Source organism: Pseudomonadota bacterium (assembly GCA_039815145.1).
GTDB lineage: Bacteria > Pseudomonadota > Gammaproteobacteria > Steroidobacterales > JBCBZW01 > JBCBZW01.
The window spans coordinates 1-57,671 of the sequence record JBCBZW010000020.1 but is presented as its reverse complement, the minus strand read 5'-3'; the positions used below and the strand labels follow the sequence as shown (position 1 = coordinate 57,671).

Annotated in this window: 40 protein-coding genes, 3 tRNA genes and 1 pseudogene (1 of these 44 running past the window's edge); 30 read left to right on the top strand and 14 right to left on the bottom strand. The window is 66.0% G+C overall.

The features are described from left to right. The 4 genes from AAF184_07975 to AAF184_07960 all read right to left on the bottom strand — a co-directional run. Positions 1-1,480, bottom strand: the 5' portion of a protein-coding gene (locus AAF184_07975; protein ID MEO0422255.1) for a caspase family protein. 275 nt of this gene lie to the left of the window's left edge; 1,480 of the gene's 1,755 nt are visible here — the first part of the coding sequence; its start codon is at positions 1,478-1,480; its stop codon lies off the left edge, out of view. A 3-nt stretch (positions 1,481-1,483) separates the two neighbouring features. Continuing rightward, positions 1,484-2,425 (bottom strand): zf-HC2 domain-containing protein, encoded by a 942-nt coding sequence (locus AAF184_07970; GenBank protein ID MEO0422254.1) that lies wholly within the window; start codon positions 2,423-2,425, stop codon positions 1,484-1,486. A gap of 6 nt (positions 2,426-2,431) precedes the next feature. Then, complete coding sequence (locus AAF184_07965) at positions 2,432-3,301, bottom strand: sigma factor-like helix-turn-helix DNA-binding protein (protein MEO0422253.1); 870 nt, start codon at positions 3,299-3,301, stop codon at positions 2,432-2,434. Between the two features lie 240 nt (positions 3,302-3,541). After that, entirely contained in the window at positions 3,542-4,018 is a 477-nt protein-coding gene (locus tag AAF184_07960) for a MarR family transcriptional regulator (protein MEO0422252.1), read from the bottom strand. Between the two features lie 420 nt (positions 4,019-4,438). Here AAF184_07960 and AAF184_07955 point away from each other — a divergent pair, with 420 nt between their 5' ends. The 3 genes from AAF184_07955 (at position 4,439) to AAF184_07945 (ending at position 9,510) form a co-directional block, all read left to right on the top strand. Then, positions 4,439-5,734, top strand: a complete 1,296-nt coding sequence (locus AAF184_07955) for a ribonuclease J (GenBank protein MEO0422251.1) — start codon at positions 4,439-4,441, stop codon at positions 5,732-5,734. A 192-nt stretch (positions 5,735-5,926) separates the two neighbouring features. After that, positions 5,927-8,473 carry a hypothetical protein gene (locus AAF184_07950; protein ID MEO0422250.1) on the top strand — a complete coding sequence of 849 codons (2,547 nt, stop codon included), beginning with the start codon at positions 5,927-5,929 and terminating at the stop codon, positions 8,471-8,473. Positions 8,474-8,481: 8 nt separating this feature from the next. Continuing rightward, the gene (locus AAF184_07945) at positions 8,482-9,510 is read left to right on the top strand and encodes a hypothetical protein (GenBank protein MEO0422249.1); all 1,029 of its coding nucleotides are present in this window, start codon (positions 8,482-8,484) and stop codon (positions 9,508-9,510) included. On the opposite strand, the gene AAF184_07940 is transcribed toward AAF184_07945, so the two are convergent. The 3 genes from AAF184_07940 to fusA form a co-directional block, all read right to left on the bottom strand. After that, positions 9,504-11,078 carry a hypothetical protein gene (locus tag AAF184_07940; GenBank protein ID MEO0422248.1) on the bottom strand — a complete coding sequence of 525 codons (1,575 nt, stop codon included), beginning with the start codon at positions 11,076-11,078 and terminating at the stop codon, positions 9,504-9,506. The genes AAF184_07945 and AAF184_07940 overlap by 7 nt on opposite strands. Positions 11,079-11,255: 177 nt before the next feature. Continuing rightward, entirely contained in the window at positions 11,256-11,831 is a 576-nt protein-coding gene (locus tag AAF184_07935) for a biotin transporter BioY (GenBank protein MEO0422247.1), read from the bottom strand. A gap of 30 nt (positions 11,832-11,861) precedes the next feature. Next, positions 11,862-13,946: an elongation factor G gene (gene fusA, locus AAF184_07930; protein ID MEO0422246.1), complete on the bottom strand. Its 2,085-nt coding sequence runs from the start codon at positions 13,944-13,946 to the stop codon at positions 11,862-11,864. Between the two features lie 497 nt (positions 13,947-14,443). On the opposite strand from fusA, the gene AAF184_07925 reads away from it, so the two are divergent. The 11 genes from AAF184_07925 (at position 14,444) to AAF184_07875 (ending at position 25,690) form a co-directional block, all read left to right on the top strand. Further along, positions 14,444-15,637, top strand: coding sequence for a sulfotransferase (locus AAF184_07925; protein ID MEO0422245.1), 1,194 nt, complete (start codon positions 14,444-14,446; stop codon positions 15,635-15,637). Between the two features lie 15 nt (positions 15,638-15,652). Further along, complete coding sequence (gene rraA / locus AAF184_07920; GenBank protein MEO0422244.1) at positions 15,653-16,147, top strand: ribonuclease E activity regulator RraA; 495 nt, start codon at positions 15,653-15,655, stop codon at positions 16,145-16,147. Between the two features lie 110 nt (positions 16,148-16,257). Beyond that, positions 16,258-16,342 (top strand) — tRNA-Leu (locus AAF184_07915). A gap of 40 nt (positions 16,343-16,382) precedes the next feature. Beyond that, on the top strand, positions 16,383-17,663 hold the full coding sequence (gene tig, locus AAF184_07910; protein ID MEO0422243.1) for a trigger factor: 1,281 nt from the start codon (positions 16,383-16,385) through the stop codon (positions 17,661-17,663). A gap of 32 nt (positions 17,664-17,695) precedes the next feature. Then, positions 17,696-18,331, top strand: coding sequence for an ATP-dependent Clp endopeptidase proteolytic subunit ClpP (gene clpP, locus AAF184_07905; protein MEO0422242.1), 636 nt, complete (start codon positions 17,696-17,698; stop codon positions 18,329-18,331). A 202-nt stretch (positions 18,332-18,533) separates the two neighbouring features. Beyond that, on the top strand, positions 18,534-19,844 hold the full coding sequence (clpX, locus tag AAF184_07900; GenBank protein MEO0422241.1) for an ATP-dependent Clp protease ATP-binding subunit ClpX: 1,311 nt from the start codon (positions 18,534-18,536) through the stop codon (positions 19,842-19,844). A 144-nt stretch (positions 19,845-19,988) separates the two neighbouring features. Further along, positions 19,989-22,427 (top strand): endopeptidase La, encoded by a 2,439-nt coding sequence (gene lon / locus AAF184_07895; GenBank protein ID MEO0422240.1) that lies wholly within the window; start codon positions 19,989-19,991, stop codon positions 22,425-22,427. A 124-nt stretch (positions 22,428-22,551) separates the two neighbouring features. After that, positions 22,552-22,627, top strand: a tRNA-Val gene (locus AAF184_07890). 13 nt (positions 22,628-22,640) lie between these two features. Continuing rightward, positions 22,641-22,717: transfer RNA gene (locus tag AAF184_07885), tRNA-Asp, on the top strand. A gap of 231 nt (positions 22,718-22,948) precedes the next feature. Next, positions 22,949-23,548: a PEP-CTERM sorting domain-containing protein gene (locus tag AAF184_07880; GenBank protein ID MEO0422239.1), complete on the top strand. Its 600-nt coding sequence runs from the start codon at positions 22,949-22,951 to the stop codon at positions 23,546-23,548. 243 nt (positions 23,549-23,791) lie between these two features. Continuing rightward, positions 23,792-25,690, top strand: coding sequence for a SurA N-terminal domain-containing protein (locus tag AAF184_07875; protein MEO0422238.1), 1,899 nt, complete (start codon positions 23,792-23,794; stop codon positions 25,688-25,690). Between the two features lie 55 nt (positions 25,691-25,745). On the opposite strand, the gene AAF184_07870 is transcribed toward AAF184_07875, so the two are convergent. Further along, entirely contained in the window at positions 25,746-26,531 is a 786-nt protein-coding gene (locus AAF184_07870; GenBank protein ID MEO0422237.1) for an enoyl-ACP reductase, read from the bottom strand. Between the two features lie 146 nt (positions 26,532-26,677). Between AAF184_07870 and AAF184_07865 the strand changes: the two genes are divergently transcribed. The 7 genes and pseudogenes from AAF184_07865 to AAF184_07835 all read left to right on the top strand — a co-directional run bounded on the left by AAF184_07865 (position 26,678) and on the right by AAF184_07835 (position 35,741). Then, entirely contained in the window at positions 26,678-27,433 is a 756-nt protein-coding gene (locus AAF184_07865) for a methyltransferase domain-containing protein (GenBank protein MEO0422236.1), read from the top strand. Beyond that, positions 27,430-27,889: pseudogene (gene rnhA, locus AAF184_07860) on the top strand (ribonuclease HI). Before AAF184_07865 ends, rnhA begins: the two are co-directional and overlap by 4 nt. Before the next feature lie 111 nt (positions 27,890-28,000). Beyond that, complete coding sequence (dnaQ, locus tag AAF184_07855) at positions 28,001-28,753, top strand: DNA polymerase III subunit epsilon (protein ID MEO0422235.1); 753 nt, start codon at positions 28,001-28,003, stop codon at positions 28,751-28,753. Next, positions 28,719-30,218, top strand: a complete 1,500-nt coding sequence (gene nhaB / locus AAF184_07850) for a sodium/proton antiporter NhaB (protein ID MEO0422234.1) — start codon at positions 28,719-28,721, stop codon at positions 30,216-30,218. The genes dnaQ and nhaB overlap by 35 nt, the downstream gene beginning before the upstream one ends. A 189-nt stretch (positions 30,219-30,407) precedes the next feature. Continuing rightward, positions 30,408-31,676 (top strand): Vi polysaccharide biosynthesis UDP-N-acetylglucosamine C-6 dehydrogenase TviB, encoded by a 1,269-nt coding sequence (gene tviB / locus AAF184_07845; GenBank protein ID MEO0422233.1) that lies wholly within the window; start codon positions 30,408-30,410, stop codon positions 31,674-31,676. Between the two features lie 43 nt (positions 31,677-31,719). After that, positions 31,720-32,727: an NAD-dependent epimerase gene (locus AAF184_07840; GenBank protein MEO0422232.1), complete on the top strand. Its 1,008-nt coding sequence runs from the start codon at positions 31,720-31,722 to the stop codon at positions 32,725-32,727. Between the two features lie 197 nt (positions 32,728-32,924). Then, positions 32,925-35,741 (top strand): SLBB domain-containing protein, encoded by a 2,817-nt coding sequence (locus AAF184_07835; GenBank protein ID MEO0422231.1) that lies wholly within the window; start codon positions 32,925-32,927, stop codon positions 35,739-35,741. Positions 35,742-35,787: 46 nt separating this feature from the next. Here AAF184_07835 and AAF184_07830 read toward each other — a convergent pair whose 3' ends face one another. Genes AAF184_07830 through AAF184_07820 form a run of 3 tightly spaced genes read right to left on the bottom strand, consistent with a single transcriptional unit; the run spans position 35,788 to position 39,980 of the window. Then, positions 35,788-37,149, bottom strand: a complete 1,362-nt coding sequence (locus tag AAF184_07830; protein ID MEO0422230.1) for a phosphomannomutase — start codon at positions 37,147-37,149, stop codon at positions 35,788-35,790. 2 nt (positions 37,150-37,151) lie between these two features. After that, positions 37,152-38,588 (bottom strand): mannose-1-phosphate guanylyltransferase/mannose-6-phosphate isomerase, encoded by a 1,437-nt coding sequence (locus tag AAF184_07825; GenBank protein ID MEO0422229.1) that lies wholly within the window; start codon positions 38,586-38,588, stop codon positions 37,152-37,154. 57 nt (positions 38,589-38,645) lie between these two features. Further along, positions 38,646-39,980: a UDP-glucose/GDP-mannose dehydrogenase family protein gene (locus tag AAF184_07820; protein MEO0422228.1), complete on the bottom strand. Its 1,335-nt coding sequence runs from the start codon at positions 39,978-39,980 to the stop codon at positions 38,646-38,648. Between the two features lie 170 nt (positions 39,981-40,150). Between AAF184_07820 and AAF184_07815 the strand changes: the two genes are divergently transcribed. Then, a complete protein-coding gene (locus AAF184_07815) occupies positions 40,151-42,199 on the top strand; it encodes a hypothetical protein (protein ID MEO0422227.1) in 2,049 nt (682 codons plus the stop codon). A gap of 28 nt (positions 42,200-42,227) precedes the next feature. On the opposite strand, the gene AAF184_07810 is transcribed toward AAF184_07815, so the two are convergent. Then, positions 42,228-44,639: a prolyl oligopeptidase family serine peptidase gene (locus tag AAF184_07810; GenBank protein ID MEO0422226.1), complete on the bottom strand. Its 2,412-nt coding sequence runs from the start codon at positions 44,637-44,639 to the stop codon at positions 42,228-42,230. A gap of 183 nt (positions 44,640-44,822) precedes the next feature. On the opposite strand from AAF184_07810, the gene AAF184_07805 reads away from it, so the two are divergent. The 4 genes from AAF184_07805 (at position 44,823) to AAF184_07790 (ending at position 49,950) form a co-directional block, all read left to right on the top strand. Then, positions 44,823-45,641 (top strand): VOC family protein, encoded by an 819-nt coding sequence (locus AAF184_07805; protein ID MEO0422225.1) that lies wholly within the window; start codon positions 44,823-44,825, stop codon positions 45,639-45,641. 78 nt (positions 45,642-45,719) lie between these two features. Next, positions 45,720-47,096, top strand: a complete 1,377-nt coding sequence (locus AAF184_07800) for an amidohydrolase family protein (GenBank protein MEO0422224.1) — start codon at positions 45,720-45,722, stop codon at positions 47,094-47,096. Continuing rightward, on the top strand, positions 47,093-47,890 hold the full coding sequence (locus tag AAF184_07795) for a polysaccharide deacetylase family protein (protein ID MEO0422223.1): 798 nt from the start codon (positions 47,093-47,095) through the stop codon (positions 47,888-47,890). Before AAF184_07800 ends, AAF184_07795 begins: the two co-directional genes overlap by 4 nt. After that, positions 47,887-49,950, top strand: a complete 2,064-nt coding sequence (locus AAF184_07790; GenBank protein MEO0422222.1) for a M20/M25/M40 family metallo-hydrolase — start codon at positions 47,887-47,889, stop codon at positions 49,948-49,950. Before AAF184_07795 ends, AAF184_07790 begins: the two co-directional genes overlap by 4 nt. Here AAF184_07790 and AAF184_07785 read toward each other — a convergent pair. Both AAF184_07785 and AAF184_07780 read right to left on the bottom strand, forming a co-directional pair. Further along, positions 49,947-51,239: a sigma-70 family RNA polymerase sigma factor gene (locus AAF184_07785; protein MEO0422221.1), complete on the bottom strand. Its 1,293-nt coding sequence runs from the start codon at positions 51,237-51,239 to the stop codon at positions 49,947-49,949. The genes AAF184_07790 and AAF184_07785 overlap by 4 nt on opposite strands. A gap of 13 nt (positions 51,240-51,252) precedes the next feature. Then, positions 51,253-51,621 (bottom strand): YciI family protein, encoded by a 369-nt coding sequence (locus tag AAF184_07780; protein MEO0422220.1) that lies wholly within the window; start codon positions 51,619-51,621, stop codon positions 51,253-51,255. Between the two features lie 286 nt (positions 51,622-51,907). On the opposite strand from AAF184_07780, the gene AAF184_07775 reads away from it, so the two are divergent. The 4 genes from AAF184_07775 to AAF184_07760 all read left to right on the top strand — a co-directional run. Then, positions 51,908-53,314, top strand: a complete 1,407-nt coding sequence (locus AAF184_07775; GenBank protein MEO0422219.1) for a DEAD/DEAH box helicase — start codon at positions 51,908-51,910, stop codon at positions 53,312-53,314. Positions 53,315-53,400: 86 nt separating this feature from the next. Continuing rightward, positions 53,401-54,090: a TMEM175 family protein gene (locus AAF184_07770; GenBank protein ID MEO0422218.1), complete on the top strand. Its 690-nt coding sequence runs from the start codon at positions 53,401-53,403 to the stop codon at positions 54,088-54,090. Further along, complete coding sequence (gene pip / locus AAF184_07765) at positions 54,087-55,073, top strand: prolyl aminopeptidase (GenBank protein MEO0422217.1); 987 nt, start codon at positions 54,087-54,089, stop codon at positions 55,071-55,073. The genes AAF184_07770 and pip overlap by 4 nt, the downstream gene beginning before the upstream one ends. An 82-nt stretch (positions 55,074-55,155) precedes the next feature. Next, positions 55,156-57,671: hypothetical protein (locus AAF184_07760; protein MEO0422216.1), on the top strand; the 2,516-nt coding region annotated here is incomplete at its 3' end.

Genomic DNA, 57,671 nt, shown 5'->3' with positions numbered 1-57,671 from the left:
AGGTGGGGTAGAGGAGGTTGATGTCGCCGAGCGGATCGATGTTGAACACCGCCAGGTGCGCCGGCCGGGTGGGAAAGACATCGAGCTGCAGATGATCGCGAAGCATTGCGTAGCTGCGGTCTGGACGGAGCTCCAGGCGCACGCCCGGCGCGCCGGCACTCACGCTCGCACGCGTGATGCGATTCGCCCAGGCGTAGCGCGTCAGGCGATCGACCAGCGCCTCGGGTCGGGCGACCGAGACCTCGGCCAGGAGCAGGTTGTCCCCCGTGCGCAGTTGCGCCTGCTCGCCGCGCACCAACACGAGGACGTCGGCAGACTGGTTGGTGCGCAGGACGATGTGATCTTCCGCACGCAGCGCGGGCAGCAACCTGGCCACATCCTTTTCGGGCCCGGCCACCCACACGCTCAGGGTGTCGACGGGCACTTCCCCGGCCCGATCGGCGATCAATCGGGTGGACTCGAACACCACGCGATCCTCGATGCTGCCGATCGACTGGCTGGGCAGGGGACGTCGCTGGGGCATGTGACGGTAGCGACGTGCGCTCATGAAACTGCGCACGGCGCTGTAGAGCTCGCTGTAGGAGATCGCGCCGTTGCGGTCTTCGTCGGCGATCTGTTCGAGCGTCAGGTAGCGCAGGAGCGCGTCGGTGAAGGCGCCGTGGGGGCGTGCGTCGAAGGTGGGAAAGCGAGACAGCATCGCCCGGCCGATATCCGTCGCCTCTTCGAAGGCGCTCGCGGCACCGATGAAAATTGCTCGCTCGTAGGTGAAGGGCCGCGCCGGGGCGCTGGCCGCGGCGATCGCTCGGGCTCGGCGTTCGGCCCGTAGCACGGGCGTCGCGCCGGCGAGGCGGAGATAGCGGCTGGGCAGGCCCGGGTCCAGCCCCTGGTCGTCGCTCCGGAGCACGCTTTCGGCGAAGCAACTGTCGATCATGACGGCGAGGAAGCGATCGCCGCGATCCAGGGCCTGGAAGCGCGGCCGTAGGTCGCGCTCACCTAGCACCAGTTGGGAGAGTTGCTCGTCGATGCTTCCCTGCGGCACGAAGTCCACGGGCACGAGTGCGCCCGAATCATCCGGCAGGGGGATGCCCGAGGTGAGATCGTAGTCGCTGGTGCCGTGTCCGCTGTAGTAGACCAACACGTGATCGCCCGGTGCCGAGCGGGTGAGGAGGGCATCCAACTCGCCGATGATCCGCGTCCGTGTCGCCTGACCGTCGGCAAGGGTGACGACGTCCGCTGGGTGGAAGTCCCACACGTTTATCAGCACTTCGCGCATCGCCCGGATGTCTTCCCGCGGCCCCTCCAGGTCACGGGTCGCCGGGTAGTCCGAGATGCCGATGAGCAGGGCGATACGGCGCACGGAGGCGTCGTCGATGGCGGGTGTCGCGGCGTCGGGAGTGAACGCGCGAGCACCCGTCAGCGCTGGGCAGAAGCCTAGCGCGATCGTCAGCCATAGGAGAGCGAAGCCGCGCACGGGGAACACGGCTCAGAGCGTCAGGGTGCTTAGCAAGGGGGGTACGCCGCGACACAGGGTGGCGGGTTCGTTCGCATCGGCACGCGTGCTCCAGTTGGCGAACAAGCGAGCGTAGGCATCGTCGGGCGTCAGGCGCGCGCTTTGCTTGGCGATGGCCGATAGCGTGTCGGTCGCGTCCTGCCAGAACGGCCGATCGACCCACGTGTCGGCACCTGCAGCGTCGAGCCCATCACCGCGCAGGGGCTCGCAGGCGAAGTGCATGAGCACGGCCCAGCGACCGACGTCCTGATGAAACTCCGTGATGCTCGCGCACTCACGCTCTGGAAGATCCTCGCACGAGAGGGCGGCGGCGGCGGAGAGCTCGCCGCGGACGGGCATCCACGGCTCCAGCGACGAGGTCACCGCGTCGAGGCCCTGCGCGACACCACTCGTCAGGGCCGCTCGCGCCACGCGCGTGCGCGCCGTGTCGGGCAGGCCGAGGCCACGGGCGCTGTACCCGGGGCGCCAGATCCACCCAGTCGCGGAGGGGCGGTGGCGCCCTTCCACCACGGCCCCGCGCAGGGTGGCGTAGGGGGCCTCCATGGTGCGGGTCCAGTCGGCCGGGCGGAGCAGCGGCTGCAGCAGGGTGGCGGTGGTCAGCAGCAGGGCGGCCGCGATGCCGAGGCCGCCCAGGCGTGTGAACAGGCGATGGCGTCTTGCCAAGGGCGCCGGGGCGGCGTCATCGATCAGATCTGCGACCTCGCTCAAGTGCAGCAGACTGCGGTAGCAGTGTGGGCAGGTTGCGAGATGCGCGCGTACCTCAGCGGCTTGGTCTGCATCGAGCTTGCCGTCGAACAAGGCGGCGATGTGCGTCTGCGGTGGGCACGGCGCGAGTGGCCTGGTCTCGGCGTTGGACCATAGGACGCCGAACAAGGCGAGTAGGCGTTGGCGAGGGCTGGGTGATGTGGGGCGCATGAGTTCCTACCCCTCGGTGTCGAAGGCTTGGACGACGTCGCCCAAGCGTTCGTGGAGCTTGGTGAGGGCGCGGCGATAGGTCCGTCGCACCTTGTGTTCGGGCAGATCGATCGCGCGGCCGATGGCGGCGAACTTCAGCCGCTCCAAGAAGTGCAAGCGCAGGACCAGCAGCTCGACATCGTCCAGCCCGAAGCGGTCACGACCCTGTTCCCGCAGGGTGCTGTCGAGGCGGGAGGTGCCGTCGCCGGTCAGCCCCTGGCCGGCCGGGTCTGACTCAGCACCTAGCAATGCTGCGAGTGCGCGCAGGACCGAGTCGTCCTCCTCACCGGTCACGCCGAGCAGCACGTCGTCCTCTCGTGCCAGGCTGTGCAGCGTCTCGGGGTCCACGGAGTCCGTCGCCAGATCTCCGCGCACTTCGCCGCAGGTGGGGATGCGCGCCTTTATCTCGCGCATGATCGCCTGCAGCTCCTGCACGTCGGATGGCTGGCCGCGGCTGAAGCGCTGGATGATCGCGGCGGGGTCCGCGCGCTCGAAGCAAAGCATGCGGTGCACGCCCAGCCACAGCTCGCCTGCGCGTGCCAGCCATGCTGGCGGCCGGGCTCGGCCTTCCGTCGTGCGCGAGTAGTCCTCGAGCAGGCGCTTGAATATGACTGTCAGGTAGGTGCCAGGGCGGCTGACCCCATCGTAGGCCTGAAGCAGCTGCCAGCCGTCGGCGGAAATCTTGTCGAGCGCGTAGTTGAAAGCGGCCTCCCCCTTACTCGAGCCTGCGAAGCGTCGCTCAGCGATACGTGTCAGTTGATCCACCCACTGCTCATCGGGGTCGAACACGAACGCTTGCCAGTCAAACGCTGGCCTGGACGGATCGGACTGGCTCACGGCCGCTTCCTGCACTGAGCGTTGGCGGCCTCACCTGGCCACCAGCCTGGACTGCTCGGGTCCCGGAACGCCGTGCCCTCTCCGTTCGCGGGTGGGGTACGGACCGGACGAACGGAACCGACATCCCCACCCTGGCGGTGGGGATGGTCGGCTCCGATGGGCTACATGGTGCCCGAAGCTGCCGCTAAGTGCGGCCTCGGGGAGGCGGGGCGGGGAAGGGAAGAGGGCACGGCGCGGGCGTTAGGAGGCGCCGACCGCTCGGGGGACGGCTTCTTCGTCGTCGTTCTCACCCATCGTGCGGGTCAACTGCTCCAGCGCTCCGCGCAGCTCCAGGAACGCGTCCTCGCTGAGACCGGTTTGGCATTCGACGGCACTCTGGATCGCCGCCACCTCATCCTGGAGGGATTGGCCCTGGGCGGTGAGGACGATGCTGATTCGCCGCTCGTCAGCGCTGCTGCGATCCCGCCGCAACAGGCCCATCTTCTCCAGTCGCTTGATCACCGGCGTCAGGCTCGCGGAATCGAGGCTGAGTCTCTCCGCCAGGGATTTCAGGGCGATGCCGTCCTGTTCCCAGAGGGCGAGCAGCACCAGGTACTGGGTGTAGGTGAGCCCGACGTCTGCAAGGCGTCGCCGGTAAGCGCGCACGACGGAATTGGTGGCCGTATAGAGCGCGAAGCAGAGCTGATGGCTGAGCAGTAAGTTGTTATGTCGTGGCATGGGGAGACGTTAGGCCTTCGTTTTATGAGGTCGCAAGGTGCGTTGCAGCAATCGGGGATGACCACTCGCGACGAGGCGACAGACACCCCCCAAAGAGGTGTGACCGCAATCGTCTCATCGGGTTCGCCCGAATCCTCAGATGTTCATCGCGGCTGAAGCGTCGCGTCATGCCCGGAATCGCCCCGGGGCACGGACGCTTGCGGGCGTCTGGTGTTCGCTCCGGCGGCGAGGCTACTATCCCCGGGTCAGGACGCCCCGATCACCATCACGGACGATAGCCATGAAGCGAATATCGTGTCTGCTCAGCGCCTTGCCGTGCTCCGGCGAGGGCGCTGATTGAGTACGTCCAGCACCAAGAAGCTCATCCCCACCGAGCGAGATCTCTGGTTCTTGCCGCTCGGCGGCACCGGTGAAATCGGCATGAACTTCAATCTCTACGGCCACGATGGACGCTGGCTCGCGGTGGATTGCGGTGTCATGTTCGGCAATGAGCACGTGCCGGGGCCCGCCGTGCAACTGGCGGACCCCGAGTTCATCGCCACCCGCCGTGACCAGCTCTCAGCCATGGTCATCACACACGCCCACGAAGATCATGTAGGGGGTGTCGCCTGGCTGTGGAAGCAGCTGCGCTGTCCCATCTACACCACCGCCTTCACCGCGCAGGTGCTGCGTCGAAAGCTGGCGGAGGTCGGTCTACTGGATCAGGTGCCGATCACCGAAGTCGCGCGCGGCGCCCGCGTGGCGATCGATGTCTTCGACGTGCAGTGGGTTGGACTCACCCACTCGATACCGGAGCCCAACGCGCTCTTCATCCGCACCCCTGCTGGCAACATCTTCCACACGGCAGACTGGAAGCTGGACCCGGACCCTGTGGTGGGGCAGGCCTTCAGTGAACAGGCCTATCGCGAGCTCGCCGCCCAAGGCGTAAGCGCGATGGTATGCGATTCCACCAACGCTACCTTGCAAGGGCATTCGCTATCGGAGGGTGAGCTCTACGAGGGCCTGTACCGCGCGGTGAATGGCGCGTCGGGACGCGTGGTGGTGGGCTGTTTCGGCAGTAACCTGGCGCGCCTGCACACGTTAGCCCGAGTGGCCAAGAACACCGGCAGGGCGATGGGGATGCTGGGTCGCTCCTTGTACAACATCACCTCTTCGGCACGAGCCGCAGGGTTGTGGGGCGTCGAGCAGAAGCTCATCGACTCCTCGGCGATGGGGTATTTCCCGCGCAACGAATTGCTGGTGGTCGCGACGGGCAGTCAGGGCGAGCCCAGGGCAGCCCTCTCGCGCCTGGCGACCGATCGCCACCCGGACCTCTCCTTGGACGAAGGCGACACCGTGGTATTCAGCTCCAAGGTGATACCTGGTAACGAGCGCTCGGTGGAGCGGTTGGTCGGGCGCCTCGAGGACATGGGGGTGCGCGTGGTGATGAGCGAGGATGCGGAGCTGCCGATCCACGCGTCGGGACACCCGGGGGCCGAGGAACTGCGGCGAATGTACGGTTGGGTGCGCCCGCAGATTGCGATTCCGACGCACGGCGAAGAGAAACACCTCAAGGCCAACGCGGCGATCGCCGACGATTGCGGTGTGCCGCGCCAGCTTCTGGGCGCCAACGGCGATCTTTACGTCATCGCGCCCAAGCCCGGCGTGCGCCGCGCCGCGGCCAGAACGGGACGTTTGGGTGTCACCCCGAAGGGCTTGTCCGCCGTTGCTACGTAGAAGGCGTCGCGGCCGGTCTCCAGCCTTTGCAGGGCGGGCCCTGACGCTGGTGGACTCGATCGCGAGCCGGGGGATTGGACCCAAGGTGCACCGCGTCGCTATGCTCTAGGGGTTGAGCCCTATTCGAAAGGGGTTTGGCCCCTTCTTCGAGCGTCGGGGATGCGGTTTGGCACACGCCCAGCGGAGTGTTCCGTGGACCAGCTGGACCTACTGAAAAAAGTACTTCGCCTGCCGCAGCACTGGCAGGTGGTAGACGTCGAGGCGGACGAAGAGACGCGCCAGCTCACGGTGAGTCTGCACTTCGTGCGTACGCGGCGACGCTTGCTCGGCGGCGAAACCAACGCCTGCGCCCGCTGCGGCCAATCCCTCGCCCCTACGCCCGCCAGCCGCTACATCCAGCTGCGTCACCTGCCGCTGGCCGATTGGCAGGTGAGCCTGCGCCTGCCGGACGCGACGACAGGGTGTGCGGACCGGGCCTGTCCCGCCGCGGCCGAACTGGCTGAGCCGGGAACTCGAATCACCCATGCGTTGGCGAGCCGCATCGTCGCCCTGTACACGGGCGGTGCATCCTTCGTCACCACAGCTGCGTTGCTCGACGTCGAGGTTGCGGACGTCGCCGTCGTGCTCGCCGCTCGCGGCATGCCCGTGGATGCCCTGACCGGCGAGATCGCCTTGGTGGAGGGTGAGGGCGCTGAGTCGCCCGCCGTCGATGCTCTCGCGCAGGCTGTGCCCCTCCCATCGCCACCATCGGAGGTCCCAACGGCCGCCGATTCGAGCGAGCCGGCACCCCTGAACGTGGATGAGCAGGAACCCGACGCCGCACTCCCACCGATAGCGGCCTCTGTGTCCGAGGTGGAGTTGCTCACGGCGGAGCCACCGCAGGATGAGGAAGAGCTCGGCGCGCTGGAAGCACCGGCACCGTTCTCTGCGCCACCCTCGATACCCGTGCCCCAACCGGTGCCGACCAATACGCTGCTGGCGGCCGATGAGGCCGAGGCGCAGGCCGTGTTCGATCGCGCTATCGAGGGCGAGACCGACGCCCTCGCGCACGCGTCGATCGACGAGCACACGCAGACCGGCGCCACGCTGATCGAGGATGAAGGCGCGCCCGCGTTGCCGGCCGACGGCATGGACGCGGATGCTGCGGCGGCTGAGGTCGAGGGGCAGGCCGACGCTCCGGTGGCGAACGAGCACAGCGACGAGATCGTCGAGGCGAGCGAAGCCCCAAGCGACGATCAGGATCAGGACGACGCGGATGTTCCCGTCGCGCCGATCGCCGTCGGGCAGGCGTTCGAGCCGCGGCGGGAGGTTGATACCGCGGGCGAGTCTGAGCCCGAACGCTCCGCAGCGTCGGCCGAAGACACGGCCGACAGCGACGCGCCGTCGGGCGACGAAGCCAGCGACGATGCGGAGCCGACGCCGCTGGCCGAGACCGCATCCGGGTCGTCAGGTGTCGACGGGGCCGATACCGCCGCGATTCCCGTGTTGCCCGTACGCGCTCAGGTCCCCGAACTCCCGCCGGTCGAACATGCCGTGTGGGTCGCCCTGCTACGCGGCGATTTCACCCTGGAGACCAGCGCGCTGGCGCTGCAGATGCTCCTCGCTCGCCTGCGCCAGTTCGTGCGCACCAGTGCGGATCAGTCTGCCGTGGCCGCCGCCGCACGAGTGCTACACAAGCATCTGGGGCAGAGTGCTCAGCGCTACGCCGGCGAACGCGCACAACTGCTCAAGGCCGCGGCGGCTCCCGTCGAGGAGGCGGCGCCAGCGGAGGCGGCCACCGCGCACGACGCCACCGTGGTCATCGATGATCCGAGCCTGATTCCCACCTTGCAGCCGCGCGCTGCTGCGCCCGCACCTGCGCCGCCCACGGTGCCGCCGGTCGCGGACCCCGTGTGGGCACAGCTGGTCACCGGCGAGCGACCGCTGACGACCTCGAGCGTGGCGCTGAAGATGATGCTCGAGCAGATCAAGCGCTCGGTGCAGAGCGACACCTCCGACGCCACTCGCCTCGCGGGCGTGCGCTTGCTGCACACCTTCTTCAGCAAGACCGCGCGCCAGCTGACCAACGAATTGCGACAGTTGCATGAGGGCGCAACGACCCAGCAGGTTGCGGACGACGTGCCGCCCGCGAACGGCGCGGACGAGGGTGCAGCGCCGGTGGAAGCGGTGCCGGTGGTGCAGCCTCGCATTCCGCCCGAGACCTCGGCGAGTTGGCAGGCGCTGCTCGACGGCAGCGTGGTGCCATCCCAGGAAGACCCGGGCTTGAGCATGCTGCTGGAGAAGGTGAGACGTGTGACCAGCCAGGGCGAGACGTCCGGCGAGGTCATGGCAGCTGCGGCGCGCGTCCTGCGCCGCTACCTGGCGCGCTACGCGCGGCGCCATGTGGATCTGTTAGCCGAGTTGAATTCCCTCGATCTATCCACCACCACACAGCAGCGCACGAGTCGACTCGCCCGCACGTGGCGTGGCGGTGGTCGGCGCGGCGCGCCGATAACGAGCCCGGGCAACGCCGATGTGCCGCCGGTTGACGACCCGGTTTGGCAGCGCCTGATGGATGGCGACTTGCTGCTGGAGACCGATGCCTTCGCCCTGCGCATGATGCTCGAGCGCATTCGACGCTCGGTGCGGCGAGATCCCAGCGAAGGAAACCGTCAGGCAGCTGCCCTGCAGCTGCGCGACTATTTTGTGAAACACGAGCGCGTCCATCGCGCCGAGCTGCAACGGATCAGGGCGGCCTGAGGAGTAGCATGGACCCAGCACAGCGCACCGCGTCGCCCGTGAGCGAAATCGATTCCCGTCTCGCCACCGTGGAGGAAGTCTCCGCCGCGATCAACGAGGGGCGGATCCTCTGGCTCGCCGGCGATGAGAACCTGCTCGCCGCCCTGCCGAAGGGGCGATGGATCGGAGGCTCGATCCCCTATTTCATGACGCGCGAGGGGGGCAACATCTCCCGCGACCGTCTGTATGTTCGCGAGCTTGACCCGGCGATCGCCGAGTCGATTCAGATCCGCTTCTACGACGGTGCGAATATCGATCGGGTGGCGGCCGACTCGCCGGAGTCTGGCCTGACGGTCCTGCTCATTCCCGCCAGCTCCGAGACCCACCTGCGCTATGCCCGCGAAGCGCCGGACTTCGAGGACATGTTCTTGAAGCCCGTCGTGGGCTGGATCACCGGCGTGCACCTGGACGATCTGGGCAGCGTGCGCCCGAGCGTCTTTAACGGCGTACTCGGCAGCCAGTCCTACGACCAGGCGGTGGTGATGCATATCACCCTGCCGGCGGGGCGCTACGCGGAGGTGGGTATCGTCAATACCTTGCGCCAGGGCGATGGCGATGAGTTCGAATTCAAGGAGACCGGCTTTGCCGTCAAGGACTGCCTGGTCAACGGCGTGCAGTGCAACTTCTACGACTACATGAAGGAGCACGAGATCGACACCCGCTACCCGCTGGTCGCGGACTACTCGGGCGCGATGATCAACGTGTCCTTCCAGGAGCTGAACGACACTGACCGCACGGTGCAGCTGTACGCCCCCGTGTTTGCCGGGGTGAAGTACCGCATCGCCTCACCGCTGCACAACTACGTGGAGGACTTCACCGCGGCCGTTCCCGAACTCGAGGGCGATGCGGTGTTCTCGTGCAATTGCATCCTCAACTTCCTCTACTCGGAACTCGAGGGCAAGCGCACCGGCGAGATCACCGGCCCCATGACTTTCGGCGAGATCGCCTACCAGTTGCTGAACCAGACGATGGTATACGTCACCGTTCGCAACTACTGAGACTCCCTGCTCTGCGAGGACTGCTGCGCATCTTCCTGCGGCGTGACTGACACGAGGTAGGTAGTCTTCGAGGCGACTGTACGCCCCCCAATTTGAGCGGGCAAAAATACCATGCTGTCGGACACGGCTTCGCTCAGGGGAAACGTCGCGGTTCCGGTAGCGATGCTCAGCGTACTCACCTTACCCTTTGCATCGACCGTCGCCTTGAGTGATCGGAGCTCATCGAACTCGGTGCAATTCGAGCGCTTGCCGGTCCTTGCTACGCACATCACCTCGCTCATGGCCCTTTTTATCCAACTCTCGCCGGTAGCACTGAAGACCCCTTGCGGCGCCAGATACTCGTCCGCGAACTCGGTCTCGGTTGGCCCATGATGGAGCCACATCTTGAGTTTGCAGGGCTCAAAATCGCCATCGCACTCGGCGGCAAGCTGTACTTGAACAACTACGGACTTGTGCTTTCGACCGACCTGAGCTGGTGAGAACTGCATAGCATCAAGCTTACGGCTCAGTCGCCAAAAGAGACTTCGGTTCGGGCCGAGCTCGCCGTTCGTCGTCGAAAGCGTACCCTCCCAGCACTCTCTACCGTTCACTCGGCCGGTGTCTCCAACCGACAGCACGCAATAGAGCTTCATGTAGCTCGGCGCCTTGATGCCGAGAGGTGCCTGCATCGTGTAGAGATATGTCTCGGCGCCATGGGACGGCAGGGCGGGTATCCCGCAGTTCGCCTCCATGGCGACCGAGTGTCGAAGCGCGGAACAGACGCTCCAGGACGTTTCGTTTTCTTCAGGTGGCGGCCGCGGATCGTCAGCCTCAGAATTCTGTTCGGGTAGGCGTATCCAACTAACGCGCTGTTGTGTGATCGCGCGTCCATCTTCGCCCGACTGCGGTATCTGACAATCCAGATCAGGTAAGCGAGACCCCGTGAGGGGAGGTGTCATGCAGAGGGGGCCAGACGGTGCTTCCGTGCTGCCGATCATTGACAGTAGGGGCAACACGCTAGCGATGCGCTCCCCAACGGCATCATGAGCTGGCAGGAACCTCGTCGACATTACGGCCTGTGCTACGGCCTCGTGCATCGCCGAGGGCAGGCGCTGATGCGACCCTCTGGAGAGCCCGACTTCCTGCACCGTGCCACGATGATCGATGTGCGCGATGGGTGTCAGAGCGAAGAGGGTGTTCTCCGTGCAGTAGGAATGGGTCGAGGTGCCTTTGGCGCATGCGGGACCGTCGAGGAGACGATCCACCCAGGTTTGCCCGTCCTGTGTGATCTCCTGAGCCGTGGTGTGCGCTGTGAACAAATGGTCTTGGTTGCGATACAGCCCGTCTATCACGGTGACGGTGCAGTCGGACGACGTGGCGCAGCTGTGCTCAATGTGTAGGCTGACAACGCTCCAGGTTCGCACATTGCCGATCGAAGTCGGTTCGAAGCGAGTGCTCTTGATCGCTCGCTGGGTGGCACTTACGAGCTGCCCGACGCCGAGGTTGCTGCCAGGGTAGACCCCGCACTTTTGGAATTTGCTTCGCCCTCTGGGATTGATCAGCGCCTGGCAGCTGGTCGATGCGCTCACCGAATAGCCCTTTGGCAATTCGCGTGCGATGTACGCTCTCAGAGTATCTAGTCGCGAGGGGTGTGCGTATGTGGCTGAGGGTTGGCCCCGAACGGTGAAGGGTAGCGTGAGGCAGATCAACAACATCATCGATCCAAGGGTGGCGGGGCGATGATGTACGTCAGCCATAGTGAATCGCTATGTGGGTAGTAGGAAGCTCGGCACCCGAAGTCGCGTACGGATCTGACGCCAGCCCCAGAGCAGCAGGGCAGCAGCCGCGGATTTCGCCAGGGCGCCGATCAAGAAGGGTTCGACGCCTCTCTCGAAGGCGTTGACATAGCCTATCGTATTCGAGAGCTGCCACCACCCTCCGGCCAAAATTATTGCGTGTGCCAGGAGGGCGCCTACCACGAGGGTGGGGAGGCCTTTGAGGGATCGTCGGGCGGGCCAGAAGCCCATCAGGCCAGCACCGGCAATGAATCCCCACAGGTAACCGGCGGTGGGGCCAGTGAGTCGTGCCCAGCCGACGCCGTCGTCAGCGAACACGGGTACTCCTGCTACGCCGAGGCCCAGGTACGCCAGCACTGCGAATACGCCGGCGAAGGGCCCGAAAAGGCCCCCGACGACCAACACTGCCAAGGTCTGCAGCGTTTGCGGGATGGAGGTGCCGGGGAGGGAGAGTTGCACCTCGGCGCCGCCCGCGATGAGGGCGGCGCCGAGGGCTATCGACAGTACCAGGCCCAGAAGAGGGCCCAGCACGAGCTTACCGAGCATGCCGGCGGGCGCCGGTCAGACCCGTGAGGCTCAGGATGCCTTCTTGCGCTCGGCGGCTTCGGCGATGATCGTCTCGGCGACGTTGTTCGGGCACGGTGCGTAGTGCGCGAACTCCATCGAGAACTGGCCGCGACCGGAGGTCATGGTGCGCAGGTCACCGATGTAGCCGAACATCTCCGACAGGGGCACGTCAGCCTTCACGCGCACACCGGTCGGGCCGGGCTCCTGGGACTTGATCATGCCGCGGCGACGGTTGAGGTCACCGATGACGTCACCCACGTGATCGTCCGGCGAGAACACGTCCACCTTCATGATCGGCTCCAGCAGTTGCGGGCCAGCCTTCGGCATGCTCGTGCGGTAAGCCGCCTTAGCTGCGATTTCGAAGGCGATGGCCGAGGAGTCCACCGGGTGGTAGTTACCGTCCAGTAAGGTCACCTTCACGTCGAGCATGGGGTACCCGGCGAGCGGGCCCTTATCCAGGCTGTTTGCGAAGCCCTTCTCGATCGCCGGCCAGAACTCCTTCGGCACGTTACCGCCGGTGACCTTGGAGGCGAACTCGAAGCCCGTGCCTTGCTCAGCCGGCTCGATCGTGTAGTCGATCTTGCCGTACTGGCCAGAACCACCGGTCTGTTTCTTGTGGGTGTAGCTGTCTTCGATCGCCTTGGTAATGGTCTCGCGGTAGGCCACCTGCGGCTTGCCCACGACCACTTCCACGCTGTGCGTACGCTTGAGGATGTCCACCTTGATATCGAGGTGCAGCTCGCCCATGCCCTTCATGATCGTCTCACCGGACTCCTCGTCCGTCTCGACGCGGAAGGAAGGGTCCTCGGCGATCATCTTGCCAAGCGCGATACCCATCTTCTCGGCACCGGCCTTGTCCTTAGGCGCCACGGCGATAGAGATCACGGGATCCGGGAACACCATCGGCTCGAGCGTCGCGGGGTTCTTCTGGTCCGCCAGCGTATGCCCGGTCTGCACGTTCTTCATGCCGATGATGGCCACGATGTCGCCGGCCGTGGCCACGTCGATGTCCTCACGCGAGTCCGCGTGCATCTCCACCATGCGGCCGATGCGCTCGGTCTTGCCGGTGAAGGTGTTGAGGATCGTGTCGCCCTTGGAGATCTTGCCCGAGTAGATTCGGGTGAAGGTCAGGGCGCCGTAGCGGTCGTCCATGATCTTGAAGGCCAGGGCGCGCAAGGGGCGCTCCGGGTCGACGATGGCAAACTCGCCCGTCTCGTTACCCTCGAGGTCCACTTCCGGCTGAGGCTTCACCTCGGTCGGGCTCGGCAGGTAGTCCACCACGGCATCCAGCACCAGCTGTACGCCCTTGTTTTTGAACGAAGAGCCACAGTAGGTGGGGAAGAAGTCGAGGTTGATCGTGCCCTGGCGGATGCAGCGCTTGAGCGTGTCCAGGTCGGGCTCTTCGCCTTCCAGGTAGGCACCCATCACGTCTTCATCCACTTCGACGGCGGTTTCCACCAGCTTCTCGCGCCACTCCTCGACGAGCTCCTTCATGTCCTCCGGCACATCCTGGATTTCGTACTTGAGCGGATCGCCCGAGTCGTCCCAGATCCACGCCTTGCGGGTGAGCAGATCGATGACGCCCGTGAAGTTGTCCTCGATGCCGATGGGCAGGGTCATGACCAGCGGGTTGGCGGCCAGCACGTCTTCCACCTGCTTCACCACGCGGAAGAAGTCGGCGCCGACGCGGTCGAGCTTGTTCACGTAGATGATGCGGGAGACTTCCGAGTCGTTGGCGTAGCGCCAGTTGGTCTCGGACTGGGGCTCCACGCCGCCGGAGCCGCAGAACACGCCGACGCCACCGTCGAGCACCTTCAGGGAGCGGTACACCTCGATGGTGAAGTCCACGTGCCCCGGGGTGTCGATGATGTTCAGGCGAAGGTCGTTCCAGAAGCAGGTGGTGGCAGCGGACTGAATCGTGATGCCGCGCTCCTGCTCCTGCTCCATGAAGTCCGTCGTGGCCGCACCGTCATGCACCTCACCGATCTTGTGGATCTTCCCGGTGAGCTTGAGGATTCGCTCGGTGGTGGTGGTCTTGCCGGCGTCAACGTGAGCGAAGATGCCGATGTTCCGGTAACGGGTGAGGTCTGTCATGGTTTTTCTCTGAATACGGTTAACCGCCACGCCCTGAGCTTCCTTTTCTAAGCTCGCGTGTCGGTGTCGGGAGGCGGCCTTTGGTCCTGTCGGCCGGACGACGGCCCCGGGTGCTGGATGGGCCCAAGCCCCGGCGTGGGCGGTGGGTCATCTCTAGCGCGGGGCGAAGTTTAACGTCCCCGCGGTGGCTTGCAAGCAAAGCGGTACCGCACTGCTTGGCAAGGCCACCAGGATTGGGTGACGATTATGACGCAGCGCACGATCTGGCGTCGAGCGGGCGCTCCTTCAAGGGTCGGGCTGCGGGGGAGTCAAGAACGGTGCGCAGGTCGCTGCGAAGTGCGCGCCCATCCGGTAAAACCAGACCCTACGGGAGGGAGTGTGCGACCGTGTGTCGCAGGTGCGGCGCATTCCCCGAGATGGCCAAGTAGTCACTGGTGTTCGGCTGATCTTTACCGCAGACTGCCGCGGTTCGTCGACGCCTAGGAACCAGAAGAACAATGGCAAAACGCGAACTTGCGCGCGATGCGGGGCCCTTCGATCCCGCCGAATTGATCGAGTCCGCCCGCCGTGAGGCAGGCGTGGAGGACGCGTCCTACCTAGACACGCCCGCCTTCCAGGCCCTCTGCGACGGCCTCGCGGCATCCGCCGACCAGCTCCACTTCATCGGCCGCCGCCGGGCCCAGCGCATGGTGCTGGAGACCCTGGTCAAGCGGGTTCGTCTGCAGGAGTTCCAGCGGCGCTTCCCCGAGATCGGCGAGGAGCGGGTGGAGAAGCCGATCTTCCTGGTCGCCCCCTTCCGTACCGGCACCACCTTCCTGCACCGCCTCCTGGCGCGAGACGCCACCGCGCGCACGCCTCGCCTGTGGGAGGCCCTGCAGGCGCCGCCGGCCGAGCCTGAGTATCGCGGGGAGCTGGCCTATTTCGAGCAGGACTATCGCGTCGAGCAGGCCCGCAAGTACATCGAGGCGCGGGAGAAGTTCACGCCCGAGCTGGCCACCATTCACCCCTCGGGGGTCGACGTGCCGGAGGAGTGCTTCGGCCTGCTCGAGACGGCCTGCATGTCTCACTCCTTCATTTTCTACGGCCCCTGCGACGGCTACCTCGATTGGCTGGATACCCGCCCCGCGGACGAGTGGGTGACGGCCTACCGCACCTACGCGGATCAGCTTCGCCTGCTCCAGTGGTGGTACCCCGGTGAGCGGTGGGTGTTGAAGACCCCGTTCCATATGTGGGCGGTCGACGCGATTCTGGCCGTATTCCCCGATGCGCTGATCGTGCAGCAGCACCGTGACCCGGTGAAGTGCGTGGCCTCCTACTGCAGCCTGACCGCTGCCGCCCACGGCCCGATCATGACCAAGGTCGACCCCATGAAGGTGGGGGAGCTGGCGCTGCGCTACCTGCGCGATGCGCTGGCGCGGAACGTCGAGGCGCGCCGTCGCTCGCCCGCCGACCGCTTCATCGATATCGACTACCCCGATCTGATGGACGATCCCATGGCCTGCGTCGAACGCGTCTACGCCGCGGCAGATTTGGAGCTCTCCGATGAGGCCCGCCAGGCCATGCAGGGCTACCTCGACCAGGAGCGGGTGAGCCACCCGTCACGCCGTCACGCCTACTCGCTCGCCGACTACGGCCTGGACGAGCGGGCCGTGGCCGACGCCTTCGCCGACTACTCGGCTTTTGCCCGCTGATCGGCCCCGTCGATCATGACCGAACAGGACTTCGCCACTGCCGATCTGTTCGACGATCACGGGGATCGTCTGCAGATCGCCCTCCCGCTCTTCCGCGACTACGGGGGCCGCGTGCGCTTTCATGGTGCGATCAGCACGGTGAAGGCGCTGGAGGACAACTCCCGCGTTCGCGAGGCGGTGAAATCGCCCGGCGAGGGTCGGGTGCTCGTGGTGGACGGCGGCGGGTCCCTGCAACGCGCCATGCTGGGCGACATGCTGGCCGCCGACGCGGTGGCCAACGGTTGGGCGGGCGTGCTCATTCACGGGTGCATCCGCGATAGCGCCGCCATCTCAGGCATGGCGCTCGGGGTCAAGGCGCTCGGCACCTGTCCGGCGAAGACCGACAAGCGTGGTGAGGGCCTCGCTGACGTTCCGGTCCGCTTCGCTGGCGTGACCTTCGCGCCTGGCGCCTACCTGTACGCAGACGAGGATGGTGTCGTCGTCGCGGAGGGTGCCCTGCACGAGGCCTAGCGGCACCAGTTCCGTCGCCCGCCCCAGGTAGGCAGCGTGTTACACTGGTGGATCGCTACCGGGTCCCCGGAGCGGTGGGTGTCGGTGCAAACCAGCGCGCCCCCCGAAATGCGAAAGTGGCGGAATTGGTAGACGCGCTGGATTTAGGTTCCAGTGGGGTAACCCGTGAGAGTTCGAGTCTCTCCTTTCGCACCATCCTCCAACCATCACCTCACTGAAGGAAGCACAACTACCCATGCAGGTCTCTGTGGAAAGCACGGGCGATCTCGAACGCCGTATGCGCGTCGAAGTGCCCGCGGAAGACATCGAGAAGGAGATCGAGACGCGACTCCGATCCTACGGTAAGAACGCCAAGATCAAGGGCTTTCGTCCGGGCAAGGTCCCGATGAAGGTCATCCGTCAGCAGTACGGATCGCAGGTGCGTGCCGAGGTGGTGAACGACCTGATGCGCTCGAGCTTCGCCGAGGCGGTCACCAAGGAGCAGCTGCGCCCGGCGGGCGGCCCGACGATCGAACCGGACGGCGAAGGCGAGGGCCTCGCCTACGTGGCCACCTTCGAGGTGTACCCGGAAATCGAGCTGCATGGCCTCGAGACCCTGGCGGTGGAGGGCGTCACGGCCACGGTGGAGGACGCAGACATCGATCGCGTGCTGCAGAACCTTCGCGAGCAGCGCGCCGAATGGAACACGGTGGAGCGCGCTGGTGGGGAGGGCGACCGCCTGACCGTGAACTTCAAGGGCACGCTCGACGGCGAGCCGGTGGAGGGCGCCGAGGGTGAGGGCCACAGCTTCGTGCTCGGCGGTGGCCAGATGCTCGACGGCTTCGAAGCGGGCCTGACGGGTGCCGCTGCGGGCGAGCAGCGCACCTTCCCGGTGGATTTCCCCGAGGACTACCGCGCCGAGGAACTGGCCGGCAAGACGCTCCAGTTCGAGGCGGAGGTCACGGAGGTGGCCGAGCAGGCCCTGCCGGAGATAGATGACGATTTCTGCCTCGCCTACGGCATCACCGAAGGTGGCGTCGAGACCCTGCGCCAGGACGTGCGCGAGAACATGACCCGCGAGATGGAGAAGAAGAGCCGCGGCGATCTCAAGATGCGCCTCCTCGACGCCCTCGCGTTGGCCAATCCCGTGCAGGTGCCGCAGAGCCTGGTGTCGGAAGAAATTCAACGCATGCTTGAAGACATGAAGCAGCGTCACCATCTCTCTGACGATCAGCTACCGGAGGCAGAGAAGCTGGAGCCTCAGGCTCAGAAGCGGGTGCAACTCGGGCTGTTGGTGAATGAGGTGATCCGCTCGAAGGAGCTGCGCGCCGACCCCGCGCGGGTGGAAGCCCGCCTGCAGGAGTTGGCGTCGGAGTACCCAGATGCGGACCAGGTCGTCCGCGCCTCACGGGGTAACCCCGATATAATGCGGAGCATCGAGTCTTACGTGCTCGAAGAGCAGGTAGTCGACACGCTGTTGGAGACGGCTACGGTGAACGAGCGCACCGTACCGTTCAACGAGTTGATGCAGGGCTAGCCCCCTGCACGCAAGAGCAGAGGAAAAAACGAATGACTCAAGGTGCTGGTGACGCGACGGCGCAGCTCGTACCCATCGTGGTCGAACAGACCGCCCGCGGTGAACGTTCCTACGACATTTTCTCCCGCCTGCTCAAGGATCGAGTGGTGTTTTGCATCGGTGGCGTCGAGGACCACATGGCCAACCTGATCGTGGCCCAGCTGTTGTTCCTCGAGAGCGAAAACCCGGATAAGGACATCCATCTCTACATCAACTCCCCGGGCGGCTCGGTCACCGCCGGGTTGTCGATCTACGACACGATGCAGTTCATCAAGCCTGACGTGAGCACCATCTGCCTCGGTCAGGCCGCCAGCATGGGGGCCCTGCTGCTCTGCGCTGGTGCAGCCGGCAAGCGCTACACCCTGCCGCACTCTCGCGTGATGATTCACCAGCCGAGCGCCGGCTTCAGCGGCCAGGCCTCGGACATCGATATCCATGCCCGCGAGGTGCTCACGCTCAAGGAGCGCCTAAACGCCATCATGGCGAAGCACACGGGGCAGCCGAAGGATCGAATCGAGCAAGACACGGACCGTGACAACTTCATGAGCAGCGCCGAGGCGCTGGATTACGGCATTGTGGATCGCGTACTTACAGACCGCTTTGAGCTGCCCTCTGAGGAGAAGTCCTGAGGCAGCGCACGGCCTGCGCCGGGGCACCGGTGGCAGGGGGCGAATTTGCCGGCTGGAGCGCGGTCATATTCCCCCAAGTGTGATCCAGTTCGGATGCTTGATACCGGACCGGGCCGGCAGCTTTGCCCGCCTGACCCGACGTGCTATATACACGGTGGCGGCCCCGCGTGTGCGGCCGCGACATCGGCAAGAGAGGTAGAAGATGGCGGACGACCGTGGCAAGAACGACGACGGCAAACTGCTGTACTGCTCGTTCTGCGGCAAGAGCCAGCACGAGGTGCGCAAGCTCATTGCCGGGCCTTCTGTCTTCGTGTGCGACGAATGCGTCGAACTATGCAACGACATCATCCGCGAGGAGATGGAGGAGCGCGGCGAAGCCAGCACGGACAAATTGCCCACCCCGCACGAGATCAAGGCAGTTCTCGACGAGTATGTGATCGGCCAGCAGCGGGCCAAAAAGGTGCTTTCGGTAGCGGTGTACAACCACTACAAGCGCCTCGAAACCCGCATGAACGACCGCAGCAAGGACGAGATCGAGCTCTCCAAGAGCAACATCCTGCTGATCGGCCCGACGGGCTGCGGCAAGACGTTGCTAGCGGAAACGCTCGCTCGCCTGCTGAACGTGCCTTTCACAATCGCGGACGCAACCACCCTCACGGAGGCGGGTTACGTCGGCGAGGACGTGGAAAACATCATCCAAAAGCTGTTGCAGAAGTGCGACTACGATGTGGACAAGGCCCAGACGGGCATCGTCTACATCGACGAGATCGACAAGATCTCGCGCAAGTCGGACAACCCCTCCATCACCCGTGACGTCTCGGGTGAAGGTGTGCAGCAGGCCCTGCTGAAGCTCATCGAGGGCACCGTGGCCTCGGTGCCACCGCAGGGCGGACGGAAGCATCCCCAGCAGGAGTTCCTGCAGGTGGATACCTCCAACATCCTCTTCATCTGTGGCGGCGCCTTCGCCGGCCTGGAGAAGGTCATCCTCAACCGCTCGGAGAAGAGCGGTATCGGCTTCGTGGCCAACGTGCGCAGCTCCGATAGCGAGCGTCGCGTGGGCGAGCTTCTGCACGAAACCGAGCCTGAAGATCTCATCAAGTTCGGACTCATCCCCGAGTTCGTCGGCCGCCTGCCGGTGGTCGCTACCCTCGAAGAGCTTGATGAAGATGCACTGATTTCGATTCTGGTCGAACCGAAAAACGCGCTGGTCAAGCAGTACCGCAAGTTGTTCGAGATGGAGGGCGTGGAACTGGAGTTCCGCGATGACGCCTTGCTCGCCGTCGCCCGTCGCGCCATGGAGCGCAAGACCGGTGCCCGAGGCCTGCGTACCATCCTCGAGAACGTGCTGCTGGACATCATGTACGACCTGCCCACGATGAACGACGTGAGCAAGTGCGTGGTGGACGAGGCCGTCGTGCTTGGCGAAACCAAGCCCTTCATCATCTACCAGTCCGAAGATTCGCAGTCGACGAGCACCCCGACGGGAACTGGGTCCTCAGCGAACCTCCGGTAGGTCTGCACAATCGTGGGTCCGCTCGGGTGAGCGGACCTCAGTTTTCGAAGACGGGGGGCCACGCCCCGAGCTCCACGTTTTTGTACCGCCGGAACGGCGATCACCGTCGTGCCGGCGCAAGTGCTATCAGGAGCGACCCCGGAAGTGTCATCCGAAGACGGATCTGAACTGCCCTACGAGAACCTCGACGACGTGCCGGTGCTGCCGCTGCGCGACGTGGTGGTGTACCCCCACATGGTCATCCCGCTGTTCGTCGGTCGGGAGAAGTCCATCGAGGCGCTCGATCGCGCCATGCAGTCGACCAAGCAGATCCTGCTCGTCGCCCAGCAGCAGGCCGACGTCGATGCGCCGACGCCCCAAGACCTCTACGAGGTGGGCACCCTCGCCAATATCCTGCAACTGCTGAAGCTGCCCGACGGCACGGTCAAGGTGCTCGTGGAAGGCCGTGATCGCGCCCGCATCGATGAGATGCGCGTGGGCGAGATGTTCACCGCCAGCGTGGCGGTGATCGAGGAACACGGCGACTCCGACGCGCGTGAGACCACGGTGCTCAGCCGGGCCGTGATCTCGCAGTTCGAGCAGTACGTGAAGCTCAACAAGAAGGTGCCGCCGGAGATCCTCACCTCCCTGCAGGGCATCGAGCAGGCGGGCCGTCTGGCGGACACCATCGCCGCGCACATGGCGCTCAAGCTCGACATTAAGCAGAAGATCCTCGAAGTGCCCGACGTGCGCGCGCGCCTGGAACAGGTGCTGGCGCTGATCGAGGGCGAGATCGACGTGCTGCAGATCGAGAAGCGCATCCGCGGCCGCGTCAAGCAGCAGATGGAGCGTAGCCAGCGCGAGTACTACCTCAACGAGCAGATGAAGGCGATCCAGAAAGAGCTCGGGGACATGGAGGACGCCCCCAACGAGCTGCAGGACCTGGAGAACCGCATCAACCGCTCGGGGATGCCCAAGGAAGCCTCCGAGAAGGCGATGGCGGAGCTCGGCAAGCTCAAGCTGATGTCGCCCATGTCGGCGGAAGCCACCGTGGTGCGCAACTACATCGATTGGCTCCTCAAGGCGCCGTGGAAGAAGCGCTCGCGCATCAAGCGAGACCTCGCCGAGGCCGAGCAGGTGCTCGAGTCCGATCACTACGGGCTGGAGAAGGTGAAAGAGCGGATCGTCGAGTATCTCGCGGTTCAGCAGCGGGTGAAGAAGCCCAAGGGGCCGATCCTCTGTCTCGTGGGTCCCCCTGGCGTGGGCAAAACCTCGCTCGGTCAAAGCATCGCGCGGGCCACCAACCGCAAGTTCGTCCGCATGTCCCTTGGCGGTGTGCGAGATGAGGCGGAGATCCGCGGCCACCGACGCACCTACATAGGCTCTTTGCCAGGCAAGATCCTGCAGAATCTCGCCAAGGTGGGAACACGCAATCCGCTGTTCCTCCTGGACGAGATCGACAAGATGTCGATGGACTTCCGGGGCGACCCCTCGTCGGCGCTCTTGGAAGTACTCGACCCTGAGCAAAACCACACCTTCGCCGATCATTACTTCGAGGTGGACTTCGACCTGTCCGAAGTGATGTTCGTGGCGACGGCGAACAGTCTCAACATCCCGGCGCCGCTCCTCGATCGCATGGAGGTGATTCGCATCCCCGGCTACACGGAGGATGAGAAGCTCAACATTGCGTCGCGCTACCTGGTGCCGAAGCAGCTGGAGGCCACTGGCCTGCACTCGAAGGAACTCGAGTTCTCCGATGCCACCCTGCGCGACGTTATCCGCTACTACACCCGTGAGGCGGGCGTGCGTAACCTCGATCGTGAGATCTCCAAGGTGGCGCGTAAGGTGGTGAAGCAGCTGCTGCTCAAGCCGCGTAAGTCGGCCGTGAAGGTCAAGCCCGACTCCCTCGACGATTACCTCGGCGTGCGTCGCTACCGCTACGGTAGTGCCGAAGAGAATGATCAGGTGGGGCAGGTCACGGGGCTCGCCTGGACCGAAGTGGGCGGTGAATTGCTTACGGTGGAAACGGCGGTCATCCCCGGCAAGGGCAAGCTCACGCACACGGGGCAACTCGGTGATGTGATGCAGGAGTCCGTGCAGGCGGCGCTCACGGTGGTGCGCTCGCGCGCCAAAGTGCTCAGCATCGAAGAGGACTTCCACCAGAAGGTCGACATGCACGTGCACGTGCCTGAGGGTGCGACGCCGAAGGATGGCCCGAGTGCGGGTGTCGCCATGTGTACCGCGCTCGTGTCGGCGCTGACCGGCGTGCCGGTGAAGGCCACTGTCGCCATGACCGGCGAGATCACCTTGCGCGGCGAGGTGCTACCGATCGGCGGTCTCAAGGAGAAGCTGCTGGCGGCGCATCGCGGTGGCATCACCATCGTGCTGATCCCCGAAGAGAACCGCAAAGACCTCGCCGACATCCCGAAGAACATCACCGACAAGTTGGACATCCGTCCCGTGCGCTGGATCGATGAAGTGCTCGACGTTGCGCTCGTGCATCACCCCGGCACGACGGCGGCGAGCGACCCAAAGTCGGGGTCGGCAAAGTCCTCGCGTAAGCGTAAGGACCCGGCAGCGGGAGGCCCTGCGCGACCTCATTAGAGGGCGATCACCAAGGTGTGAACGCGGGCTTTTCATCGATGGGGGCATGCCGTACACTACGCCGCTCGGTTGCACTGGGTAACGCAGTGCAACCCGCTTGAGAGAGCGGTCTGATCCGGTCACTGGGTGCTTAGCTCAGTTGGGAGAGCATCGCCCTTACAAGGCGAGGGTCGGGGGTTCAAGTCCCTCAGCACCCACCATCAGTTACACCTTGGAGCGGTAGTTCAGCTGGTTAGAATACCGGCCTGTCACGCCGGGGGTCGCGGGTTCGAGTCCCGTCCGCTCCGCCAATGCGAAGGCCCGTGAGTCGAGTACTCACGGGCCTTTTTTTGTTGCGCCATTCAACAATATCCCGCCGAAGGCTCGCCGGCTTTCTTTACACGGCGCTCCCTCCGACCCCTGATGAACCCAAGAATACCAATAGAATCAAACCGCTAAGGTTGTGGTATGAATGCTGCATTCGATGCGTTGATAAGGAACTCAATCAAGAGCGCTGACGAAGCGCCATCAGGAGCATCGGGATGATCAAGACACTCGCAAAACTCGCGGTACTCAGCGCCGCACTGCTGGGCGCCAGCGCTCAGGCTGGCCTGCTCGAGTACAACTTCGCCGATGGCATGGGTAACCGCGATGCAGCCGGCCCCGTCACCTACACCAGCAATGGTGTGGACCTGACCATCGAGGCGGCTCGCGCCGGAGCATCAGCGCCGGTGCACATCAACGGCGAAACGGGCCTGGGCGTGTCCGGCAACGCGGTTGCCGAGGGCAATCGGATCGGGGTGGGCGAGGGCCTGATCCTCTCGTTCTCGCCGGCGCCGGTGACGCTGCTTCGCGTGATCACCTTCGACACCACGGACAACAACGAGCCGGTGGGCTTCGCCCTGTTCGTCGATGGCGCCCTCGTGGGTACCTTCAACATCACGCCCGACCTCGATCTGTTCCAGTCCGTGGACGTGAGCGGCGTCGCTACCTCGGGCAGCGTCTTCACGATCCAGGGTATCGCCGGAACTGAGGGCTTCCGCGTGGCTGGTCTGCGCGCCTCGATTCCTGAGCCGGGCCTGCTCGGGCTGTTCGGCCTCGGCCTGTTCGCGATGGGCATCGCCCGCCGCCGCGCCGCCTAAAGCAAGGCCCGCTCGGCGGCGCCGAGATCGCCCCCGGGCTGCGCCACACTGCCTCGGTACTCGCTGTGCCGGGGCAGTGTCGTTTCCAGGACATGCAGGTCGGTGCTGGGGGCTTCCCAGCCGACCGATAGGGCCGGGTCTATGGCGCGCAGCGCGGCGTTGGTGTAGGTTGCCCGTCTTCCCTGCGCGACGGCGCGGGACAGCTCCCCAAAATCCAGTCTAACTAGTTGAATCTGTAACGCTATGCTCCAACAGCTTCGCGAGTACGCCACGGGGCCCGTGGCCTTTGTCCTGCTCGGTACCATCGCCCTGTCCTTCGTCTTCTTCGGCATCGACTTCGGCGCGGCCGGCGCCAACGTCGCCATGCGGGTGAACGGGGAGGAGATCCCAAGGCAGGAGGTGGAGGCGCTCGTGCGCCAGAACGTCAACCGCATAGCGCAGAGCTCCCAGGGCGCCCTGACGCCGGAGCTCGAGCAGCTTGTGCGCTCGAACTCGATCAGCCTGCTGGTGAATCAGACCTTGGTCGAGCAAGCGGCCGAGCGGCTCGGCTATCGCGTCGGTGACGCACAGGTGGCCGAGCAGATTCGTTCGGTACCTGACTTCCAAATCGATGGCGAATTCGATCGCCAGCTCTACGTCGACGCGCTCGCGGCCAACAACCGAACGGCGAGCGGCTTCGAGGCGCAGGTGCGCCAGGACATCGAGCGACGCCAGATCCTCGCGGCGCTGGAGCAGACCTCCTTCGTTACCACCGCTGAAGTTCAGCGGCGCGTGGCCCTGACCAACCAGACGCGCACCATCGATTACTTTCAGATTCCCGCAGGTGCCTTGGACGAAGTCGAGGTAGCCGACGAGGAGATCCAGACCCGCTACGAGGACTTCGCCGACGTATACACGCAGGCGGAGACGGTGGAGGTGCAGTACGTGGAGCTGCTCCTCGCCGACGTGGCCCAGGGCATCGAGATGGACGAGGCCGAGCTGCTCGAGGCCTACGAGGCGGACAAGGAGCTTCGATACCTCACCCCCGAGGAGCGTAGCGTGAGCTACATCCTGGTGGAGGGGACGGACGAGCGTTCCCCGATCGAGGCGCGCGAGCTGGCAGCGGACTTGGTGACGCAACTCGACAACGGTGCTGACTTCGCCGAGTTGGCGGCCGCCCTGAGCGAAGACGCTTCCATCATCTCCGGCGACCTCGGCTGGGTGCTGCCGGACGGCCTCGACCCCGCGCTCAGCGAGGCGGCCTTCGCGGCCGATGCCGGGGCGGTGACCGGCCCGGTGCAGACCAGCTTCGGCTGGCACGTGCTCAAGGTGAACGAGGTGCGCGGCGGTGACCTCACGCCCTTCGAGGAGGTGCGCGAGCAGATCCTGTCGCAGCTGCAGGAAGAACGCGCCGAGGGTTTGTTCATCGATAGAGGCGACGAACTCGCCGAACTCGTGTTCCAGAACGCAGGCAGCCTGGAGCCGGCCGCCGAAGCCCTCGCGCTGGATTTGAAAACCGTGGCGGGCGTCAGCGAGATCGCCGGCGCCGCCGTCGCGTCGAACCCGGATGTGCGACGAGCGATCTTCTCGCCGCCCGTTCTCGAAGACGGCCTGAACAGCGACGTGATCGAGCTCGAGTTCGGGCACCTGGTCGCCGTTCGTGTGATCGACCGGACGCCCGCGAGCCTGCGCCCCCTCGAGGACGTGCGCGACAGCATCGTATCGGTGCTCTCCGCGCAGAAGGCTCAAGAGGCCACCGCCGCACTCGGGGAGGAGATCGAGGCTCGCGTACGCGATGGCGAGTCTTTGGAGGCGATCGCGGAGGAGCTCGAGTCGGTGCAAGCGCCGGCCCTCGCCGTCGACATCACCCGTCGCTCTCGCGACGTGCCGTCTCAGCTGGTCACGGAGGTGTTCGCACAGCCCGAACCCGTCGAGGGGAGTGATCCTGTGGTCGGGGGCGTTGCGTTGTTCGGTGGCAACTACGCCATCTACCGCCTCACGGGGGTCAAGGACGGCGAGCTGTCAGCGGAGGAGGGCGCCAGCCTGCGCGCACAGCTTACGCGCGAGGCCGCCAGCCAGGAGTTCGAGGGCTTCGTGCAGTCCTTGCGCGAGCAGGCCGACATCTTCGTGGCCCGCGACTATCAGGAAGGCGCCACCCCTTAGGCGGCGCGCGCCTGGGGTCGGTCGTGCAGTCGCCACGACCGACCTGACGACACCGTTAGTCGTCCATCATCATGGCGACGGTGCTGTAGCCACCGTCGACGTACAGAATCTCCCCGGTTACACCGGCCGCCATATCCGAGAGCAGGAACGTGGCGGCGTTGCCGACGTCTTCGATGGTGACGTTACGCCGCAGGGGCGTGTGCGACGCGACGTGCGACAGCATCTTGCGGAAGCCGCCGATGCCGGCTGCGGCGAGGGTCTTGATCGGCCCTGCGGATACGCCGTTGACCCGAATGCCGCGCGCCCCGAGATCTGCGGCCAGGAAGCGCACATTCGCTTCCAGGCTGGCCTTGGCCAAGCCCATCACGTTGTAGTTGGGCACGGCACGCACGGCGCCGAGGTAGCTCAGGGTGACCACGCTCCCGCCGTGCTCGCTCATCATCGGCAGGGCTCCGTTCACCAGCGCGGTGAGGGAATAGCTGGAGATGTCGTGGGCGATGCGAAAGCCCTCGCGCGAGGTCTGTTCGGCGAAGCTGCCTTGCAGCTCTTCCTTCGGCGCGAAGGCCACCGAGTGCACGAGGGAGTCGAGGCGGTCCCAGTGCTGACCGAGCTCCGTGAACACCTGGCGGATCTGCTCGTCCTCGGCCACGTCCAGGGGGAAGCACAGGGATGAGCCGAGCGCCTGCGCCATCTTGCGCACGCGCGGTTCGAGCTTTTCGTTCTGGTATGTGAAGGCGAGTTCCGCGCCTTGCTCGTGCAGTGCCCGCGCGATGCCGAAGGCGATGGAGCGTTCGGAGGCGAGTCCCACGACGAGGGCCCGTTTTCCTTCCATCATGGCCATGTGATTCCCCAGGAGTGCTGAAACGAAAGCGCGCAGTATGGCGGCCCGATTCCCATGCCGCCAGCCTACGTCACGAGGCACGACTTGTTATGCTCGCTCCCATGAGGTTCACCGGGGCCCGGTCGGGTCCGCAGGAGAGAGGTAACGTGAGCAACCCGCAGCAGTGGCTCGAAAGCCCCCTCGGGACGGCGATGCTGGAGCAGGAGTGCGCCCTGACCGCCGAGGTGTTGGGGCGGATGTTCGGTTTGCAGCTGGTGCAGCTCGGGCAGTGGGGGCCGCCGGGCGCGCTGATCGAACAAGCGCGCACGGCCTACGCGAGCGTCATCGCCCACGGGGGCGATGAGAACACTGTGGCGTTGCACAGCGATCCCGCCCACCTGGCACTGGCGGCCACCAGCGTCGACGTCGTGGTGTTGCCCCACACCTTGGAACTGCACGATTCGCCGCACCAGGTGCTGCGCGAGGCTGAACGCGTGTTGGTCGGCGAAGGCCGCCTGGTGGTGTTGGGCTTCAACCCCATGAGCCTGTGGGGCGCGCGCCACGTGCTTACGCGAGGCCGGTTTCCGGCCGGGGCGCAGCGGCTGGTGGCGGAGCATCGCTTGAGCGACTGGCTGAAGCTCCTCGGCTTTGAGATCGAACGGGTGGCGTGGCACAGCTACCGCCTGCCCGTGCACAACGTGGTGCCGAACGGGGAAGGGCGCCTGGAGCGACTGCGACCGGCCCTGCGGCCCAGCCTGTTGGCCGGCGGCTACCTGCTCACGGCGCGCAAACGCGTCTACTCGATGACCCCGGTGCGGCCCGTGCTGGTACCAAAAAAGGCCGTGTTGGGCGGCCTCGTCAGCTCCATACCGCGCCAAGGGGTGGCGGCGCTCGATAAGCCGCCGAGCGAGCCGCGCCGTTGAACGCTGCCGTCGATGCCGACGTCGAGATCTACACCGACGGCGCCTGCAGCGGAAATCCGGGCCCCGGCGGTTGGGGGGCGTTGCTCACCGCCCGCAATGGGACCACCCGCGAGCTCTCGGGGGCGGAGCCCCAAACCACCAAACAATCGCATGGAGCTGCTGGCTGCCATTCGAGCGCTGGAGGCCCTGAAGCGCCCCTGCCGCGTGGTGCTGCACACCGACTCCACCTACGTACGCCAGGGGATCACCGAGTGGATCGCCAACTGGAAGCGGCGCGGGTGGCTCACGGCCGCTAAGAAGCCCGTGAAGAACCAGGATCTGTGGCAGATGCTCGACGCCGCGATGGCCCCGCACGAGGTGGACTGGCGTTGGGTCAAGGGCCACGCGGGAGTGCCCGGGAACGAGCGCGCTGACACCCTCGCGCGCGAGGCGATCGTTACCCTTCGCCAACCGTGATCCGCGACCCAATGCACGTGATCGGGTGTGGTGACTGGGCTACACTCCTCCCACTTGTCTTAATTCCTTAGATCACGCGGCGCGCGATGCGTTGCCGGAAAGGTTGGTTCTTTGCGTCAGATCGTGCTCGACACGGAAACCACCGGCCTCGAGCCCGAGCAGGGGCACCAGATCATCGAGATCGGCTGCGTGGAGTTGATAGACCGCCGACGCAGCGGGCGTACCTTTCACCGCTACCTGCGGCCAGATCGGGAGATCGACCGGGCTGCGGTTGATGTGCACGGGATCGATGCGGCCTTCCTCGCGGACAAGCCTCGTTTTGCCGAGGTGGCGAGCGAGTTTTTGGAATTCGTCCGAGGCGCCGAACTGATCATCCACAACGCCGACTTCGACATCGGCTTCCTGGATGCAGAGTTCGCGCGCTTGGACACGGGGCACGCGCCGCTGCGCGAGGTGTGCCCGGTGCGAGACACGCTGCTCCTGGCGCGACGTCTGCACCCAGGCCAGCGCGCAAGCTTAGACGCCCTCTGCGGTCGTTACGGCATCGACAATTCCCGTCGGGAACTGCACGGTGCCCTGCTCGACGCGCAGATCCTGCTCGACGTCTACCTGGCGATGACGGGCGGACAGGTGGCCCTTTCCCTCGACGCCAATGACGGCAGCGGAGCGAGCGCTGGGAGTGCGCGACGGCGAATCGATCGGTCGGCGATCACCCTGGTGGTGCGTCGGGCGACTGAGCAAGAACGTCAGGCGCACGAGGTTCGGCTCGATGGCCTGGAGAGTAGGTGCGGTAGTGCCAGTGTTTGGCGACGGTTGGAAGGAAAGCTAAATGGCGAACTCGATAACGGCGGAACTCTGGGATAACTTCCTCGGCAGTTCGCCGGGGTGGTACAAGAAGGCGATCGTCGGATTCCTGATCCTCAATCCGATCGTCTTCCAGATCAATCACGGGCTGGCCGGCTGGCTGCTCGTCGGCGAGTTCATCTTTACCTTAGCCATGGCGCTGCGCTGCTATCCCCTGCAGCCCGGCGGGTTGCTCGCCGTGGAGGCGGTCGCCATCGGCATGACCTCCGCGCACACGGTGTACGAGGAGACGGTGACCAACTTCCCCGTCATCCTGCTACTGATCTTCATGGTCGCGGGCATCTACTTCCTGCGCGAGCTGTTGCTGTTCATCTTCACCAAGCTGGTGCTGGGGCTGAAGGGCAAGAAGCCGCTGTCGCTCGTGTTCCTGCTGGTCGCGGCGGTGCTCTCCGCGTTCCTCGACGCGCTCACGGTCACCGCCGTGGTGATCACGGTGGCCCTCGGCTTCCATGCTGTCTACCACAAGGTCGCTTCCGGTAAGCACTTCCACGCGGACAATCACGATCACACGGCGGATCACGATGTCGGCGACAACCACCGCGCGGATCTCGACCAGTTCCGCGCCTTCCTGAGGCAGCTCGTGATGCACGCGGCCATCGGCACGGCGCTCGGTGGCGTGGCGACCCAGGTGGGTGAGCCGCAGAACCTGTTGATCGCGAAGAAGCTCGGCTGGGACTTCATCGAGTTCTACCTGGCCGTCGCTTACGTATCGATCCCCGTGCTCTTCGCCGGCATGGCCGTCTGCTGGGGCGTCGAGCACTTCCGCATCGGCGGCTACGGCGCCACCCTGCCCGCCAACGTGCGGCGCGTGCTGGAGGAGTACGACGCCGAAGAGACGCGCAAGCGTACGCCGAGCGATGTCGCCGTGCTCTGGGTGCAGGGCGCCACGGTGCTGTTCCTGGTGGTGGGTCTTGCCCTGCACTTGGCGGAAGTCGGCCTGATCGGGTTGACCGTGATCGTGCTTGCCACGGCGTTTACGGGGGTCATCCAGGAGGCGCGCATCGGCCATGCCTTCGAGGAGGCCCTGCCATTCACGGCGCTGCTGGTGGTGTTCTTCGCCATCGTGGGCGTGATCCACGATCAGCACCTGTTCGAGCCCGTCATCGAGTGGGTGCTGCATCAGCCCATCGACAGCCAGGCGCCGCTGTTCTTCATCGCCAACGGCGTGCTGTCCATGGTGAGCGACAACGTGTTCGTTGCGACTGTTTACATTTCCGAGGTCGAGGCGGCCTTCAACGCGGGCGAGATCAGCCGCGAGCACTTCGAGACGCTGGCAGTGGCGATCAACACGGGCACCAACATCCCCAGCGTCGCCACGCCAAACGGCCAGGCCGCCTTCCTGTTCCTGCTGACCTCCGCGTTGGCGCCGCTTCTGCGCCTGTCCTACATGAAGATGGTGCAGCTCGCGTTGCCCTACACCATCGTGCTCTCAATCGTGGCCCTGATCGCCGTGATTCTGGGCTGAGTCCCGCCCTCGCGTGCCCCCGATCGCCGTTGATCGGGGGCCGAAAAGGCCCAAGCGGGGCTTTGTGAGCATCGCCGCCGACGTCGCGGCTCGGGTGCGGTATATTCCGGCGCCTGTAAACATCCCGACCGTCATGAGGTGTCGAACGTGGAAGCTGCTAGCGCTGGGGAACCTGCCGCGCTATCCCATATGAAGGATCTGCGGGTCGCCGTGATCGGCCTCGGCTATGTGGGCTTGCCCCTGGCGGTGGCCTTTGGCCGTCAGCTGCCGACGGTCGGCTTCGATATCAATGCCCAGCGGGTCGACGAACTGCGCGGTGGCCACGATCGCACCCTCGAGGTGGATGCGGACGAGCTTGCCGCCTCGGAGCACCTGAGCTACAGCGCCGACCTGGAGGCGCTGCGTGCGTGCAACGTCTTCATCGCCACCGTGCCGACGCCGATCGACGGTAACAAGCGACCCGATCTGACCCCGCTGATCCGCGCCAGCGAGACCATCGGTAAGGTGCTCGGTCGGGGCGATGTGGTGATCTACGAGTCCACCGTCTACCCCGGCGCCACGGAGGAGGTCTGTGTGCCAGTGCTGGAGCAGATGTCCGGCCTGCGCTACAACCACGACTTCTACGCCGGCTACAGCCCTGAGCGCATCAACCCCGGTGATCGCCAGCATCGCATCAACAACATCGTCAAGGTCACCGCGGGCTCCACGCCTGAGGTCGCCTCCCTGGTAGACGACCTGTACCGGCTGATCATCGACGCGGGAACCTATCGTGCGGGCAGTATCCGCGTCGCCGAAGCGGCCAAGGTGATCGAGAACACCCAACGCGACGTCAACATTGCGCTGATCAACGAACTCGCCCTGATCTTCAACCGCCTCGGCCTCGACACCGAGGAGGTGTTGGAGGCCGCGGGCACGAAGTGGAACTTTCTGCCCTTCCGTCCTGGTCTGGTGGGCGGGCATTGTATCGGCGTGGATCCCTACTACCTCACACACAAATGCCAGGAGGTGGGCTATCACCCGGAGATGATCCTCGCGGGGCGTAGGATCAACGACAACATGGGGCTGCACGTCGCGGGGGAGTTGACGCGGCTGATGATGCGCCGGCGGTTACACGTGACCGGCTCACGCATCTTGATCATGGGGCTCGCGTTCAAGGAGAACTGCCCGGACGTGCGCAATACCCGCGTGGTGGATGTCATGCGTGAACTGGAGTCCTACGGGGCGACGGTCGAGGTACACGACCCATGGGTGGACGCGGCCGAGGTTGAACTCGAGTACGGCTTGTCCCCGGTCAAGACACTGGAGCCCGGCGCCTACGATGCGATCGTGGTGGCGGTCGCCCATCGTCAGTTCCAGGAGATGGGGGTCGAGGCGATTCGCGCCCTCGGTAAGTCCAACCACGTGCTCTACGACATCAAGTACGCGCTGCCAGCTGAGCAGGTGGACGGTCGGCTCTGAGCTCGCGCCCAGCCAGTCACAATCTAACGGAGAAGGCACGCGCATGAAGATCATGGTTACCGGAGCCGCGGGCTTCATCGGGTTCCATACGAGCAAGCGTCTGCTCGAGCGCGGGGATGAGGTGATAGGTGTTGACAACCTCAACGACTATTACGATCCGAGCCTGAAAGAGGCGCGCCTTGCCCAGCTGACCGATCATGCGAATTTCCGCTTCGAGCGCCTGTCGCTGGAGGATCGCGATGGCATGACGGACCTCTTCGCCAGGGTAGGCGCGCAGCGCGTGATCCACCTGGCTGCCCAGGCCGGCGTACGCTACTCGCTGGAGAACCCCCACGCCTACATCGACAGCAACGTGGTGGGCACCACGAATATCTTGGAGGGCTGTCGCCACAACGGCGTCGAACACCTCGTCTACGCCTCGTCGAGCTCGGTCTACGGCGCCAACGAGACCCAGCCCTTCTCGATCCACCACAACGTGGACCACCCCCTGTCCCTCTACGCAGCCACCAAGAAGGCCAACGAACTGATGGCGCATACCTATGCGCATCTCTACGGCCTGCCTGTCTCGGGCCTGCGCTTCTTCACCGTGTACGGCCCCTGGGGCCGACCGGACATGGCCCTGTTCCTGTTCACACGGAACATCTTCGAAGGCAAGCCCATCGATGTCTTCAATCATGGCCACCATCGCCGTGACTTCACCTACATCGACGACATCGTCGAGGGCGTGATTCGGGTGATGGACCGGGTGGCGACGCCGAACGAGGCGTGGGCGGGCACCCACCCCGATCCCGGCACCTCATCTGCGCCCTATCGCTTGTACAACATCGGCAACAACTCACCTGTCGAACTGATGCGCTACATCGAAGTGATCGAGGAATGCATCGGGCGCAAGGCGCAGAAGAACTTGCTACCGATGCAACCCGGTGACGTGCCCTCCACGGCGGCGGATATCGAGGATCTCGCCGCCGATGTCGGCTACCGGCCGTCCACACCGGTTGAGGTGGGGGTCGCCCGTTTCATCGAGTGGTACCGCGACTACTACGGCGTGTGATGCCCACCGGCTAGCGCCCCGAAGCCGTACTCTCCGCAAGAGCTTGCGAAAGCGACGTCGTTGCGTCGCTGAGCGCCGCTACGTAATATCGCCGGGTTTAGCGGCGGATCTCTGCTCACGCGCCTTCTGCCCCAAGGAAGGTTGCGATGCTCACCCGCCCCACCCGTATCAAAAGCTTTGAGGGACCCATCAGCGGAATGGTCGAGCAAACCCCCGTATCGAGAACCCTCCACCGCCATGCTGCCGTGCTGTTGCTGGCGATGTCGATGCTGGCGATCTTCCTCCCGGCGTCGAGCCAGGCCCAGTCAGTCTCTCCAGCCCAAGTCCAGCAGCTGATGAACCTGCCGCCAGCGGAGCGGGAACGGTTGATGCAGTCGCTAGGTATTTCGGCCAGCGATCTCGCCGCTCTGCTGCCCCCGGGGGCCTTGCCGGAAGGGAGTGGCGATCCGAGCAGCGATGCACTCGATCAAGCGAACCCACTGTTGCTCGAGCCAGAGGCGGAGTTGCCGTCCGAGACGACCGAGGAGTCCTTGATGCCGGGGTCCACGGTGTTGGTGGGCTTCAACCCCGTCGACCCTCGCGTCTTGGATACAGACAACACGGACGAGGATGTGGACCGCTTGCCGCGCTTCTTGATGGACCTCGTGGGCCGGCGAAGCTACGAGCTTGATCGCTACGGCGTGCTTCACCTGCAGAACGTCTTCCACATCGAGCTCGCCGGGCTAACGGCCGAGCAGGCGGCCATGCGCATCCAGGCAGAGCCTGGCCTGGACAGGTTCGACGTGTCCGTGGAACTGCTGTCGTTGGTGAGCACCGGCGCCGACGCCTTGACGTTGTACGGCAGCGAGTTCCTGTCGCGTGCGGACGCACTCCTGTTCAACCCGACGGCGACGGCGGTGCCGGGCAACTATGTGGTGGGTCCGTCCGATGTGATACTCATCAGCCTCTACGGTTCACAGAACGAGAGCTTCGAACTCACCGTCGATCGTGAGGGACGAGTGTTGGTGCCGCAGATCGGCCCAGTCACCGTTGCCGGGCTGCCCCTCGATCAGGTGCGTGATGAGATCCGCACGCAAGTCTCCGAGCAGATGATCGGCGTCAACACCACCGTGACCATCAAGCGCCTGCGGGCGATCCAGGTGCTCATGGCCGGGGACGTAAAGGGTCATGGCGTACTCACCGTGGACAGCCTGACCACCATCACGAATGCGCTGCTCTTGAGTGGGGGTGTGGAAGAAAACGGGTCCCTGCGCGGCGTGCAACTGAAACGCGACGGCCGCGTGGTGACCACACTCGATCTCTACGACCTGCTGCTACGCGGTGACACGCGCAACAACCAGCGCTTGCGCGACGGAGACGCGGTGTTCGTGCCGCCGATCGGACCGGTGGTAGGCGTGGAGGGGGCCGTCAATCGCCCCGCGCGCTACGAACTACGCGGCGAGACCACGGTAGAGCAATTGCTGGCACTCGCCGGCGGGTTGAGCGCGGATGCGCGGCTGGATAACGCCCGCCTGGAGCGGGTTCTGCCTAGCGGCGTGCGCACGGTGATCGATGTCAACCTGGGCGCCGACGCCGGTCGACGGGAGATCTTGCGCAACGGGGACGTGTTGCGTGTGATTCCGGCGCAACGGGTGGTTCGCGGTGTCGTCTCCCTCGAGGGGCATGTGCGCGAGCCACGCGAGTTCCAGTGGCGTGAAGGGCTTCGCTTAACCGATGTGATCACGTCGCCGCAAGATCTGCGGGAATTTGCTGATACCAACTACGTGCTCATCAGGCGGGCAGATCGCGCTGGCAAGCTGTCGGTGGCGACGGCCAACCTACGCGAGGCGTTGGTCGCCCCACGCAGCGATGCGAATCCCCTGCTACAACCCCGTGACCGGATCACGGTGTTTCAGCTCAACCGCGATCGTTCCGGGGTGATCGACCCCCTGCTCAAAGCCCTTGGCGATCAGGGCGAGTTCGGAGAACCCACCCCGGTGGCAACGGTGGCGGGCGAAGTCATGATCGCGGGCCGCTATCCGGTGGTGTCAGGTATGCGCATCGGCGACCTGCTGCGCGCCGCAGGAGGGCTATCGCAAAACGCCTTTACCAGCGATGCGGTGCTGACTCGGCGCGTCATCGTGCCAGGGCAGGATGCAGCCACGCGTTTCATCTCGATCGATCTGGATAGCGTACTCGCGGGTGACGAGGCTGCGGATCTCGTACTGCAGGCGCGTGATCACCTGTTGGTCAAGGCGGTTCCGGCGATCGGCAATACTGACACGGTCACCCTGAGCGGTGAGGTCCGTTTCCCTGGCACCTACCCGGTGGCACGCGGCGAGACGTTGGCCGACCTGGTGGCCCGCGCCGGTGGGCTCACGGACTACGCCTTTCCAGCGGGTGCCACCTTTACGCGGGTGGGCCTGCGCAACCGTGAGCAGGAACGCTTGGAGCAGTTGGCGCGTCGCCTCGAGTCGGATCTCGCGGTTGCCGCTGTGCAGGGCGCGCAATCCCCGACGGGGGGCGCCAACGCTGGGGAGGCCTTGCGCCTCGGGCAGGAACTGCTCGCGCAGATTCGCGCCACCCCCGCGGTCGGCCGATTGGTGATCGACCTCGATCGCTTACTTCGAGACGGGCATGGTTCGCCGGCTGATCTCGTGTTGCGCAATGGCGATCGGCTCATCGTGCCTGAGCTGTCACAGGAGGTTACGGTCATCGGTCAGGTACAGTTCCCGGGCTCACATCTGTTCGACCCGAACAAAGCGCTTGATGACTACCTGGACAAGGCCGGTAGCGTCACCAAGCAAGCCGATAGCAAACGTATCTACGTGGTGCGCGCGAACGGTGAGGTGGTGACCTCGAAGAACTCACGCTGGTTCCGGAGCGGGCAGATTCCGATCGCCTACGGCGACACCATCGTGGTACCGCTGGATGCGGATCGCATGCGGCCCCTGGCACTGTGGAGCACGATCTCCAGCGTGTTGTATCAGCTTGGCTTGTCTGCCGCGACTGCGAGGGCTGTCGGCGTCTTCTAGGCGCCTTGAGGTTGCTGTCAACGTAAGCGGTAGCGTTGCTACCGCTTCAGGCCTGCGCGTCGATGGCGGCGAGTAGCTCCGCAGTCTTCTCTTGCATCAAGGCGACGTCACCTCGGCTCTCCACGTTGAGACGCAGTAGCGGCTCTGTGTTGCTGGCGCGTAGGTTGAAGCGCCAGTCTGTGAAGGTGAGGCTGAGCCCGTCCACCGATTCCTCGCTGAGCGCCCCAACGCGGTAGCGCTTGCCGATGGCGTCGATCACCGCGGCGGCGTCCGTCACGCGGCGGTTGATCTCGCCGCTGGCGGGGAACTTGGCGATCCGCTCATCCACCAGGGCCGCGAGCGTTTGTCCGCTTCGCCCCATGATCTCGGCGATCAGCAGCCACGGGATCATGCCGCTGTCCGCGTAGGCGAAGTCGCGGAAGTAGTGATGGGCGCTCATCTCACCCCCATACACCGCGTCCTCGGCGCGCATACGTTCCTTGATGAAGGCGTGGCCTGCCTTGGTCTGCACGGCCGTGCCACCGGCGTTGCTCACCACATCAACCGTGTTCCAAACCAGGCGCGGATCGTGAACGATGCGCGCCCCGGAGTCCTTGGCCAGGAATGCGCTCGCCAGCAAGCCGACGATGTAGTAGCCCTCGATGAAGCGGCCCTTGTGATCGAAGGCGAAGCAGCGATCGAAGTCACCGTCCCAGGCGAGGCCGAGGTCGGCGCCGGTCTCGAGGATGGCCTCGGTGGTGGGCGCACGGTTTTCGGGCAGGAGCGGGTTGGGCACACCGTTCGGGAAGCTGCCGTCGGGGTCGTAGTGCAGTTTGATGAACTCGAAGGGCAGTAGCGGCTCGAGGGCGTCGAGCACAGCACCGGCGGTGCCATTGCCTGGGTTCACGACGATCTTGAGTCGCGGAAGCTGCTCGGGATCGACGTAGCTGAGCAAGTGTTGAATGTAGGCCGCGCGGCTATCGTAGGGTTGACGCGTGCCGGGCTGCGCCGTGGCCGCAGGGAAGTCACCTGCCTCGGCGAGGCGGCGGATGTCCTCCAACCCCGTATCGCGGCTCAAGGGCCTGGCGCCCTCGCGCACGAGCTTCATGCCGTTGTAGTCGGGCGGGTTGTGGCTGGCCGTGACCATGATGCCGCCGTCAAAGCCACCGTCGAAGCACGCGAAGTAGATCTCCTCCGTGCCGCACAGGCCGATGTCGCTCACCGCCACGCCACTCTCGGTGAGGCCGCGGGCGAGGGCGTCGGAGAGGGCGTCGCTCGAGGCACGCATGTCGCGGCCGATCACCACGGACTTGGGGTTCAGGTGGGCGGCGTAGGCGCGACCGATGCGCCAGGCGATGTCTTCGTCCAGCGTGCCGGGCACCTGCCCACGAATGTCGTAGGCCTTGAAGCAATCGATCTGACGATGCATGGCTATTCGGCCCGTCCGTAGTGGTCCTGGAAGCGCACGATGTCGTCCTCGCCTAGGTAGCTGCCCGACTGCACCTCGATCAACTCCAGCGGGAGCTTGCCGGGATTCGCCAAGCGATGCTGGGTGCCGATCGGTATGTAGGTGGATTGGTTCTCCGTGAGCAGGAACACCTCATCCCCGCAGGTGACCTCCGCCGTGCCGCTCACCACGATCCAATGCTCGGCGCGGTGGTGGTGCATCTGCAACGAAAGCTCCGCGCCGGGCTTCACGGTGATGCGCTTGACCTGGAAGCGGCTGCCGGTGTCGACGCTGTCGTAGGAGCCCCAGGGGCGGTACACCTCGCGGTGCAAGCTCGCTTCTTCGCGCTGGCGCGCCTTGAGGGCGTTCACCAGCTTCTTGACGTCCTGGGCCTTGGCCTTCGGTGCCACGAGCACAGCGTCGGCCGTTTCCACGATCACGTGGTCCTCAACGCCGACGGCGGCCACCAAGCGATGCGAGGCGCGCACGTAGCTGTTGTTGGTGTCCTCGAGGAGTACGTCGCCGGTGCTCACGTTGCCTTGCGCGTCGGGTTGGCTGGCGTCGCAGAGCGATGACCAGGTGCCGACGTCGCTCCACCCTGCGTCCATAGGCACGACCACCGCGTGGTCCGTCTTCTCCATCACCGCGTAGTCGATCGAGTCGCTGGGGCAGGCGGCGAAGGCCTCCTCTTGCAGGCGAACGAAGTCGAGATCGCCGCTCGCGTTCGCGCAAGCCTGCTCGCAGGCGTGCGCCATTTCAGGCGCGAAGCGTGTCAGCTCCTCGAGGTAGCGGCGGGCGGAGAACATGAACATGCCGCTGTTCCACAGGTAATCGCCGCTCGCCACGTAGCCGTCGGCGGTGGCCTGATCGGGCTTCTCCACGAACTGTGCGACCTCTCGGAAACGTTCGCCGTCAGCGGCCACGGCAGCGCCCGAGCGGATGTAGCCGTAGCCCGTTTCGGCCCGGGTCGGCGTGATGCCGAAGGTCACCAGGTGGCCCTCTCGCGCGGCTGTCGCTGCTTGCTCGACCGCGGCACGGAAGCGCTCGTCATCGAGGATGACGTGATCGGCTGGCAGCACCAGCAGGGTGGTGTCCTCCTCGTCGCCGTCCGCCTGGGCCAGCCAGTGATAGGCCGCCACGGCGACCGCTGGCGCTGTGTTGCGCCCGACGGGCTCGAGGAGGATCGCCTGCGCGGCGTGTTCGATCTGGCGTAGCTGCTCGGCGACCAGGAAGCGATGGGCGTTGTTGCAGACCACCATGGGTGCCTCGAGCCCCGCAACTCCCTGCAGGCGCAGCACGGTGTCCTGGAGCATGGTGCGGTCGGACACCAAGGGCAGGAGCTGCTTCGGGTACAACTCGCGTGACATCGGCCACAGGCGCGTGCCTGAGCCGCCTGAGAGCACCAGAGGAGTGATGGTCATCTTCGGATACCCCGGGGTCGGCATGGTGGCGGGCGTTGCCGCCGCCTTACCTTTTTGTTAATTGAGGATCGGTTCGCGGCCCACCGAGTGGTACTTGAAGCCTAGCGTGTCCAGGAGTGCCGGATCGTAGAGGTTGCGACCGTCGAAGATCAGCGGCTCGGCCAGATCCTGCTTGATGCGATCGAAGTTCGGGCTGCGGAACTCATTCCACTCAGTGATGATCACGAGCGCGTTAGCCCCTTCGAGGGCATCCATCGCACTCTCACACAGGGTGAGGCCGGCTTGATCCGGGTACAGTCGAGCGGCTTCGCTGCGAGCCACCGGGTCGTAGGCGCGCACCTTGGCCCCGGCTGCCCAGAGGGCCTCCATCAACACGCGGCTGGGCGCTTCGCGCATGTCGTCCGTGTTGGGCTTGAAGGCGAGGCCCCACAGGGCAAAGGTCTTGCCCGAAAGGTCACCGTCGTATTGGGCCGTGATTTTCTCGAACAGGCGCTCCTTCTGCCGATCGTTCACCGCGTCCACGGCTTCTAGGAGTCGGGCCGGGTAGTTGAGGTCTTGGGCGGTTCGGATGATGGCGGCTACATCTTTCGGGAAACAGGATCCGCCGTAGCCGGCGCCGGGGTAGATGAAGTGGTAGCCGATGCGCGGGTCGGAGCCGATGCCCTTACGCACCTGTTCGATGTCCGCACCGCAGCGCTCGGCGATGTTGGCCATCTCGTTCATGAAGCTGATCTTGGTGGCCAGCATCGCGTTGGCCGCGTACTTCGTCAGCTCGGCGGATCGGATGTCCATCATGATCAGGCGGTCGCGGCTGCGGGTGAAGGGATCGTAGAGCGCGCGCAGCAGCTCGCCGGTGCGCGGATTGTCCGCACCGACGATGATCCTATCGGGCTTCATGAAGTCGCTGATCGCCGCGCCTTCCTTCAAGAACTCGGGGTTGGAGACCACATCGAAGACCACGTTGGCGTCACGCTTGGCCAGCTCCGCGTCGATGGTCTCGCGGACGCGGTCGGCGGTGCCCACGGGTACCGTCGACTTGTCGATGACGATGCGGTAATCGTTCATATGCTGGCCGATGCTGGAGGCGACGCTCAGCACGTACTGCAGGTCCGCGGAGCCGTCCTCGTCTTGGGGCGTGCCCACGGCGATCACCTGGAACAACCCGTGCTCGATGGCCTCGGTCACGTCCGTGGTGAATTCGAGGCGACCGGCGGCGACGTTGCGCTCCAGCATGTCGGCCAGGCCTGGCTCGTAGATGGGCAGTTCGCCCCGCTTCAAGCCCTCGATCTTTGCCGCGTCCACATCCACGCAGACCACATGGTTGCCGGTCTCCGCAAAGCACGTGCCTGTGACGAGGCCCACATACCCAGAGCCGAAGATAGTGACATTCATCAGTAGGAGGTTCCTTCGCTCAAGCCCGACGGGGCGAACAGGGAGTCGCGGAGTGTACCGTTGTGCCGCCACAAAGCGCGAGTGCACTGTTCCCAGGGCGCAAATCCGGTGGAAATTCGATATCCGCAGCGGTTGGTGCACCTGTTGGGGGCTGGCTACAATCAGGCTGAATGAGTACGCAACCAAGCCCGCAGCTGACGGTCGACACCTTCACGCCCTTCGATAGCGCGGCGGAGGTGCTCGCCCCCGGTGTGCGTGAGGCCCACGCCCCGGCTCCCGGGGTGGGGGAACTCGGCCCGCGGGACTCGCTTGCCAACGGCGAACTCATCGACCGCCTGGTCGGGGATGTGCAGTGGATGCGCTTGGCCTTCCAGTCGCGCTACCGGCCCCTGCGCCCCGGCCGTCGAGCCTGGGTGGTGACCGCCCCAGATCGCGGCTTCGGCAAGACCCACTTCTTCAACTCCCTGGCCCAACGCCTCGACGGCGACGCCGTGGTGGTGGCCGTGGGGCCCGGCGCCGTGCCGGGCAACACATCCTACTGGGAGCGCGGTGCGCTCGGCGCCCTAATGCAGGCCCTCGACCGGGCGGAGGCGGGCGGCGCCCTGGCGCCGGCCACCCCCGCCACCGGCAACCAAGCGGCCAGCCAGGCCATCGAGTCCCACTGGACGGCGCTCGCGCGGGGGGTGCTGGCCGGGGCCGTGCGCGAACTGTTGGCGGCCTCGGCGGAGCGGGCGGGCGATCGCACGCCGGCCTCGAAGCATCTGCAGGAAGCCGCCCAACGCCTACCGCCCGAGCTCAAGCGGACGTCGCACTGGAAGGCCCTGCTCGATCACGTGCTCAGCAAGCCGACCCTGCTCGAGGCAGTCGCGGACGCCCTGCGTGACCGCGGCGTGGTCACCCAAGCCCGTCTGAGCACGTGGCTGAACGTCTTTCACACGTTGCTGTTCGCGGACGACCTGGAGCTGCGGGCGGCCTGCCGGCGCTGGATCGGGGGCCGCCCGGTGGCGACGGATCTGTGCGATCAGATGGGCGTGGCTGAGTGCGATCGCCTGGTGCTGGAGGGGGACGGAGAGATCGCCCGGCAGCAGGCCCTCGAGCGCATCGCCGATCTGTCCCACTTCGCCGCCTTCTACGTGCCCCTGGTGTTCTGCGTCGAGCACCACGAGCCGGTGAGCGGCGGGGGCGCGGACGACGCGACGGGGCGCTCGCGCCGTCCGCTGCCTCGCGAGCAGGATCCCTTGGCGCACATGCTCGAGGCAATGGCGCCCTCGCTGGCCCACGCGGTGTTGGTGCTCGCCCTGGATCAGGTCGCCCATGCGCGCTGCGATGCCCAGTGGAGCGGCGATCTCAAGACCCGTTGGCGCGCGCCCATCTCCCTGCAGGGGCTGGGCGCTCTCGATGCGCAGCGCCTGGTGGACGCGCGCCTGCGCGCAGCGCGCGTCGACGGCACTACAGCCACCGCCATGGTGGGAGATGGGCAGTGGTTGCAAGCCCTGACGGCGGCCGCTTCGCACAATCCCACGCGGCTCAGCGCCCGGCGCTTCCTCGCCACCTGCGCCGAACGTTACCGAAGCGAGGTGTTGGGTGCCGAGCTATCGCCACCTGCGCCGAGCCCGGCGCCACCGCCCGATGTGCAGGCGTCCCCCACGCAGGGGCCGGGTGGTTCCTTCGCGGCGGCCTGGGAGACGGCGCGGGAGGAGGTCGGCGAGCCGACGCCCGTGCAGGTGCACGACGCGTTGGTCCCGCTCCTGCGGCTGCTCGGCGAGCAGGTGGAGGACATCGAGGTGGTGGCGGGGGATCCGCCGCTCACGCAGCTGGGTTGGCAAGGCGAGGGGATGCGCTACGGCATCGCCGTGGGGGTGGCCGATACGCGTCAGCGCTGGGGGCAGTTAGCCCGTCGCGCGTTGCTCGGCGAGCGGGCGGTGACCGTTTGCCTGCGATTGCCGGGGGAGATGGAAGTGCCCAATCCGGCCTGGCCCGTCGCCGCGTCGATGCTGGAACGGGCGATCAGCGCCGGTCGCCTACGCGTGGTGCGCTTGACCGACGAGCAGTGCCACCACGTCGCCGCGGCGGCCCTGCTGCACGAGCAACTCGAGCCCCGCCTCGATGGAGAGTCGCGCCAACACGCCTGGGCCCTTATCGGCGAACGCCTCAGCTGGCTGTCCGAGGCGATCCTGGCGGCCAAGGCCGAGGTCAAGACGACGCCGGCCGAGGACTGACCGCGTCGGCGCATGGCCACGCGCCTGCTCAGGGGCTAGCCGTGCCGATCGACCCCTCGAAGAGCTTCAGGATGCGACGGTACTGGTCCAACCAACTGGAGGCGTGCACGTAGCCGTGCGGCTCCAACGGGTAGGACGCGAGTTCCCAATCGGTCTTGCCCAGATCGATCAAGCGTTGCGCCAAGCGAACCGAGTCCTTGTAGAACACGTTGTCATCCAGCATCCCGTGGCTGATCAACAGATCGCCCTTCAAGCCCTCTGCGAACTCGATAGGTGAGCTGCGCAGGTAAGCCTCCGGATCCACCTGGGGCGTGTTGAGGATGTTGCTCGTGTAGGGATGGTTGTAATGAGCCCAGTCGGTGACAGGTCGCAGGGCGGCGCCGGCAGCGAACACCTCCGGTGCGTTGAACATCGCCATGAAGGCCATGAAACCGCCATAGGAGCCGCCGTACACGCCGATGCGCTGCGGATCCACGTCGTGCTCCTCCACCAGCCAGCGCACCCCGTCGATCAAGTCCTCGAGCTCCGGCGTTCCCATCTGGCGGTAGATCGCCGCGCGCCAGTCGCGGCCGTAGCCACGGCTGGCACGGTAGTCCATGTCGAGCACGTGGTAGCCGAGCGAGGTCAGCAGCGTGTGGAACATCTGCTCGCGGAAGTAGTAGGGGAACTTGTGGTGGGTGTTCTGCGTGTAGCCCGCGCCGTGCACGAAGAGCACGGCCGGGCGCTTGGCGCCCGCGGCCGGTGCCTCGCCCCGGGCCGGGTAAAATTTCGACCAGATCGGCGCCCCGGCGTCGTGGTGCGACGGCACGCCCACGTAGGTCGGCGGTTGCCAGAGGATGTCGCGGTAGGCGGCGGTGCGCGTGTCCGTTAGCTGGCGGACCAACCCGGTGCGGCCGTCGACCAGGGAGACCTGGGACGGGAGGTAGGGGCCGGAGTGGCGAACGAGCACATGACCCACGTCGCCAGGAAGGCGCGCGTAGTCCTCCACGCCCAGTAGCTCGGTCAGGCGCGTCAGGGAACCGTTGGCGAGGTCGATGCGGTAGAGATCGTGTTCGGTGGGGTGGGCGTGGTTGGTGATGGCGAGGACTGTGGCGCCATTCGCCTCGGGGGTCACCTGAGAGACTTCAAAGGTGCCGTCGGTGACCCGATGGAGCTTGCCGTCGCCCAAACTCACCGTGTACAGGTGGCTGTAGCCGGACTCCTCGGACAGCAGCCAGAGCGCGTCGGCCATGTCGCCCGGCACCCAACCGAAGTCGTTGAAGGAGTAGCTCACCCAGGCCGGGTCGTGGAGGCGGTGGCGTTCGGTGGTGGCCGGTGCGTCGCCGCGGGCGTCCACCGTGATCAGCCAGCGGTCCTTGTTGTCCACGGCGAACAGCTGGATCGCCGCCACTGCGTCGCGGCGGTGCCACTCCAGGGCGCTCACGTACACGGGGCGTCGGTTGTCCGCATCGTAGGGCGTGAGGTCTTGCGCGGTCTTGAGGTCGGCGAGGGGGTCGACGTCCGTGCCGCTCAGCACGGTGAGATCGATGGCGTGCTTGGTGTGGGTTTGAAGATCCAGTAGCCAGAGGCTCTGCCCCGCCCGTGCGTTGCGGCCGACGAGCTGGCGCACGTCCTCCACCTCCACGTAGCCGGAGCGGGTGACGAACTTCGGCATGTGGTCTGCCTTGCCTTCGTCCTCCTTCGCCGGACCGATCGCAGCCAATAGCCAGCGCCCGTCGGCCGACGGGGCGGAGGCGATCACGCGCTTGCCGGCGCCGAGGTACCAAGGTGCCGTCGGGCGACCGGTGTCCACCACGGCCGCGGCCCTCGCCTCTTCGTGGGCGGCGCGTTCGGCTTCGACCGCGTCGGCCACCTCGACGAAGAGGCGCACCTGATCGGCGGTGAGACTGTTCTCCTCGACCTCGTAGGGCGCGTCCTCGAACTTCAGCTGGGCGAGGGCACGGGCCACGCCGGTGTCGAGGTCTTGCTGCCACCAGCGACCGCCGCGGCGAAACTGCACGGTGCCAGGGTCCGCGCCGAAGCGCGGCGACGACACCGGCACGTCGGCACCCGCCAGCTGTCGCAAGCCGCCCGTTGCCAACTCGCGCAACCAGAGGCTGCCCTCACGGGTGAAGAGGGCGCGCTGCCCTTGCGCGTCGACTACCGGCGATGCGCCGTCGCTACCCGCCTGTGCGGCAAAATCGAGCACCTGCGTGTTGCCGCTGTCGAGACTCACGGCCACGATATCGGTCGCGTCAGAGCCTTCACGCTTCACCCGGTAGAGGGCTTGCGTGCCATCGAGCTGCCACCACACCGCTTGCACGGGGCTACCGATCCAATCCGGGTCCGCCATGATCTGCTCGAGATCGGGCGTCTGAGCGGCAGCGGCGCTCGCCATCGCGATCAGCACGGTGAGCAGGGACAGGCGGTGACCGCGCACGGCGGGAGTTGCGAGTGGCACGACGGGAGGCTCCAGCGGTGAATTCGCTGGCAAGCATACACGGCTTGCCGCGCCAGCCGGTCGCCGTTGCCGCCGTGCGGCCGATCCCCGTGCGGGGGGTGATCCGGCCTATACTGGCCGTGCATTTGCCAGTCCTGGATGCGGCGTCGGCGCCGCGCGTGGACCACAGGGAGCGTGATCGCGATGACCGTTGTGAGGGAACGCCGCTTCGGCGATTTCAACTGGGTCGATCTCTCTTCGCCGGACTACGCGGCGTCCAAGGCCTTTTACGCAGGGTTGTTCGGGTGGGACGCGATCGACCAGCCGTCACCCCCCGAGGGCGATCACGGCCCCTACGCCATGTTCGAACTCGACGGCGAAGTCGTGGCTGGCCTCGGGGAGCTACCGGAGGAGATGGTGGCCGCCGGGGCTCCCGTGTGTTGGAACGCGTACGTACACGTGGACGATCTCGATCGCGTGGTGGCCGAAGTGACCGCTCGCGGCGCGTCGGTGGTGGTGCCGCCGAGCGAGGTCGGTGAGCACGGCCGTCTCGCCTACTTTGCCGATCCGGAAGGTGCGGTGATCGCCCTGTGGCAGAGCGGCTCCCATTGCGGCGCGACGCGCGTCGATGAGCCGGGCACCCTGTGCTGGGCAGAGCTCGCCACCCGCGGACTGGACGCGGCATCGCGTTTCTACAGCGAAGTGTTCGGTTGGACCACGCACAAGCGCAACGCGGTCACCCCAGGGGGCTACCTCGTCGTGCACGATGGCACGGAAGACATCGCGGGCATGCTCAAGATGACGGCCGAGTGGGAAGACATGCCCGCCCACTGGTCGGTCTATTTCGAGGTGTCGAGCGCGCAGGAGTCCGCGGCCAAGGTGAAGGCCTTGGGCGGCGAGGTGAAGTACGGTCCCTTCGACGCACCAGGGGTCGGGCACATCGTCGTCTGCCAGGACAATGTAGGCGCCCACTTCTACCTATTGCAGCTAGACGAGCAGCGCAAGGCAGCGCGGCGCGTCTGACCACGCCGGAGAGTTAGTTCGATGTCTCACGCCCGATCAAGTCGCCGCTACCTGATGATCGCGTTCGCTGGTGTAGCGATGACGTGCGCCCTGTCCGCCCTCGCCCAGGCGGAGGAGCGCCTGGCGCTGGTGGGCGGGCGGCTCATCGACGGTTTCGGTCATGCGCCGATCGCCGACAGTGTCATTCTGATCGACGGCGACCGCGTGCAGGAGGTGGGTACAGTCGACACGCTCGCCGTGCCGGACGGCTACCGGGTGGTGTCCACGGAAGGCATGGATCTGCTGCCGGGGCTGTGGGAGAGCCACGCCCATCTGATGCTCAACGGTCACGCCAATTACCCCCATTGGCAGGCCACCTATCTCGATCGTTTAGCGGACGAGATCATGCCTGCCTCGGCGGTGCAGCTGCTACTGGCGGGCATCACGTCCGTGCGCGATCTCGGCGCCCCGCTCGAGCCTTCCATGTCCTTGAAGGCGCGGGTCGCTTCCGGTGAGCTGCCTGGGCCGAACCTGTACATGTCCGGGCCCTTCCTGCAGGCCGAGGTGGAGTCCTGGCAGACCGCCTATCGCTGGCCGGTGAAGACGCAGGCCGAGGCCCGCAAGCGCGTCGCTCAGCTGCACGAAGCAGGGATGGACATCGTCAAGTTGATCGATCAGGACAAGCTGCCGCTCGAGGTGGCGAAGACGATCGTGGAGGAAGCCCACGCCCGCGGCATGAAGGTGGTCGCGCACTCTCATCGGCCGAACGAGATTCGCGTGGGTATCGAGATCGGCGTAGATAACTTCGAGCACACGGGATTGACGACGGCGCCTGAGTATCCGCCAGATGTGATTGAGAAGCTGCGCGAACGCACAGCCACGGGGCGCGTCGCCGGCGGCCCTCTCTACTGGACGCCGACGGTGGAGGGCTTGTGGAACTTCGATCGCACGGTGGCTAATCCTGAGAAGCTGGACGGCGATTGCTGGCAGCGCGGCCTCAAGGACGACACGATCGCCGACATCCGTCGATCTATCGCCATGCCCGGCCAACTCGGCTACACGCGCCTGACGCCGCTGCGCAAGCCCACCTTGAAGCGCAAGATCGCTCAGCTGCGCGAGGCGGGCGTGGTGATCCTGGTGGGCACCGATAGCGGTATCCCCATGAAGTTCCATTGCCAGAGCACCTGGAACGAGTTGGACGTGTTGGTGCGGGTGATGGGGATGCCCGTGATGGATGTGATCCGCGCCGCGGTCTACTGGCCAGCGGTGATGATGGATGTTGAAGCCGATTACGGCACGGTTTCCGCCGGCAAGAAGGCGGATATCATCGGTGTGCGCGGCGATGTGCTCGAGTACATCAACCTGCTGCAGCACGTCGACCTCGTGCTCAAGGACGGGGTGATCTACAAGCAGGACGGGCGAGCCGTGGAAGCCTCCCTGGCGCCCGTCGACAGCGCGGGCGCTAGCGCGCGTTGAGCGATGCCTCGGCCGGCGCTCGCTGGCGCACCGGAATCTGGCGGCGCCTTTGGCTGCTGGTCAGCTCTGCGCTGATCCTGGTGGGCACCGGGGCGTTCGTGGGCTGCGCCTCCCTCGTGCGCGTGGCAGGGCCCGCTATCGGCGGGGCCGCCTTGTACCGCGCCCGCTGCGAGGAGCGCATCATCGCCCTGACCTTGGACGACGGGCCCGTGGTCGGCAGCACGGAAGCGTTGCTGGAGGTCCTCGCCGCCGCGGACGCTCACGCCACGTTCTTTCTCATCGGCGAGCGGGCCGAACTACACGGAGAGCTCGTCCAGGCGATCCTGGCCCAAGGTCACGAGATCGGTAACCACACCTTCCTCGAGGAACCCACCTTTCGCCTGGAGGACGCGCAGGCGCGGGCGAGCATCGAGCGCACCCACGAAGTGCTGTCGGCGTACACGGACATTCACTGGTTTCGTCCGGGCTCCGCGCGCTTCAACGATGAGATGCTGACGGTGGCCGCGGAGCTCGGCTACCAGATTGCCCTCGCTGACACGTTCCCCTACGACACCTTCATCACCTCGACCAATTTTCATGCATGGTACATCCGCCGTTCGGTGCGTCCGGGGTCGATCATCGTGTTGCACAACGCGCACGGGCGCGGGGTGCGGGCGGCCGAGACCTTGGGGCGCGTGCTCCCCTTGCTGCAGGAGGACGGCTATCGCGTGGTGAGCCTGAGCGAACTTGCCGCCGATCCCAGCTGCACCCTGCCCATCGAACCGCTCCCCGAAGTAGCCGAGAGCATGCCATGATCCTGCGACTGCGTTCCCTAGCTATCGTCCTATCAGTTGCCTTAGGAGCCATCCTGCCCGGCGTCGGTGCCGCGGCGGCGGACGGCATGGAAGTGGCGCGAGCCTGGCGCGAGCGCCACGAGGTGCAGATCCTGCAGGAGTTCAGCGAGTTTTTGCGCCTGCCCAACCGCGCCTCGGATACTGAGGACATCGAGCGAGTGGCGGCCTTCGCTCGCGATCGTCTGCGCGAAGTGGGCGTGCAGGCGGAGCTGCTGCAGGTGGAAGACGCCCCGCCGGTGGTGTTCGGTCGCCTCGACGTGGAGGGCGCCACGCGCACCCTCGGCATTTACGTGCACTACGACGGTCAGCCAGTGGACCCCCGCCGCTGGACCCACCCGCCCTTCGAGCCCACGCTCTACTCCGCCTCCATGGAGGCGGGCGGGAAGCCGATACCGATGCCGGAGGTGGGCGATCGGGTAGATCCTGAGTGGCGCCTCTACGCGCGCTCGGCGGGGGATGACAAGGCGCCGATCGCGGCGCTGCTGCCCACCCTGCGGGCGCTTGCGCAGAGCGACCTGCGCCCGAGTTCGAATCTCGTCTTCCTGTTCGACGGCGAGGAGGAGGCCGGCTCGCCGCACCTGGAGCAATACCTGCGGCGGTTCCAGCGCCGCTTCGAGGATGTCGACATCTGGCTCTTCTTCGACGGCCCCGTGCACCAGAGCGGGCGGCCGCAGCTCACCTTCGGCGTGCGCGGCGCGATGGGCATGGAGGTCACCGTCTACGGCGCCACCCGCAACCTGCACTCCGGTCACTACGGCAACTGGGCACCGGACACGCCCGCGGTATTAGCGCGCTTATTGGCCTCGATGAAAGACGAGCAGGGCCGGGTGCTGGTGGAGGGGTGGTACGACGGTGCAGATCCTGTGGGCGCCGAGGAGCTGACCGCCCTGGCCGATATGCCGGACTACGATGCGCAGCTGCGCACGGAGCTTGGCATCGCACGTAGCGAGGGGGCGCCGGCGACCCTGCCCGAACGATTGCTGCTACCGGCGCTGACCGTGCGCGGCCTCTCCAGCGGCAATACGGGTCGCCTCGCGCGCAACGTCATTCCGAACGAGGCGGTCGCCTCCCTCGGCATCCGCCTGGTGCAGGGCAACGAGCCGGCCCACATGGGGGATCTCATCGTGCGCCACATCGAGCGCCAGGGGTTCCACGTGGTGCGCGAGACGCCCGATCTGGCGACACGTCTGAAACACCCCCGCATCGCCAAGGTGACGGGTGGCCGCGATGGCTATCCGGCCGCGCGCACGGCGATGAGCAATCCCTGGGCGCAGCAGGTCCTGCACGCCGTCGACGAGGCTGCCACGCGCGCCTTCGGCGCCGACTCCCTGGTGCTCTCCCCGGGCATGGGCGGCACGCTCCCGCTGTACCTTTTTACCGATGTGGCCGGCAAGCCGGCGATCATCGTGCCGGTGGCGAACCACGACAATAATCAGCACGCGCCCGATGAGAACCTCAGGATCGCCAACCTCTGGTACGCCATCGACCTCTATGGCGCACTGCTGACGATGCCTTCCTCGCCGCACATGGCCCAGACCGCGAGTGCAGGGGGCACGCAGGGGCACACTCCCCGCGCGCAGGGCGGACTGACCACGGTGAAGGGATCACCGCCTGCGGCGGCCGTGCCGCCGAGGCAAGGGCGAATTCGCTTCCACAACAGCGGCAAGGTACTGCCCACCACCTTGCCCTTCTCCGAAGCGGTGCAAGTGGATGGCACCCTCTACCTATCGGGTCAGATCGGTGTGGTGCCGGGCACCCTCGAGCTGATCGACGGGGGGATCGCCGAACAGGCGGCGCGCACGCTCGAGAACATCGATATCACGCTGTCGGCCCATGGTTACGCCCGATCGGATGTGATCAAGTGCCTGGTGATGCTGGCCGACATCGATGAGTGGGGTGCCTTCAACGAGGTGTACCAGGCGTTTTTCTCCCCGCCGTACCCCGCGCGCAGCGCCCTCGCCGCGAGCGGCCTCGCCCTCGGTGCCCGGGTGGAGGTGGAGTGCATCGCCGCCAGGCCCTAAGCGCGCTCGAGGGAATCGCTCAGCCGTGCCGAGAGGGTCTGGGCCACGGGGGTGCTCGTGGGGCAGGCCAGCGCGCGTCGGTAGGCGGCGATGACCACCTCACGCCGCTCTGCCAGCCGCGCGATCTCCGCCACCGCGAAGTGGAAGGGGGCGTAGGTCTGAAGCGGGTGGAGGTCGGCGAGGGCCTGGATTCTTGTGAGCGCTGCGTCACTATCGCCGGCCATCGCCTGGGCGACGCAGCTGTTGATGGTGACCACCGGCGAGCCTGTCGCCGCCTCCAGGGCCGCGTAGTGGCGGCGGATACGCAGCCAGTCGCACGTCTCCCAGGTGGCGGCGGTGGCATGCTCCGCGGCGATCGCTGCCTCAAGGTGGTAGGGGCTCAAAGTGTGCGTCTGGCGCGCCGCGCCCGCCAACAGGGTCAGGCCACGCGCCATCAGCGGCCGATCCCACCGGCTGCGGTCCTGATCCTGGAGTCGGATCGGTCGACCCTCGGCGTCGGCCCGTGCGTTCAGGCGCGAGGCCTGCAGGCAGATTAAGGCGGTGAGAGCTGCCGTGTCGGCGCCGCTGGCGCTGTCCGACGTGCAGGCGAGCAAGCCTTCGGCCAGGCGCACCGCTTCCAGGGCCACATCGCTGCGGATCAGGGTGGCGCCACTACGCGGGGAATAGCCTAGGGAGAACATCAGGTACAGGGTCTTCCGCACGCTCGGCAGGCGTGCCTCGATGGCGCGCGCGCCCCGGGGGGCGTCCGCCAGACCGTCATGGGTGTGCAGGCGGCGCTTGGCCCGGGCCAGGCGCTGGGCCAGGGAGACCTCGCTGACGAGCAGCACCTGTGCGATCTCGCGCGCGGTGAAGCCAGCGACGAGGCGCAGGGTCAGGCCCACGCGATCCTGTGCGCTCAGTACGTCATCGCAGCACAGGAGCATCAGGCGCAGTTGCGGATCGTCGATGCGCGATGCCAGCTCGTTTACACCCTGCACGCCGGCGTCGGCGGACGGCGTCTCGAGCGCGACCTCCCGTTGTTCGCGGCGCAGGCGGTCGATGGCGCAACGCTGCGCGACCCTCGCCAGCCACCCGCCAGGGTTGTCGGGCAAACCCTTGTAAGGCCAACTGGCCAGGGCCTTGAGTACCGCTTCCTGCGCCACGTCTTCCGCCAACGCCACCTGTTGCGCGCCCAGCAGCCGGACGAGGCCGGCGATCAGCCGGCCTCGTTCGCGACGGGTCACCTGGTCCAGGGTCCGTCGCACCTCGTCAGCGCTGCTGCTAGGCGTGTGCGGAGGCGACCCTGGCATGGTGGTGTCTCGCTCAGTCTTCGGTGGCGGGATCGACCGCGCGCACTTCGATATGGCTGTTGTGCACGAGGTGGGGGCAGGTGCGGGCGATGGCCACCGCATCGTCCATGTCTTCGGCTTCGATCAGCATGATGCCACCGAGCACCTCGCTGACCTCGGTGAGCGGACCGTCGTGCAACTCCACCGAGGTGTCGCCGTCGCCGTGGCGGCGAAGATGGCGACCCGGCTCATCGGTGAGTTTGGTGCCGCCGTGGTAGCGACCCTCGGCGGCGAGTCGCTCCACCCAGGCCACGTAGTCCTTGATGATCTCGACGTAATCGTCCTCGGCGAGGCTGGAGTAGCGATCGGGGGCGTGGGGAAGCAATAGGGCGAATTTGGCCATGGTGTCGGCTCCTTCGGCGAAGTGTCTGTGAGTCTAGGCGAAGCGCCATGGAGGTCGCTTCTAGGGTCATGACGATCGGGGAAGGGGGGAATCGACAACCCGGCAACACTTTTTGATCCAGATCGCAGTGGATTAGCGTGCTGCGATGCGGTAGACTGCGTCCGGCTTGTGGCCGTCCGGTCGCCGCAAGCAGCGCGATTCCGCGCCTGATCTCACCCACACCCGACACCCTGCCTGGACCGGTGGCGCCAAACAGCGCTTGGCAGTGCGATGTCCGGAGAACTCCTTGAACTTTCAAGATCTCGGCCTACGCGCCGAACTGCTGCGCGCTGTTGACGCGCAGGGCTACACCACGCCTACGCCCATTCAAGAACAAGCGATTCCCGCCGTCCTCGAGGGCCATGACGTGCTCGCCGGGGCCCAAACGGGTACTGGCAAGACGGCGGCCTTCACCCTGCCGATCCTCGAACTGCTCACCCGTGAGCCGGCGCCGCGGCGCAAGCGCGCTCCGCGCGTGCTCGTGCTGGCGCCGACGCGAGAGCTGGCCGCCCAGGTCGGCGAGAGCATCGACACCTACGGCGCCAACTTACCCATCCAGTCAACGGTGATCTTCGGTGGCGTCGGCATCAATCCGCAGATCGATCGCCTGCGGCGTGGGCTCGACGTGCTCGTTGCTACGCCCGGTCGTCTGCTCGATCACGCCGGCCAGGGCACCGTCGATCTGCAGCACGTGGAGATCCTCGTCCTGGACGAGGCGGACCGCATGCTCGACATGGGCTTCATCCACGACATTCGACGGGTTCTGCGCCTGCTGCCTAAGCAGCGTCAGAACCTGCTCTTCTCCGCCACCTACTCCGATGACATTCGTCGCCTCGCCGACAGCCTCCTGCGCGATCCCGTGCACGTGGAAGTGGCCCGTCGTAACACGGCGGCGGAGACGGTCGACCAGCGCGTCTATCAGGTGGAGAAGCGCGATAAGCGCGATCTGCTGATTCACCTGGTGCGCGAGGAGAACTGGTTCCAAGCCCTCGTGTTCACCCGCACCAAGCACGGCGCCAACCGCTTGGCCGAGCAGCTCGGCAAGGCCGGGATCGAAGCCGCCGCCATTCACGGCAACAAGAGCCAGTCCGCACGCACCCGTGCCCTGGCGGGCTTCAAGGCCAACAAGATCCGGGTGCTCGTGGCCACGGACATCGCGGCTCGCGGCATCGACATCGACGGCTTGCCACACGTGGTGAACTTCGAGCTGCCCAACGTCCCCGAGGACTACGTGCACCGGATCGGACGCACGGGGCGCGCTGGCGCGGAGGGGGAGGCGATCTCCCTCGTGGAGCCGGAGGAGCGCAAGTTGCTGCGCGACATCCAGCGCGTCCTGAAGCGCAATATCCCAGTCGCCGATCTGCCCGCCTTCGAGCGCTCACCTCGGCCCGCCGCACCCGCCGCTGGCGAACACCAGGGTGGCGGCGCCAACGGACGCGGCCAGCGTCGGGGTGAGGGCAGCGGTCGCGGCCGGCGCCAGGACGCCCCGCGGCGGCCGAAGCGCGCCGGTGGCGGTGGCGGTGGCGGCAAGGGCAAGGCTGGCGGCGGCACGAGTGCGAGCGCTGCCGGCGGTGGCAACGGCGGGCAGCCTCCGCGCGGTCGCTCGCGTCGTCCGCGCCCGGCGGGCACCAGCACCAGCGGCGGTTCGCGCTAAGGGCTTTACCTCCATGCGCTAGCGGGCGCATGCTGTGGGGATAGCGAGGCGTCTGCGGGCGCCTCGCCGCACGCCTGAGGACCCGCATGCCCGAGCCCAAGCCGCCGCCCGCGCCGATGACGCGGCTCGACGTCTTCGTAGATGCTGCCTTCGCCTTCGCGATCACCATGCTGGTGATCTCCATCGATTCGGTGCCCGAGTCCTACGATGAGCTGATCACCGCTCTGAAGGGCACGCCCGCCTTCCTCGCCAGCTTCGCCGGCATCATGTCGTTCTGGATCGGCCAGAAGAGCTGGGCCAAGCGCTACGGCGATGAGGACGATCCCGTCTGCGTCCTCCTGAGCCTCACCCTCGTCTTCCTCGTGATGGTGTTCGTGTACCCGCTGAAGGTCGTGACCTCGGCGATGTTCGCCTGGATGACCAACGACTGGCTGCCGGACAACTTCGAACTGGAGGACCCCTTCCAGCTGTTGGGTATCTTCCAGCTCTACGGCATCGGGTTCTTCGCCCTGGCCGGCACCCTCGCAGCCCTGTATTGGCGCTCCTCCAGGCGCGCCGATGCGTTGGGCTTGAGCGCCTACCAGAAGGCCCACGCACGCATGGAGGCGGGCATCTGGCTGGCGATGGCGCTGACCGGGATGGCCTCCGCCCTGTGGGCCGCCCTCCTGCCCCCGCAGTGGGCCATCTGGGCCGGTTTCGTCTACCTAAGCCTTTTCATCAGTACCTTTGCCGTGGGCCACTGGCTGGATCCGGCGTCGCAGGAGACGGCTCCATGATGGGCGACCGGCGCGCCTTCTATGCCGAGATCGAGCCCTACGCCGTGCACGCGCTGGCGGTGGGGGACGGGCACACCTTGCACGTGGAGGAGGCAGGCAATCCACAGGGCCTGCCGGTCGTGTTCCTGCACGGCGGTCCTGGCTCGGGCTGCAGCCCCTCGCACCGACGCTACTTCGATCCGCAACGCTACCGTGCCGTGTTGTTCGACCAGCGCGGTGCCGGCCGTTCGCAACCGACCGGTGAGTTGACGGCCAACACCACGGCCCACCTCATCGAGGATATGGAGCGCATTCGCCGCCATCTGCAGATCGAGCGCTGGCTCGTCTTCGGCGGCTCCTGGGGCGCCACCCTCGCGCTGCTCTACGCCCAGGCGCATCCGCAGCACACCGCAGGGTTGGTGCTGCGGGGGAGTTTCCTGGCCCGGCGCGAAGACCTCGAGTGGTTCGTCTCGCCCCTTGGCGTGAGGCGCATATTCCCTGATCGTTGGCCCGACTTCGCCGATACGGTACCCGCGGGCGAGGGCGACATCATCGCGCGCGCCGCGGCGATGATCCGCGATGGTTCCGCTGCCGAACGCGCTGCCGTCGCCTTGGGCTGGGAAGCCTATACGAGCGCGGTGGTCACCCAATCGCTACCTGATGAGGCGGTTGAGCGCAGTGCCGAGGCACCCACGGCGGAGGGTCGGGCGCGGGCGGTGGCGGGGGCCAGCATCGAGCTGACCTACGCCGCCAACGGCTTCTTCATTGAGGAGAACCAGATCCTCCAACGCATGGCGAGCATCGCCCACCTGCCCGCCATCATCATCCACGGACGCCGCGATCTCACGTGCACCGCGGACAGTGCCTTCGCCCTGGCGGCGGCGATGCCCGATGCATCGCTGGAGATCGTACGGGACGCCGGTCACCTCGGTATCGAGGCCGGCATCATCGATGCCCTTGTGCGCGCCGCCGACGCGATGGCTGACCGACTGACCGAACTGTGATGCGACTTTGAGCAAGTTTGTGTGTCCAACGCTGAGACCGACCCTCAGCAGCGCGCTGACGCCGCGCCCCCAGGAGACTTCCATGCCCAGCCCCTTCCCCGCGCCCCCGGTCCCCGACGGCAACCTCGGCGGTGGCCCGCCACGGCGAGGGCTACTCGCAGGGGTGCTCGCCTGGGCACTGGCCGTGGCACCGCTCGCGACGTATGCGGTGTTGCCGGCGCCGGGCGATGACGGCCATGGCGTGCTCGACCATCACGAGGAACCCCAGGAGCTCACCGGTGAGGCTGGGCCAGAGGTGGAGGACGACGGCAGCGGCCTGCCGCTCGAGCCGACGCGCCAGGTGAGCGTGGACACGCAGACGGCCACCTGGCTGTCGCTCGATCTCTCGCCCGACCAGCGGACCATCATCTTCGAGCTTCTGGGCGACATCTACACGCTGCCGATCGCGGGCGGCGAGGCGACGCAACTCCTCGGTGGCATGGCCTTCGAGAGCCAGCCGACCTACTCGCCGGACGGTGCGTCCATCGCGTTCATCTCAGACCGGGGCGGCGCGGATAATCTGTGGATCGCCAAGGCGGACGGCAGCGATCCGGTGCAGCTCTCCAGTGAGGCCCAGGCGCTCTACACCTCACCCGCATGGTCGGCGGACGGTCAGTACGTGCTGGTATCCAAGAGCACCTGGGGCCTTCGCACCTACGAGCTGTGGATGTACCACAAGGATGGCGGCAGCGGCGTCCAGCTGACCAAAGCGAAGGCGACGGCCACCACGCCGCAGGATCAGCGATTGAACGCGCTAGGCGTGCAGGCCTCGAGCGACGGTCGCTACCTCTACTACGCGCGCAAGCAGGGCGGCTTCGAGTACAACATGACCCTGCCCCAGTGGAGCATCTGGCGCCGTGGCCTGGAGGATGATTCGGACCAGGTGATCGTGACGGCCCAGGGGTCGGCGATGCGCCCCGTGCTCTCCCACGATGGCAACACGCTCGTCTACGCGACGCGACACGATGCGGAGACGGCCCTGCGGGTGCTCGATCTCACCACGGGAGAGGATCGCTGGCTGGTGTATCCGGTCACCCGGGACGATCAGGAATCGCGCTTCACCCGAGACCTGATGCCGGCCGCGACCTTCACCGCCGACGACAGCGCCATCATCACCACCTTTGACGGCAAGATTCAGCGGGTCACGCTCGCCACGGGCGAGAGCGAGGTGATTCCGTTCCACGTAAAGGCCGATCTCGATATCGGGCCGGATCTCGACCTCGACGCGGAGGTGGAGACCGGGCCCATTCGCGTGCGCTTGATCCAATCGCCCGCGGTGGCGCCCAACGACGATCAGGTCGTGTTCTCGGCGTTGGGGGAACTCTACCTGCACGCCCTGGCGGAAGACGGCGACGGCACGCGCCAGCTGGAAGCCGCTGGCGACGACGCCTTCATGCCGACCTGGACGCCGGATGGGCGCAGCATCGCCTACGTGTCCTGGGGGCCGGACGGTGGGCATATCTGGCGCCTGGGAACGAGTCGTAACGCTCGTCCTGCACAGCTGACGCAGAGCAAGGCCTACTATGCGAATCCGGTCGTCTCGCCGGACGGCAAGTACGTGGTCGCCCTGCGGGCGACGGCTCGCAGCTACCTACAGCGCACCTTCGATTTCGGTTCGGCGCCGGGCATGGACCTGGTGCGAGTGCCCTTGGAAGGCGGGGAGGTCGAACTGATCGCCCACGCCGGCGGGTTCTCCTCACCTCAGTTCGCCTCCGCCAGCGACCGGGTCTTCGCCTACACGCCGGGCGGTCTGATCTCCATGCGCCTCGACGGCAGCGATCGCCGTACCCACCTGCAGGTGAAGGGCACGGGCCTCTACTTTGCCGAGGAGCCCGTGGCGGCGAACGACATTCGCATCAGTCCGAACGGCGATTGGGCCCTGGCCCACGTGGGCAATCAGCTGCACCTGGTGGCCGTGCCGCAGGTCGATCGCAAGGGCGTGACCGTCAAGGTCGACAAACCCAACGTGCCCCATAAGCAGCTGACCGATCTCGGCGCCGACTACTTCGCGTGGTCCGCGGACGGCGAGAACGTGTACTGGGCGATGGGGGCGACCCTGTACCGGCAGGCCGTCGCGTCGATCCGCTTTCGCAACGAGGGCGAGTCCGACGATGAATCGGACGCGGATGGCAGCACGGGCGCAGGTGAGGGGAGCGCCGCCGACGGTGCGGCCGTTGCCGCGGAGGATGCGCAAGCGCCCGAGGCACCCTGGGATCCCGACTTCAAGGAAGAGGCTGAGGCGGTAGAACGCTTCGCCATCGATGTACAGGTGCCGCGCGATGTGCCCGCGGGCACCTTGGTGTTGCGCGGGGCCAAGGTGATCACCATGCGGGGCGATGAGGTGATCGAGGATGCAGACCTCGTCGTCACCAACAACCGCGTCAGCCAGATCGGCCCCCGAGGCACCTTGGCGTTGCCGGCCGATGCGCGGGTGGTGGACGTCACGGGCAAGATCATCACGCCAGGGTTCGTCGACACCCACGCCCACTGGTTCGAGATTCGCCGCGGCGTCATCGACAAGCAGCACTGGGGCTTTCTCGCCAACGTGGCCTACGGCGT

Bases quoted from the DNA above. Each gene is read 5' to 3' on its own strand.
- tig (MEO0422243.1), top strand. From the start codon at position 16,383: ATGCAGGTCTCTGTGGAAAGCACGGGCGATCTCGAACGCCGTATGCGC.
- AAF184_07770 (MEO0422218.1), top strand. From the start codon at position 53,401: ATGCCCGAGCCCAAGCCGCCGCCCGCGCCGATGACGCGGCTCGACGTC.
- AAF184_07960 (MEO0422252.1), bottom strand. From the start codon at position 4,018: ATGCCACGACATAACAACTTACTGCTCAGCCATCAGCTCTGCTTCGCG.
- AAF184_07820 (MEO0422228.1), bottom strand. From the start codon at position 39,980: ATGAATGTCACTATCTTCGGCTCTGGGTATGTGGGCCTCGTCACAGGC.
- AAF184_07870 (MEO0422237.1), bottom strand. From the start codon at position 26,531: ATGGCCATGATGGAAGGAAAACGGGCCCTCGTCGTGGGACTCGCCTCC.
- AAF184_07800 (MEO0422224.1), top strand. From the start codon at position 45,720: ATGACGTGCGCCCTGTCCGCCCTCGCCCAGGCGGAGGAGCGCCTGGCG.
- AAF184_07785 (MEO0422221.1), bottom strand. From the start codon at position 51,239: ATGCCAGGGTCGCCTCCGCACACGCCTAGCAGCAGCGCTGACGAGGTG.
- AAF184_07955 (MEO0422251.1), top strand. From the start codon at position 4,439: ATGAACTTCAATCTCTACGGCCACGATGGACGCTGGCTCGCGGTGGAT.
- pip (MEO0422217.1), top strand. From the start codon at position 54,087: ATGATGGGCGACCGGCGCGCCTTCTATGCCGAGATCGAGCCCTACGCC.
- AAF184_07935 (MEO0422247.1), bottom strand. From the start codon at position 11,831: ATGCTCGGTAAGCTCGTGCTGGGCCCTCTTCTGGGCCTGGTACTGTCG.
- AAF184_07780 (MEO0422220.1), bottom strand. From the start codon at position 51,621: ATGGCCAAATTCGCCCTATTGCTTCCCCACGCCCCCGATCGCTACTCC.
- fusA (MEO0422246.1), bottom strand. From the start codon at position 13,946: ATGACAGACCTCACCCGTTACCGGAACATCGGCATCTTCGCTCACGTT.
- AAF184_07805 (MEO0422225.1), top strand. From the start codon at position 44,823: ATGACCGTTGTGAGGGAACGCCGCTTCGGCGATTTCAACTGGGTCGAT.
- AAF184_07945 (MEO0422249.1), top strand. From the start codon at position 8,482: ATGGACCCAGCACAGCGCACCGCGTCGCCCGTGAGCGAAATCGATTCC.
- nhaB (MEO0422234.1), top strand. From the start codon at position 28,719: ATGGCGAACTCGATAACGGCGGAACTCTGGGATAACTTCCTCGGCAGT.
- AAF184_07835 (MEO0422231.1), top strand. From the start codon at position 32,925: ATGGTCGAGCAAACCCCCGTATCGAGAACCCTCCACCGCCATGCTGCC.
- AAF184_07825 (MEO0422229.1), bottom strand. From the start codon at position 38,588: ATGACCATCACTCCTCTGGTGCTCTCAGGCGGCTCAGGCACGCGCCTG.
- clpX (MEO0422241.1), top strand. From the start codon at position 18,534: ATGGCGGACGACCGTGGCAAGAACGACGACGGCAAACTGCTGTACTGC.
- AAF184_07880 (MEO0422239.1), top strand. From the start codon at position 22,949: ATGATCAAGACACTCGCAAAACTCGCGGTACTCAGCGCCGCACTGCTG.
- AAF184_07815 (MEO0422227.1), top strand. From the start codon at position 40,151: ATGAGTACGCAACCAAGCCCGCAGCTGACGGTCGACACCTTCACGCCC.
- AAF184_07790 (MEO0422222.1), top strand. From the start codon at position 47,887: ATGATCCTGCGACTGCGTTCCCTAGCTATCGTCCTATCAGTTGCCTTA.
- AAF184_07875 (MEO0422238.1), top strand. From the start codon at position 23,792: ATGCTCCAACAGCTTCGCGAGTACGCCACGGGGCCCGTGGCCTTTGTC.
- rraA (MEO0422244.1), top strand. From the start codon at position 15,653: ATGACCGAACAGGACTTCGCCACTGCCGATCTGTTCGACGATCACGGG.
- AAF184_07840 (MEO0422232.1), top strand. From the start codon at position 31,720: ATGAAGATCATGGTTACCGGAGCCGCGGGCTTCATCGGGTTCCATACG.
- AAF184_07830 (MEO0422230.1), bottom strand. From the start codon at position 37,149: ATGCATCGTCAGATCGATTGCTTCAAGGCCTACGACATTCGTGGGCAG.
- AAF184_07925 (MEO0422245.1), top strand. From the start codon at position 14,444: ATGGCAAAACGCGAACTTGCGCGCGATGCGGGGCCCTTCGATCCCGCC.
- clpP (MEO0422242.1), top strand. From the start codon at position 17,696: ATGACTCAAGGTGCTGGTGACGCGACGGCGCAGCTCGTACCCATCGTG.
- AAF184_07970 (MEO0422254.1), bottom strand. From the start codon at position 2,425: ATGCGCCCCACATCACCCAGCCCTCGCCAACGCCTACTCGCCTTGTTC.
- tviB (MEO0422233.1), top strand. From the start codon at position 30,408: ATGAAGGATCTGCGGGTCGCCGTGATCGGCCTCGGCTATGTGGGCTTG.